General features: G+C 61.1%; 52 protein-coding genes, 1 tRNA gene and 1 other RNA gene (2 of these 54 cut by a window edge). 15 read left to right on the top strand and 39 right to left on the bottom strand.

Translation table 11 applies throughout. The features are described from left to right. A protein-coding gene (locus ACRQFC_RS01765; RefSeq protein ID WP_101595079.1) for an AMP-dependent synthetase/ligase crosses the window boundary here: on the top strand, nt 1-221 show its end. It extends 1,753 nt beyond the left edge of the window; 221 of the gene's 1,974 nt are visible here — the last part of the coding sequence; its start codon lies beyond the left edge, outside the window; the stop codon is at nt 219-221. A 4-nt stretch (nt 222-225) separates the two neighbouring features. Beyond that, a complete protein-coding gene (gene aroE, locus ACRQFC_RS01760; protein WP_101595082.1) occupies nt 226-1,083 on the top strand; it encodes a shikimate dehydrogenase in 858 nt (285 codons plus the stop codon). Nucleotides 1,084-1,840: 757 nt separating this feature from the next. On the opposite strand, the gene ACRQFC_RS01755 is transcribed toward aroE, so the two are convergent. The 3 genes from ACRQFC_RS01755 to ACRQFC_RS01745 all read right to left on the bottom strand — a co-directional run bounded on the left by ACRQFC_RS01755 (nt 1,841) and on the right by ACRQFC_RS01745 (nt 2,856). Next, nucleotides 1,841-1,922: transfer RNA gene (locus ACRQFC_RS01755), tRNA-Leu, on the bottom strand. Nucleotides 1,923-2,078: 156 nt separating this feature from the next. After that, nucleotides 2,079-2,549, bottom strand: coding sequence for a thioredoxin-dependent thiol peroxidase (bcp, locus tag ACRQFC_RS01750; RefSeq protein ID WP_101595086.1), 471 nt, complete (start codon nt 2,547-2,549; stop codon nt 2,079-2,081). Continuing rightward, the gene (locus ACRQFC_RS01745) at nt 2,533-2,856 is read right to left on the bottom strand and encodes a hypothetical protein (RefSeq protein WP_101595090.1); all 324 of its coding nucleotides are present in this window, start codon (nt 2,854-2,856) and stop codon (nt 2,533-2,535) included. The genes bcp and ACRQFC_RS01745 overlap by 17 nt, the downstream gene beginning before the upstream one ends. A gap of 129 nt (nt 2,857-2,985) precedes the next feature. Here ACRQFC_RS01745 and ACRQFC_RS01740 point away from each other — a divergent pair, with 129 nt between their 5' ends. After that, on the top strand, nt 2,986-3,522 hold the full coding sequence (locus tag ACRQFC_RS01740) for a DUF4916 domain-containing protein (RefSeq protein ID WP_026429485.1): 537 nt from the start codon (nt 2,986-2,988) through the stop codon (nt 3,520-3,522). On the opposite strand, the gene rdgB is transcribed toward ACRQFC_RS01740, so the two are convergent. The 6 genes from rdgB to clpS form a co-directional block, all read right to left on the bottom strand. After that, nucleotides 3,519-4,142: an RdgB/HAM1 family non-canonical purine NTP pyrophosphatase gene (rdgB, locus tag ACRQFC_RS01735; protein ID WP_087070905.1), complete on the bottom strand. Its 624-nt coding sequence runs from the start codon at nt 4,140-4,142 to the stop codon at nt 3,519-3,521. The genes ACRQFC_RS01740 and rdgB overlap by 4 nt on opposite strands. Then, complete coding sequence (rph, locus tag ACRQFC_RS01730) at nt 4,133-4,924, bottom strand: ribonuclease PH (protein ID WP_087070906.1); 792 nt, start codon at nt 4,922-4,924, stop codon at nt 4,133-4,135. The genes rdgB and rph overlap by 10 nt, the downstream gene beginning before the upstream one ends. A gap of 108 nt (nt 4,925-5,032) precedes the next feature. Next, nucleotides 5,033-5,830, bottom strand: coding sequence for an MBL fold metallo-hydrolase (locus ACRQFC_RS01725; protein ID WP_087070907.1), 798 nt, complete (start codon nt 5,828-5,830; stop codon nt 5,033-5,035). Next, complete coding sequence (gene murI, locus ACRQFC_RS01720) at nt 5,827-6,639, bottom strand: glutamate racemase (protein WP_087070908.1); 813 nt, start codon at nt 6,637-6,639, stop codon at nt 5,827-5,829. Before murI ends, ACRQFC_RS01725 begins: the two co-directional genes overlap by 4 nt. 9 nt (nt 6,640-6,648) lie before the next feature. Beyond that, on the bottom strand, nt 6,649-7,374 hold the full coding sequence (locus ACRQFC_RS01715; protein WP_087070909.1) for a DUF2017 family protein: 726 nt from the start codon (nt 7,372-7,374) through the stop codon (nt 6,649-6,651). Beyond that, a complete protein-coding gene (gene clpS, locus ACRQFC_RS01710; protein WP_087070910.1) occupies nt 7,364-7,702 on the bottom strand; it encodes an ATP-dependent Clp protease adapter ClpS in 339 nt (112 codons plus the stop codon). The genes ACRQFC_RS01715 and clpS overlap by 11 nt, the downstream gene beginning before the upstream one ends. A gap of 148 nt (nt 7,703-7,850) precedes the next feature. Between clpS and ACRQFC_RS01705 the strand changes: the two genes are divergently transcribed. After that, the gene (locus tag ACRQFC_RS01705; RefSeq protein WP_026429492.1) at nt 7,851-9,206 is read left to right on the top strand and encodes a nicotinate phosphoribosyltransferase; all 1,356 of its coding nucleotides are present in this window, start codon (nt 7,851-7,853) and stop codon (nt 9,204-9,206) included. A 53-nt stretch (nt 9,207-9,259) separates the two neighbouring features. Here ACRQFC_RS01705 and ACRQFC_RS01700 read toward each other — a convergent pair whose 3' ends face one another. From ACRQFC_RS01700 to ACRQFC_RS01690, 3 genes are all read right to left on the bottom strand, one after another. Further along, nucleotides 9,260-11,077, bottom strand: coding sequence for a DEAD/DEAH box helicase (locus tag ACRQFC_RS01700; RefSeq protein WP_234984511.1), 1,818 nt, complete (start codon nt 11,075-11,077; stop codon nt 9,260-9,262). Beyond that, the gene (locus tag ACRQFC_RS01695; RefSeq protein ID WP_026429494.1) at nt 11,038-11,382 is read right to left on the bottom strand and encodes a DUF3039 domain-containing protein; all 345 of its coding nucleotides are present in this window, start codon (nt 11,380-11,382) and stop codon (nt 11,038-11,040) included. Before ACRQFC_RS01695 ends, ACRQFC_RS01700 begins: the two co-directional genes overlap by 40 nt. Nucleotides 11,383-11,550: 168 nt before the next feature. Beyond that, nucleotides 11,551-11,835, bottom strand: a complete 285-nt coding sequence (locus ACRQFC_RS01690; protein WP_087070911.1) for an HU family DNA-binding protein — start codon at nt 11,833-11,835, stop codon at nt 11,551-11,553. Nucleotides 11,836-12,052: 217 nt separating this feature from the next. Between ACRQFC_RS01690 and mprF the strand changes: the two genes are divergently transcribed. Further along, nucleotides 12,053-14,761, top strand: coding sequence for a bifunctional lysylphosphatidylglycerol flippase/synthetase MprF (gene mprF / locus ACRQFC_RS01685; protein WP_284900965.1), 2,709 nt, complete (start codon nt 12,053-12,055; stop codon nt 14,759-14,761). Then, nucleotides 14,761-15,237, top strand: a complete 477-nt coding sequence (locus ACRQFC_RS01680) for a hypothetical protein (RefSeq protein WP_284896653.1) — start codon at nt 14,761-14,763, stop codon at nt 15,235-15,237. Before mprF ends, ACRQFC_RS01680 begins: the two co-directional genes overlap by 1 nt. On the opposite strand, the gene ACRQFC_RS01675 is transcribed toward ACRQFC_RS01680, so the two are convergent. From ACRQFC_RS01675 to ACRQFC_RS01655, 5 genes are all read right to left on the bottom strand, one after another. Beyond that, nucleotides 15,223-16,449 (bottom strand): hypothetical protein, encoded by a 1,227-nt coding sequence (locus ACRQFC_RS01675; RefSeq protein WP_284896655.1) that lies wholly within the window; start codon nt 16,447-16,449, stop codon nt 15,223-15,225. The genes ACRQFC_RS01680 and ACRQFC_RS01675 overlap by 15 nt on opposite strands. A 157-nt stretch (nt 16,450-16,606) precedes the next feature. Beyond that, complete coding sequence (locus tag ACRQFC_RS01670) at nt 16,607-17,437, bottom strand: hypothetical protein (RefSeq protein ID WP_284896657.1); 831 nt, start codon at nt 17,435-17,437, stop codon at nt 16,607-16,609. A 104-nt stretch (nt 17,438-17,541) separates the two neighbouring features. Continuing rightward, the gene (locus ACRQFC_RS01665) at nt 17,542-18,411 is read right to left on the bottom strand and encodes a class C sortase (RefSeq protein WP_284896659.1); all 870 of its coding nucleotides are present in this window, start codon (nt 18,409-18,411) and stop codon (nt 17,542-17,544) included. Between the two features lie 86 nt (nt 18,412-18,497). Then, entirely contained in the window at nt 18,498-19,970 is a 1,473-nt protein-coding gene (locus tag ACRQFC_RS01660; protein ID WP_284896661.1) for a SpaH/EbpB family LPXTG-anchored major pilin, read from the bottom strand. A 132-nt stretch (nt 19,971-20,102) separates the two neighbouring features. Next, the gene (locus ACRQFC_RS01655; protein WP_410374531.1) at nt 20,103-22,841 is read right to left on the bottom strand and encodes an MSCRAMM family protein; all 2,739 of its coding nucleotides are present in this window, start codon (nt 22,839-22,841) and stop codon (nt 20,103-20,105) included. Between the two features lie 490 nt (nt 22,842-23,331). Between ACRQFC_RS01655 and ACRQFC_RS01650 the strand changes: the two genes are divergently transcribed. Then, the gene (locus ACRQFC_RS01650; RefSeq protein ID WP_284896664.1) at nt 23,332-23,754 is read left to right on the top strand and encodes a DoxX family protein; all 423 of its coding nucleotides are present in this window, start codon (nt 23,332-23,334) and stop codon (nt 23,752-23,754) included. A 136-nt stretch (nt 23,755-23,890) separates the two neighbouring features. Further along, the gene (locus ACRQFC_RS01645; RefSeq protein ID WP_284896666.1) at nt 23,891-24,262 is read left to right on the top strand and encodes a PH domain-containing protein; all 372 of its coding nucleotides are present in this window, start codon (nt 23,891-23,893) and stop codon (nt 24,260-24,262) included. Nucleotides 24,263-24,459: 197 nt separating this feature from the next. Here the strand turns inward: ACRQFC_RS01645 and ACRQFC_RS01640 are convergent, their stop codons facing one another. Both ACRQFC_RS01640 and ACRQFC_RS01635 read right to left on the bottom strand, forming a co-directional pair. Further along, a complete protein-coding gene (locus ACRQFC_RS01640; protein ID WP_284896668.1) occupies nt 24,460-25,536 on the bottom strand; it encodes an inositol-3-phosphate synthase in 1,077 nt (358 codons plus the stop codon). Nucleotides 25,537-25,769: 233 nt separating this feature from the next. Continuing rightward, nucleotides 25,770-26,786 carry a Cna B-type domain-containing protein gene (locus ACRQFC_RS01635; protein WP_284896670.1) on the bottom strand — a complete coding sequence of 339 codons (1,017 nt, stop codon included), beginning with the start codon at nt 26,784-26,786 and terminating at the stop codon, nt 25,770-25,772. A 239-nt stretch (nt 26,787-27,025) separates the two neighbouring features. Between ACRQFC_RS01635 and ACRQFC_RS01630 the strand changes: the two genes are divergently transcribed. The 3 genes from ACRQFC_RS01630 to ACRQFC_RS01620 all read left to right on the top strand — a co-directional run bounded on the left by ACRQFC_RS01630 (nt 27,026) and on the right by ACRQFC_RS01620 (nt 30,182). After that, nucleotides 27,026-28,072 carry a hypothetical protein gene (locus tag ACRQFC_RS01630; RefSeq protein ID WP_284896671.1) on the top strand — a complete coding sequence of 349 codons (1,047 nt, stop codon included), beginning with the start codon at nt 27,026-27,028 and terminating at the stop codon, nt 28,070-28,072. Between the two features lie 136 nt (nt 28,073-28,208). Continuing rightward, on the top strand, nt 28,209-29,171 hold the full coding sequence (locus tag ACRQFC_RS01625) for a YxiH-YxzG fusion protein (protein ID WP_435734631.1): 963 nt from the start codon (nt 28,209-28,211) through the stop codon (nt 29,169-29,171). A 93-nt stretch (nt 29,172-29,264) separates the two neighbouring features. Beyond that, complete coding sequence (locus tag ACRQFC_RS01620; RefSeq protein ID WP_284896675.1) at nt 29,265-30,182, top strand: hypothetical protein; 918 nt, start codon at nt 29,265-29,267, stop codon at nt 30,180-30,182. A 157-nt stretch (nt 30,183-30,339) separates the two neighbouring features. Here the strand turns inward: ACRQFC_RS01620 and ACRQFC_RS01615 are convergent, their stop codons facing one another. The 16 genes from ACRQFC_RS01615 to ACRQFC_RS01540 all read right to left on the bottom strand — a co-directional run bounded on the left by ACRQFC_RS01615 (nt 30,340) and on the right by ACRQFC_RS01540 (nt 42,554). Continuing rightward, nucleotides 30,340-31,140, bottom strand: a complete 801-nt coding sequence (locus ACRQFC_RS01615) for an ImmA/IrrE family metallo-endopeptidase (protein ID WP_284896676.1) — start codon at nt 31,138-31,140, stop codon at nt 30,340-30,342. Beyond that, entirely contained in the window at nt 31,137-31,478 is a 342-nt protein-coding gene (locus ACRQFC_RS01610) for a helix-turn-helix domain-containing protein (protein WP_284896677.1), read from the bottom strand. Before ACRQFC_RS01610 ends, ACRQFC_RS01615 begins: the two co-directional genes overlap by 4 nt. 91 nt (nt 31,479-31,569) lie before the next feature. After that, nucleotides 31,570-31,943: a transfer-messenger RNA gene (ssrA, locus tag ACRQFC_RS01605) on the bottom strand. Nucleotides 31,944-32,057: 114 nt separating this feature from the next. Next, nucleotides 32,058-32,588: an SsrA-binding protein SmpB gene (gene smpB / locus ACRQFC_RS01600; protein ID WP_026429507.1), complete on the bottom strand. Its 531-nt coding sequence runs from the start codon at nt 32,586-32,588 to the stop codon at nt 32,058-32,060. A 15-nt stretch (nt 32,589-32,603) separates the two neighbouring features. After that, complete coding sequence (locus ACRQFC_RS01595) at nt 32,604-33,359, bottom strand: hypothetical protein (RefSeq protein WP_284896678.1); 756 nt, start codon at nt 33,357-33,359, stop codon at nt 32,604-32,606. Between the two features lie 82 nt (nt 33,360-33,441). Beyond that, on the bottom strand, nt 33,442-34,755 hold the full coding sequence (locus ACRQFC_RS01590) for a murein hydrolase activator EnvC family protein (RefSeq protein WP_284896679.1): 1,314 nt from the start codon (nt 34,753-34,755) through the stop codon (nt 33,442-33,444). Nucleotides 34,756-34,841: 86 nt separating this feature from the next. Beyond that, on the bottom strand, nt 34,842-35,756 hold the full coding sequence (gene ftsX / locus ACRQFC_RS01585) for a permease-like cell division protein FtsX (protein WP_026429510.1): 915 nt from the start codon (nt 35,754-35,756) through the stop codon (nt 34,842-34,844). After that, entirely contained in the window at nt 35,756-36,448 is a 693-nt protein-coding gene (gene ftsE, locus ACRQFC_RS01580; RefSeq protein ID WP_026429511.1) for a cell division ATP-binding protein FtsE, read from the bottom strand. The genes ftsX and ftsE overlap by 1 nt, the downstream gene beginning before the upstream one ends. A gap of 117 nt (nt 36,449-36,565) precedes the next feature. After that, nucleotides 36,566-37,765, bottom strand: coding sequence for a peptide chain release factor 2 (gene prfB / locus ACRQFC_RS01575; protein WP_284896681.1), 1,200 nt, complete (start codon nt 37,763-37,765; stop codon nt 36,566-36,568). A gap of 9 nt (nt 37,766-37,774) precedes the next feature. Next, the gene (locus ACRQFC_RS01570) at nt 37,775-38,242 is read right to left on the bottom strand and encodes a hypothetical protein (protein ID WP_284896682.1); all 468 of its coding nucleotides are present in this window, start codon (nt 38,240-38,242) and stop codon (nt 37,775-37,777) included. 32 nt (nt 38,243-38,274) lie between these two features. After that, nucleotides 38,275-38,700, bottom strand: a complete 426-nt coding sequence (locus ACRQFC_RS01565) for a hypothetical protein (protein WP_284896683.1) — start codon at nt 38,698-38,700, stop codon at nt 38,275-38,277. After that, nucleotides 38,697-39,191: a hypothetical protein gene (locus ACRQFC_RS01560; RefSeq protein WP_284896684.1), complete on the bottom strand. Its 495-nt coding sequence runs from the start codon at nt 39,189-39,191 to the stop codon at nt 38,697-38,699. The genes ACRQFC_RS01565 and ACRQFC_RS01560 overlap by 4 nt, the downstream gene beginning before the upstream one ends. Next, nucleotides 39,188-39,400 (bottom strand): hypothetical protein, encoded by a 213-nt coding sequence (locus ACRQFC_RS01555; RefSeq protein WP_284896685.1) that lies wholly within the window; start codon nt 39,398-39,400, stop codon nt 39,188-39,190. Before ACRQFC_RS01555 ends, ACRQFC_RS01560 begins: the two co-directional genes overlap by 4 nt. Before the next feature lie 41 nt (nt 39,401-39,441). Next, nucleotides 39,442-40,347 (bottom strand): type II secretion system F family protein, encoded by a 906-nt coding sequence (locus ACRQFC_RS01550; protein WP_284896687.1) that lies wholly within the window; start codon nt 40,345-40,347, stop codon nt 39,442-39,444. 15 nt (nt 40,348-40,362) lie between these two features. After that, nucleotides 40,363-41,346: a type II secretion system F family protein gene (locus ACRQFC_RS01545; RefSeq protein ID WP_284896689.1), complete on the bottom strand. Its 984-nt coding sequence runs from the start codon at nt 41,344-41,346 to the stop codon at nt 40,363-40,365. A 2-nt stretch (nt 41,347-41,348) separates the two neighbouring features. Then, nucleotides 41,349-42,554 carry a TadA family conjugal transfer-associated ATPase gene (locus ACRQFC_RS01540; RefSeq protein ID WP_284896690.1) on the bottom strand — a complete coding sequence of 402 codons (1,206 nt, stop codon included), beginning with the start codon at nt 42,552-42,554 and terminating at the stop codon, nt 41,349-41,351. Between the two features lie 265 nt (nt 42,555-42,819). On the opposite strand from ACRQFC_RS01540, the gene ACRQFC_RS01535 reads away from it, so the two are divergent. Further along, nucleotides 42,820-43,878 (top strand): phosphotransferase, encoded by a 1,059-nt coding sequence (locus ACRQFC_RS01535; protein ID WP_284896692.1) that lies wholly within the window; start codon nt 42,820-42,822, stop codon nt 43,876-43,878. On the opposite strand, the gene ACRQFC_RS01530 is transcribed toward ACRQFC_RS01535, so the two are convergent. Together ACRQFC_RS01530 and ACRQFC_RS01525 are read right to left on the bottom strand one after the other, a co-directional pair. Continuing rightward, the gene (locus ACRQFC_RS01530) at nt 43,826-47,743 is read right to left on the bottom strand and encodes an ATP-dependent helicase (RefSeq protein ID WP_284896694.1); all 3,918 of its coding nucleotides are present in this window, start codon (nt 47,741-47,743) and stop codon (nt 43,826-43,828) included. The two genes, ACRQFC_RS01535 and ACRQFC_RS01530, sit on opposite strands and share 53 nt — an antisense overlap. Then, nucleotides 47,740-51,189, bottom strand: a complete 3,450-nt coding sequence (locus ACRQFC_RS01525; RefSeq protein ID WP_320753736.1) for an ATP-dependent DNA helicase — start codon at nt 51,187-51,189, stop codon at nt 47,740-47,742. Before ACRQFC_RS01525 ends, ACRQFC_RS01530 begins: the two co-directional genes overlap by 4 nt. 197 nt (nt 51,190-51,386) lie before the next feature. Here ACRQFC_RS01525 and ACRQFC_RS01520 point away from each other — a divergent pair, with 197 nt between their 5' ends. Next, the gene (locus ACRQFC_RS01520) at nt 51,387-51,611 is read left to right on the top strand and encodes a DUF3107 domain-containing protein (RefSeq protein WP_087070621.1); all 225 of its coding nucleotides are present in this window, start codon (nt 51,387-51,389) and stop codon (nt 51,609-51,611) included. A gap of 259 nt (nt 51,612-51,870) precedes the next feature. Then, entirely contained in the window at nt 51,871-53,562 is a 1,692-nt protein-coding gene (locus ACRQFC_RS01515) for a DEAD/DEAH box helicase (RefSeq protein ID WP_284896697.1), read from the top strand. A gap of 85 nt (nt 53,563-53,647) precedes the next feature. Here the strand turns inward: ACRQFC_RS01515 and ACRQFC_RS01510 are convergent, their stop codons facing one another. Together ACRQFC_RS01510 and ACRQFC_RS01505 are read right to left on the bottom strand one after the other, a co-directional pair. Further along, nucleotides 53,648-54,274 carry a MarC family protein gene (locus ACRQFC_RS01510; RefSeq protein ID WP_026429521.1) on the bottom strand — a complete coding sequence of 209 codons (627 nt, stop codon included), beginning with the start codon at nt 54,272-54,274 and terminating at the stop codon, nt 53,648-53,650. A gap of 216 nt (nt 54,275-54,490) precedes the next feature. Beyond that, nucleotides 54,491-55,330, bottom strand: a complete 840-nt coding sequence (locus ACRQFC_RS01505) for a PHP domain-containing protein (protein WP_284896698.1) — start codon at nt 55,328-55,330, stop codon at nt 54,491-54,493. A 162-nt stretch (nt 55,331-55,492) separates the two neighbouring features. Between ACRQFC_RS01505 and ACRQFC_RS01500 the strand changes: the two genes are divergently transcribed. Beyond that, nucleotides 55,493-56,816, top strand: partial view of an aminopeptidase P family protein gene (locus tag ACRQFC_RS01500; protein WP_320753627.1) — the 5' portion only. 203 nt of this gene lie beyond the right edge of the window; the window shows 1,324 of its 1,527 coding nt (coding positions 1-1,324); it begins with the start codon at nt 55,493-55,495; its stop codon lies beyond the right edge, outside the window.

Here is a 56,816-nt window from a genome sequence, read left to right as displayed (position 1 = left end):
TCGAACGGTACCGTGATGTTGTGGATGGTATTTACGGGGCGAACCATTCCGAGTCCACGAAGAAATCAGAGGCGAAGGAACGCCGGCGGGCGGCCCGGAAAGAACGGCGCGCGCAGCGCCGGCTCGAGCGGCTGCGGCGGCGCGGCGAGCGTGGCGCGGCCGGGCAGCTCGGAGATCGCTCCGGGCAGCAGCCTGGCGAGCCGGCCGGCGGTGAGAAGTAGCGCGATGGGGATTGATGGGCGTACGGTCAGCTACGCCGTTATCGGGCACCCGGTGGGTCATTCCCGCTCCCCCGCCATGCATAATGCGTCCTTCGCCCACCTGGGTGTAAACGCCGTTTACCTGGCTTTCGATATTGCTCCGGATGCGGGTGCGCGGGCGGTCGCGGCTTTGCGAGACCTGGGTTTTGGCGGTTTTAACGTGACCATGCCGCATAAAACTGCCGTGTATGAGAGCGTTGATGAGCTCTCCGACGATGCCCGGCTCATGGAGTCGGTAAACACTGTTCACATCCGCGAGGATGGGAGCACGGTCGGGCACAATACCGATGGCCGCGGCGCTTTTGCGGCGGTGCGGGCAGCTGGATACGATCCTGGCGATTCGGTGGTGATTTTAGGGGCGGGTGGAGCTTCGCGCGCGATCTATACCCGGGCCGCCCTCGAAGGGGTATCCCGCATCCGGGTCTTTTCCCGACGCGGGCAGAATTACGAACGGGCTATTGAGATTTTGGCTCGCTTGCGTGCCGAAACCGGTGTGGATGCCCAGCTTTGTGACCTTGCTGATGAGCAGGCGCTGCGCCGCGAGGTTGAGGCCGCTTCCCTTCTGGTCAATGCCACGAGCGTGGGCATGAGCGCCCACCCGGGCGCTCTGATCCCTGAAAGCTGGCTGCGCCCGGGCCATATTGTTTTTGATGCGGTGTACGAACCGCTGGAAACGGAGCTGCTCCAGCGCGCTCGCCGCGCCGGCGCGGGATGCGTATCCGGCTTGGATATGCTGCTGTGGCAGGGCGTTTTTGCCGAAGAAATCTGGCTGGGCCGCACCGACATTCCCGTGGAGGTCATGCGGGCGGCCCTGTGCCAGTAGCAGCGTCGGCCTACATATCCGCGCAGATAGCTAAGGTCGCAATGAGTGCGCACGGAGGGACTCGAACCTGTCAACGGCGACAGCGTGAACTCCTTGTTTTGGCTTGTTTCCTAGTGTTTCCAGCGTTTTGAGTGTCGCTCTATTCGCTCAAATCGCTTGCTTCGCTCGCTATTTCGTGTCCATGGACACGGGCTAGTCGCCCCCGGTTAGTGCGGGGTTGCCGTCCATCCGGACGGTGCCAAATGAAAGCGCCCGGCGGGTCAACACCGGGCGACTTTCCTCAAGAGAGGAGTTTCCTATGAGAAACGCAGAAACTAACTCACTGCTCCAAATGATACGGCTAATTGTCGTAGAGAGCAATGCTAAGCGCCGTGAAAGGCTCTTTGAGATCGTGAAAATGATGCTCAATGAGTTTGACGCTAGTTAGTAACTGCTGACCGTAGGCGGGCGAATGGTGACAGCGTTCGCCCGCTCTCCCCTCCCCCCTTGACCGTTTAGGGACTGACCGGGTGCAAGACCTGGCAAGGGGACGGTGCCGCGCTATAGGGGCGCGGCCTCAGCCGTGGAAAACGTCTCAGACACCGGGTTCCCGTCCGGCGTCAAACGAAACCGGACACGCCACGTAGGCGTACCGTCCTTGCGCACCCGTTTCTCAATAGAAGCCATACCCCGTACCTAACTGTGCCCTTCGTGTCCACGCCGTGTCCACAGGCACCCAACCGAAACACTTTTTGGCTTGATATCAAGGGAAAAAATGTGCGCACGGAGGGACTCGAACCCTCACGCCCAAAGGCACTGGAACCTAAATCCAGCGCGTCTACCAGTTCCGCCACGCGCGCGTACCGGTCTATCCTAGCGGATTTCCCGGTGTAGGAAAATTCGGAAAGGGCCAGGAAAGCCAGAAAAGGCCGGGAACGCCGAAAGGACCGAAAGATCAGAAACTATCGCACGATCACAACGCCAAGACCCGCGTTCCAGCCATTCACCTTTCCCACTTATTCGTCAATACCGAGATCGCGGCGCAGCCGCGCCACATGCCCGGTAGCTTTCACATTGTAAAAAGCCGCTGCCACGGTGCCATCCGGATTGACCACCACGGTGGAGCGGCGCATTCCGGTAACCGTTTTACCCCAGTTTTGCTTTTCTCCCCAAGCGCCCCATTCACTTGCCACCGCGTGATCCGGATCGGAGGCGAGCACAAAGTTGAGCCCCTGCTTCTCCCGGAATTTCTCCAGCGAGGTGAGCGAATCCGGGGAAACTCCCACCACGGCATAGCCAGCCGAGCGCAGAGAATTGAGATTATCGCGAAAATCGCAAGCTTCGGTAGTACACCCTGGGGTATTGGCTTTCGGGTAGAAGTACACGATGACTCCACGGGTGCCGTCGTTCAGATGTTCAGAAAGACGGAAGGTTCCCGCGGTGCTGTCCAAGGTGAAATCCGGGGCACGATCACCAGAATTTAACATTATTTTCCTTCACAATAAGCACGGCCCACGCGATAAGCATGGCGATACCAATCCCGAGAGGCCACAGGCCCAGGGGCGTGGGCGCGAACCACAGCATAAAAACCGCGCCAGCCCCGAATATCCAGGGGCGTTCACTCCAGTACCCGAGCCCGCACGCCACCGCTCCAACCGTTCCGAGCGCGAGAATCACTCCGTATTGCGGGAGGGCATGCCCGCTGATGGCGATATACCAACCCACAGCGAGGGTGACCACGCCCAGCGCAAGAATGGCGAGGGCGAGGTAGTTGAGGTATCGAGCTTGGCGCATGCCACTCAGTCTAGCTTCCGCATGGCGCGCCGAACCCCACCCGCGCCGGTGCTCTACGCGAAAATGCAGATGTTTCGCGGGTAGCGTGGAGTGGACCACGCGGCCGTAAAGCCCGGCAAAATTAAGAACATGAGTGAAGTCGACGCAGCTGATATGGGTCCGTGGCTCAGCCCCGAGGAACTCGAATTTGTCCGGCACAAGGTCCCGATGGTGTACGTGGATATTGTGCCGGTTCGCCTGGATGAAACCGGGCGGGTGATCGCTATCGGGATGCTGCTGCGTGCCGATTCTGAGGGGATTTTGCGGGAGTTCCCCTCGGGGCGGGTGCTGTTCCACGAACCGGTGCGCGCCGCGCTTATCCGCCATATCGATAAAGACCTCGGTTCGGTGGCACTTCCTCAACTGCCGCCGTATCTGGCCCCGTTCACGGTCACCGAATACTTCCCCACTCCCGAACCGGAGGCCGGGTATTACGATGCGCGCCAGCACCGGGTAGACCTGGCCTATATCATCCCCATTCACGGGGATTGCGATCCGGGAAATGACTCCCTGGAGTTCACCTGGTTTACGCCCGGGGAGGCACGCACCGCGGAGCTGCAGGCGGAAATGTCCGATGGGCACGCCGCTCTCTTGCGCGCAGCGCTCGGCTATATTGGCCGCTGCTAAGCCCGCTCGGCTAGCACCTGCACGATCACCGGTGCCAGCTGAGCAAATGCCTTGCCGCGGTGGGAGATAGCATCCTTTTCCTCCGGGCTCAATTCCGCGTTGGAACGGCTGGAGCCGGCCGGCGCGAAGATCGGGTCATAGCCGAAGCCCCCGCTGCCGCGCTCGGCGGTGAGGAGGATGCCCGGCATTTCGCCTTCGCGTACTTCCTCATGGCCTTCCGGGGTCACCAGCGCGGCCGCGCAATGAAAATGAGCGCCACGATTGGCCAGCGGCACATCCGCGAGCTGGGCGAGGAGGAGCTGGCGGTTCGCGGCGTCGTCCCCGTGGTGACCGCTCCAGCGCGCCGAAAAAATCCCGGGCGCCCCACCTAGAATATCTACGCACAGGCCCGAATCATCGGCAATAGCCGGCAGGCCGGTAGCCCGCGCGTAGGCCCGCGCTTTGATGAGCGCGTTCTGCGCGAACGTGGTGCCATCCTCCACCGGTTCAGGCACCGCAAACTCCGCGCCGGAGACAAGCTCAATTTCCTGCAACCACGGCGCCAGAATATTGCGAAGTTCCGTGACTTTATGGGCATTTCCGGTAGCGACGACGACGCGCCGCGGCTGCGCTACTTCCACTGGTCACCGCCGGTAAACACATCGCTACGTACCGGATTCTCCCCCTCGAAGAGCACCCGATGCTGGAGTTCACGAAGCTCGCGGGTGCCCTTATCCGCCAGGTCAAGGAGAACCCCAAGATCAGCGCGGTTGAAGGGGTGGTGTTCCGCGGTTCCCTGAACCTCCACGTAATCCCCGCTGCCCAGCGCCACGATATTCATATCGGTATCAGCGCGCACGTCCTCTTCATAAGGAAGATCGAGCCGCGGCTGGCCGTCAATGATGCCCACCGAAACCGCGGAAACCGAGGTGGTAAGGACCGGGCGGCGCACCAACTTACGTGCCCGAGCCCAGGAGATGGCATCCGCCAGAGCCACAAAAGCGCCGGTAATAGCCGCGGTGCGAGTTCCGCCGTCGGCCTGCAACACATCGCAATCCAGGGTGATGGTGTTCTCCCCCAGGGCTTTCATATCAACGGCGGCGCGCAGGCTGCGGCCAATCAACCGCGAAATCTCATGGGTGCGGCCCCCGATTTTCCCGCGCACGGATTCGCGCGGGGAACGCTCCGAGGTAGCGCGCGGAAGCATGGAGTATTCGGCGGTTACCCAGCCTTCCCCGCTGCCTTTGCGCCAGCGCGGCACCCCTTCTTCAAAGGAAGCAACGCAGAGCACGGTGGTACGCCCAAAGCGCACCAGCACACTGCCTTCCCCGGTCTCAAAATAGTGGCGGTCAATGGTGACGGGGCGCATCTCATCTACGGCACGCCCGTCCGCTCGCGTGGCGCTGGAGTTCTTTTCAGTCATGGCTTAAGGCTACCGCGCCGCTACAACATGAAAAATCCGCGTAGCCAGCTGATGCCAAACCACGCCCGCGGAGCCCTGCCCAAGCCTGCTGAGATCCGCGCACCCCGCTTAGATCCGGAAGGCTTCCCCGGCTCGCACGCAGGCCACCCGGCCCTCGTATTCTTCCCGCGCCGCGGCCCGCACGGATTCCCGATCTGTCCACGGCTGGAGGTGGGTGAGGAGCATCTCATGGGCCCCGGCCTGCGCGGCCAGCGCCCCGGCCCGCGAACCCGTGAGGTGAATGCCGCGCACGGTATCCCGCCCATCTTCATAAGCGCATTCGGAAAGGAGTAAATCGGCGCCGCGCGCCGCGGCGACGACGCCGTCGCACATATCCGTATCCCCCGTGAACGTGAGCACCACGTTCTCCCCGGGGCGCAGATCCGAGGGGCCGGTGATCCGGTAGGCGAAAGTTTCCACGGTGTGGAGGGCGGGGAACGCCTGGATGGTCATGGGGCCAACGCGGAAGGTATCCCCGGCGCGGACCTGGCGGAAGTCGAAAACGTCGTCGTAAGTTTCTTCCGGGCCGTCGTCGCCCAGTTGGCGGGCGCGCCGCCGCGCATCCCCGGGGCTGTACACCGCCACCCGGGGCAGCGGGCCGGAAGGATGCCAGCGCCGGTAGACCTGCATCCCGATGAGGTCGGCGCAGTGGTCGGCGTGGAGGTGGGAAATCACCATGGCGTCCAGGAGTGCCGGGTCGGTATAGCGCAGCAGATGGCCCATGGCGCCGGGGCCGAAATCCAGCGTGAAGGTGTAGGTGCGCGGGGCGCCGTTCGCGTCGATTCCTTCCGCCTGCACTAGGTAGGCCGAGGCGGGTGATTCCGGCCCGGACATTGAGCCGGAGCATCCAATGATCGTCAGTCTCATGCCGAGAGTTCCTCCGTAGATAGCACGGTTCCTACTTCCGGACCGAGGAATCTGCGGGCGAGGTGCCCGAAACTCACCGGGTCGCCGGTGGCGTAGAAGCGGCGCCGGGGGGTTCCCGGGCCGGCAAACATATCGCGGGTGGCTAGTTCGCGGTAAACATCGCGGGCGGTTTCATCCGCGGAGGACACGATGGTCACGTCCTCCCCCATGGTGTAGGAGATCACACCGGCGAGCAGCGGGTAGTGGGTGCAGCCCAGCACCAGGGTATCCACCCCGGCCGCCCGCACCGGAGCGAGGTAGTGTTCGGCAACCGCCTGCACCTGGGCACCGGCCGTCTGCCCCTGTTCCACCAGCTCCACGAACTGCGGGCAGGCCCGGGTGGTCAGTTCCAGATTCGGGGCGGCCGTAAAAGCATCCTGGTAGGCCCCCGATTCGATGGTGGCCGGGGTGGCAATCACCCCGATTTTCCCGTTCCGGGTGGCCCGCACCGCGCGGCGCACCGCCGGGCGGATCACCTCCAGCACCGGGATCCCCATCTCTGTGGCGAAGCGCTGCCGGGCATCCGCGAGCGCGGCGGAGGTGGCGGAATTGCAGGCGATGACCAGCATTTTCACGCCGGAGCCCACCAGTTTCTCCATGATGTCCATGGCGTAAGCGCGTACCTCGGGAATGGTTTTGGTGCCGTAGGGGCAGTGGGCGGTATCCCCGATATAGGTGATGGATTCGCCGGGAAGCTGGTCAATAATCGCGCGCGCGACCGTGAGGCCACCTACGCCGGAATCAAAAATACCAATGGGACGGGAATCCATACTGTCAAGTTACCGCCGCAGGTCCTTGTTCTGAATGGCAGTGATGAGTGAATCTTGCCACCACGCAATAATTACGTAGAGCACGCCGATCATGTCGTCGGTGGTATCGATTTGGGGGCGCTCGGATTCCATAATGTCGAGCGCGCGGGAGGTCACGGCCTCGGATTCCGCCGCGGTGGTGATATCGCGGCGGGTGCCGAGCACGATCCGAATATCATTCGCGCCGGCCAGCCAGCTACCGGCATCTTCATTACTCACCCATACAGCCTCGCTCGCCAGGGAGGTATAGAAAACCAGCAGGTTGCGGATTTTTGTGTGGCAGACGGCGGATTCGGTAAGGGCGCGCAATTCGTCAGCGAGCTCGGGTTCCTCGGACATATCCGGCAGGAGCCGGGCGAGGGCGGTATCCATATCGCAGGCAGGGGTGTAGCAGCGGGTGGTTTCCAGGTCGGCTAATTCGCGTTCGTAGGAGGCGAGCACATCGCTGGATTCTTCCACGCCGCGTGCGCTGTTACCGCGGGAGCCAGGCGTACCATTGCCGCGGGCGCCAGGTGCGTGCGCGGCGCCGGGCCCGGTTACATCCGCGCTGCTTTCTTGCATTTCTTCGTCCAGGTTGTAGCCGAGCAGAGTTGCGACGTCGCGCGCAAGTCCGGCAAAAAGTTGCCGTTCGGTCGCGTCAACGCTGGCACGGTAGCCGCCGCGGGCGGGGCGGAAGGGCAGCATATTATCTCCCACCTTCCGGTTCTTCTTCGATGGTGGCGAGCAGTCCGTAGGTGTGCATGGCCCGGGCGTCTGTTTCCATCTGCTCGCGCGGTCCGGTTGATACGACGGCGCGCCCGCGGGTATGGACCTCTAACATGAGGGTGAGGGCGCGGTCGGCCGAATGGCCAAAGTAGGATTGGAACACCCACTGCACATAGCTCATGAGGTTGATCGGATCATCGTGCACAACGGTGCGCCAGGCGCGGGCCGGGCCGGTGACCGCTTCGAAAAGCGTGAGGCTTTCGGTGCGGCTCGCCGGGCTGCTGGCCCCTAAATCTTCAGGAGATGTGTGCGCGCTCATATCTCCATCCTAGTGCCAAGCTCTTATCGGCGCGGCGAATCATCCCCGGGCAGCGCTTATCGGCGCGGCCCATCATCCTCCGCCAGCTTCTGCCGGCGCGGCCTATCATCCCCGGCCAGCTCAGGTGGGCGCGGGTAGACTCAGGCATATGAGTGTTTCAACTGCTTTGCTCACTGATATGTACGAGCTGACCATGGTGGATGCGGCCATGCAGTCGGGAAAGGCCCAACGGCGGGCCGTTTTTGAGATTTTTGCGCGCCGGCTCCCGGGCGGGCGCCGCTACGGGGTGGTGGCCGGCACGGGCCGCCTGCTCGACGCCCTGAAGAATTTCCGCTTCGGGGAAGAAGAAATTGAGTACCTGCGCGCCAATAAGATCGTTTCTGATTCCACCCTGGAGTGGCTGCGCACCTTCCGCTTCTCCGGCGATATTTGGGGTTACGCGGAAGGTGAAATGTACTTCCCCGGTTCCCCTATTCTCACCGCGGTGGGCACCTTCGCGGAGTGCTGCGTGCTGGAAACCCTCGCGCTTTCTATTTTCAACTATGACTCGGCGGTGGCCACGGCTGCCTCGCGTATGACGATTGCCGCGCACGGGCGGCCCTGCGTGGACTTCGGGGCGCGCCGCACCCACGAACGCAGCGCGGTTTCCGCGGCCCGCGCGGCCTATATCGCCGGTTTTGTGGGCACCTCGGATCTGGAGGCCGGGCGCCAGTACGGGATTCCGGTTTCGGGCACCTCGGCGCATTCTTTCACTCTGGTCCACGATTCGGAGCGCGAAGCTTTCGATACTCAGATCGCAGCCATGGGCACCGGCACCACGCTGCTGGTGGATACCTACAATATCGCGCAGGGCGTGGAGAATGCGGTGGCGGCCGGGCGCGCGGCCGGCGGTGAGATCGGTGCGGTGCGTATTGATTCGGGTGATTTGATCGCCACCGCCTTCAAGGTACGTGAACAGCTGGATCGCCTGGGTGCCACCTCCACGAAGATCACCGTCACTTCGGATCTTGATGAGTACGCGATCGCCTCCCTCAATTCCGCCCCGGTGGACGGCTACGGGGTGGGCACCCGCCTGGTCACCGGCTCGGGGGTTCCCACCGCGCAAATGGTCTACAAGCTAGTCCAGCGCGAAGGTGCGGACGGCCGGCCCGAGGAGGTCGCCAAGGCTTCGGAGAATAAGGCTTCGGTGGGCGGGCTCAAGGTTGCCGGGCGCTTGGAGAGCGGCGGGCACGCCACCGAGGAACTGGTGGTGAGCGCCTCGAGTTTCGCCGAGGGCCTGGCCTACCTGGAGAAACAGGGCGCCCGCCCGCTCCAGGTCCATCTGGTAGAGGCCGGCACCATCGACGAACGTTACTGCGGCACGGAAGTCCTCTCCGCCGCCCGCCTGCGCCACGACACCTCGCGCGACGCCCTCCCCTACGACGGCTGGCGCCTCTCCGCCGGGGAACCCGCGATCCCCACCCGCATGGTGGATATTTTCCCTGGCGACGACGCCGCGGCTTAATTCCCGCTCGCCTTCCTGCTCGCTGCGGCGCTGGTTCGAAGCGGCCAGAGCGCTTAGCGCTGGCCTACGAACCAGCGCCGCAGTGTTTTCACGCGCGCTTCGATCTGGTCGGCGCTCGCCCGGGCGACTTCCGGGCCGCCGCAGGCGCGGCGCAACTCCGTGTGGATAAGGGCGTGCGGGTCCCCGGTTTTCTTCGCCCAGGCCGCCACCAGCTGGGTGAGTTCCTTGCGGGCGGTACGCCGGCGGGTGAGCTCATCGGCGCCCGGGGCCGGGCGCTGGGAGCGGGCCTTTTTTGCCTGTTCGGCCTGGTGGGCGCGCAGCAGCGTGGTCACTTCTTCGGGTTCGAGCAGCCCGGGAATCCCTAGGAAATCTGCTTCTTCTTCCGAACCGACGGCCGCCCCGAGCCCGAATTCACCGCCGTCGAAAAGAGCCCTATCGAAAAGCGCCCCCGATTCCAGGGCTTCGTAACCCGGGCCCTCCAGTTCCTCACTGGCCTTTTCTTCCCGGTTGGCGGCCTCCAGCAGGTCATCATCCCAGCCGGCCACCTCCGCCTGTTTCGAAATGGCGTGGTCGCGTTCTTTTTCCATCTGTGCGGCCAGCTCCAGGAGCACCGGCACCGAAGGCAGGAACACCGTGGCGGTTTCCCCGCGCCGCCGGGCCCGCACGAAACGCCCGATCGCCTGCGCGAAATAGAGCGGGGTCGAAGCCGAGGTGGCATACACGCCCACGGCCAGGCGCGGCACGTCCACCCCTTCGGATACCATCCGCACCGCCACCATCCACCGCGAATCAGAATCCGCGAAGGTGGCGATTTTTTCGTTCGCGCCGGCATCGTCGGAGAGCACCACGGTAGGTGCTTCCCCGGTGATCTCGGTGAGGATCTGCGCGTACGCGCGGGCATCCTTCTGGTTGGAGGCGATCACCAGCCCACCCGAATCGGGTAGCGAGCGGCGCACCACCGTGAGGCGTTCGTTCGCGGCGGACAGCACCTCCGGGATCCACTCCCCACCCGGATTGAGGGCGGTACGCCAAGCCTGCGCCGTCATATCTTTGGTGAGTGGCTCGCCTAAGGTCGCGGCCACCACGTCACCCTGCTTGGTTTGCCAGCGCACCTGCCCCGAATAGGACAGGAAAATAACCGGCCGAACCACCCCGTCGCGCAGCGCCTGGGCGTAACCGTAGGTGTAATCGGCTTTGGAGCGCAAGTTCCCATAGCCATCCGGTTCGTAGGTCACAAAAGGAATGGGCGAGGTATCCGAACGGAAAGGCGTGCCGGTGAGGGCCAGGCGGCGGGTGGCCGGAGTGAAGGCTTCGCGAATGCCATCCCCCCAGGAGAGAGCATCCCCGCCGTGGTGAATCTCGTCCAGGATCACGAAGGTGGGCCGGGCGCTGGTGCGTTCGCGATGCAGGGCCGGGTTAGCGGCCACCTGGGCATAGGTCACGCACACCCCGTTGAAGAAGGAGCCTTCGGTGCGCTGGGCGTTGGTGAAATCGGCGTCCAGCTGAATACCCACGCGCGCCGCGGCCTGCGCCCACTGTGTTTTCAGGTGTTCGGTGGGGCAGACCACCGTGATGGTGCGGGCCTCGTGGCGCGCGAGCATTTCGACGGCGACGCGCAGCGCGAAGGTGGTTTTACCCGCCCCGGGGGTAGCTACCGCGAGGAAATCCCGGGGCATGCGCTCCAGGTAGAGGCGCAGCGCTTCGGCCTGCCAGGAGCGCAGGCTCGAGGTGGTTCCCCAGGCCGCGCGGGCCGGGAAAGCCGGAGGGAGATTCGAAGCGGCGGAAACGGAAGGGGTATGCGGGGTAGAAGCGGGAATCGAGCGGTGCAGACTCACTTGCCACTTCCCGGCACGTCCGGCCCGAAGGGCCATCCGGAGCCTTGGTTGCCCATCTGTTTACGGATTTCCTTGCAGGTGGGGCACACCGGATAGCGATCCGGGTTGCGCGAAGGAATCCAAATCTTCCCGCACAGCGCCACCACCGGCTGGCCGTACACGGCGGAAGCCATAAGGCGGTCCTTGCGCACGTAGTGGGAGAAACGCTCCTCATCACCGTGAGAAAGGCGTTCTTCGGTGCGTTCCAGCACCCCGACGGATTGCTGAGATTCCGTGGCCGGGCCGGCCGGGGCCGATGGCGCGCCCGGAGTTCCTAAAGGATCGGGAAGGGAAGTACTCATGGGCTCTATTGTACGGCCCGCGCCGGCCCGGGGAAGCCGCACCGGGGCGCCTCACGTGGAAAGCGAAAGTACCCGGAGCCCGGCAGCGCCGTCGTACCTCAACACGCCCCTACACAAGAATCGCCTCCCCGGCAAAACCGAGGAGGCGATACTCACAAGCAACTCAGGCTACTTGTTGGACACAGCCTTCTTGAGGTTGGATCCAGCCGAGATCTTCACGCCGAAACCGGCGGGAATCTCGATTTCTTCACCGGTGCGGGGGTTGCGGCCCTTGCGGGCGGCGCGCTCGGTGCGCTCCACGGAGAGCAGGCCGGTGATCTTCACGGCTTCGCCCTTGGAAAGCGAATCGACGAGCACTTCCTGGAGCGCGGCGATCACCTTATCGGCATCGGACTTGGACAGGCCGGAACGGTCGGCGATAGCTGCGATGAGCTCTGTGCGGTTAACGGACATGAAAATACCTCTCGATATCTGTTCAGGTACATGGCTCATAAGAACCACTAAGCAAAAATGTAGCGGAAACTGGCGCCAAAGTGAGAATTTTCTGCGAAATCGCCGCGTGTCGGTTAAGACATACATCACAACTCCCTCCAATTTGCACAGTTGTCACAGGATTTGCGCACCCGAACCGCACCCGTTGGCCGGCACGAATGCCTGGCTTAAGGGCATAATGAGAAAGGTTCAGGAAGCCCCCGGGCCGGTCAGCGCCGCGAAAGTGAGCACGCGGGCCGGGGTGTCGTCGTCGAAGAAAGGTTCCCCGGTGTCGCGACTTGTCGCCTTCATCCGCTCCCACCCCCGCCCCTTCAAAATCGCTTTCTACGTGCTGGTGATCGCCGGCGTGGCGGCCGTGGCTCACAGCCAGCTCAAGGAGCTGAGCGGTGAACAGATGGCGAAAGTGCTCAGCTCGACACCTCCGATTATCCTCGTGGAGCTGGTGGCCCTCGGTTTTCTGGCTTTTACCGCCACCGGTATTTATGACATCTTCGCCTCCCGGCATTTCGGGGTGGAGATCCCGGTGGGAACCGCCGCGAAAATCGGGTGGATCGCCCAGGCTTTTAATAATTTTGCGGGGCTGGGCGGGCTGACCGGCGGGGCGATTCGCTCGCGCTACTACAAGCGGGCCGGGGCCTCCACCAAAGCCGCCGTGGATGCGAGCGTTGCGGTATGGGCCGCGAACCTGCTCGGGCTGTTCGCCATGCTGCTAGCCACCCTGCCTTTCGCCTTCCGCTACGACGGGCGTTTCCTGGTGGTACCCGTGGTGGCCTGCCTGTATATCCCGGTGTATTTCCTGGCTGGCAAAGTGCATTTCTGGAAGATTGACTTGCGCACCACCGCGATCGGCACCCAGAATTTCCGGCAGAAACTCCAGATGCTTTTTGCTTCCGTTGCGGATTGGCTGGCCGCGGCGGTGTTCTTCTGGATTTGCGTGCGCACGTTCCTGGGTGAGGTTTCTTTCGTGCAGGCCGTGTTTGTGTACGCCACCGCCACCCTGGTGGGCCTGCTCAGCTTCATTCCGGCCGGCCTGGGAACCTTCGATCTCACCGTTATTGTGTTCTTCCAGCACCTCGGTTTTGATTCTTCGACCCTGGTGCTCGCGATTATCGTCTACCGCGTCACCTACTACGCGCTGCCGTGGCTGGCGGCCACCGTGTACTGGCTGGCCGAATACGCCTACCCGCGCCTGGGCCTGGAGGATCGCGAGAAACGCGAACGCTGGCTCATTAACGCGCTTTCCACCGGCGTGGTGATTCTGGGGATTTTCTCCATCGTCAATGCTTTCGCGCCCTCGTTTTACGCGCGGGTGGCGCTGCTGCATGTCTTCCTCCCCCACGAAATGATTCGCTCCTCGCGTATTGTTTCGCTGCTGGTGGGGATTATGCTGCTTATTTTGGCGCGCGGGGTGCGCCAGCGGGTGAGCCGCATTTTCCCGATTATTTTGATTCTGTTGGGCGTGGCGGCGGTGGCCTCGGTGGCGCGCGGCCTGGATACCGGCGCAATTATCGTCATTATTCTTTTCGCGATTTTGCTCTACCTGGCGCGCGGGGCTTTCAACCGCGACCCGCTCCCCTTCGAATGGCGTTCTTTCGCGTTTTCCGCGGTCATCGCGGTGGGGATCCCCCTCGGAATTTTCGCCTGGCGCTGGATCCACGGCGCCCCGCAGGCGCACGTATACCCCACCGCCCACGCGCTGCTCACCGGTGTGAGCATGATCTGCTTCGTTTCCCTCATTTCCCTCGCGCTGCTTTTCTCGCGTTCACGCGCCCCGCATTTTGAGCTGCCCCCCCCGGATGACGTGCATCGTTTCGAAACGTTCATGAGCGAGCACAATGCCGGTAATGCCTTCACGCATCTTTTCTATCTGGGCGATAAGCAGGTCTTTTATTCTTCGAACGGGCGCGCGGCGCTGCTCTACCGCCCCTACCGTTCCTCCATGCTGGTGCTCGGCGATCCCTTTGGGGACGAGGCCTCCTTCGAGGAGCTCTTCGAGGAGTTCGTGACCTACGCCGATGAACACGGCTGTTCGGTGGCGATTTACGAGATCGCGGATATTTACCTGGGGGCCTGCGCGAATATCGGTTTCTCCTTCGTGAAAATCGGGGAGGACGCCACCGTGGACCTGGCCACCTACTCCAATGTGGGCAATAAGGGCAAGGTGTTCCGGCGCATGCGCAACCGCATGGGCGAAAAAGGCACGCATTTCGAAGTGCATTTCCCGCCTTACACTCCCGAATTCATCGGGGAGCTGCGCGAAGTTTCGGATGCCTGGCTGGGCAAACGTTCCGAAATGGGCTTCTCCCTCGGTTTCTTCGACGCCTCCTATATTGGTCGCACCCCGGTGCTGCTGGTGCGTGGGGAGGAACGTATCGAAGGATTCGCGAGCCTCATGCCGATGGCGCCGGGGGTTGCGTCCGTGGACCTCATGCGCATTCGCCCCGACGCGCCGGGCGGCACCATGGACGGCATTTTCGTTTCGCTGATCGAATGGGCGAAAGAAAACGGCTACACCCATGTGAACCTGGGGATGGCGCCCATGTCCAATACGGGCACCACGCGTTTTTCGCGGGCGCGCGAAAAGGTGGTGCGCGTGATCTACGACTTCGGCGACCGCCTCTACAATTTCAAGGGCCTGCGTTCCTACAAGGAAAAGTTCAAGCCGCGCTGGCAGTCCCGCTATCTTGCGTATACAGGAACGACGGCGCTCACCCCCACCATCCTGGGACTCCTCGACGTGATTCAGCATCCGGACCGCAGCCGCGGGGCGATTCCGCTGCAATGGAGCCTGCCCGCGCCCTGCTCTAGTGAGGGCGACGACGCCGCAGCTGCCGTTCCGGCAGCTGATACTCAGGCCGCCAGTGCGGCTGGAAAGAAAGGTGCCTGATGGCGAAGCGGCCCTCGATGCGTAATCCCGAAACGCCGATGGACGAATTTGGCACGGTTGTGCTGCGCCGGGCCACGCAGAACGTGCGCAGCAAGCTGGTGGCTGATCCGGAGCGGCATAAATCCGAGCTCGCGGCGGCTGAGCGGCGCGATGCGGATGATCAGGTGCGTGAGCTTTTCCCGGATGCCCGGATTTGGTACCTGGAGGCCCGGCCGAGCCACTACCGGTTGAAGGCAGCCGGCTTCTTTGTACTGAGTGTGCTGGATTTGGATGTGTATCGCGGCTGGTTGGATGGCCCGCATCCGCGTGCTTTCTACCTGGTAGAACAGGGCAGGCTCCAGCTATTGGTGCGGGTCAATGAGTTTTATCTTGACGCGATAGCGCTTCCTTCGCCGCCCGCGCCGGTGAGCAAGCGGCGTTTCATCATCGGGCGGGATGAGTTTCTGCGCAATACCGAGGTGTCAAGCGCAAGTTAAATCTGGACGACGGGAAGTAGTAAACTCGGCCCGGAGTTCCTGGCCCTCGCCGGTTGCCCGCACATTCACCTCGCCAAGAAGCTCCGCCCCAGCCGGCACGGTATCCGTGGTCGCGGGAGCGTTACGCCCAACATAATAGGCACGCGCCGTATACACCACGGGAGTCTGATCCAACCACTTCCCATCACCATACGACTTATCCACGCTCGTGGTGAGAGTATCGGAAATCTTCCCATCCAGGTTCACCGGGCGAGTATCTACCTGGGAAACGCCGGCAGGCTGGAAGTCGAAAAGAACACGCCACGTGTTACCAGGAGCGATATAGAACTTGGGGTCCTGTGCAGTCGGAACCTGGGTGGTCGTCTGGCTACCGGGAACTAGCAGCGCGATAATTTCATCGCGCGGCATCTCGTACCGAGTAGTTACTCGTGCTTCACCATTCCCTGTGGACTTCCATTCAAGAGTGATCGGCCCAGATTGGGTCACACCAGAGTATTCCTGAGTGCCCGTCTCCTTAAAGACGATGGGGCCAGAAAGCGTGGCGGTGAAGTGCCGGTCGGCAATCCAGCCGCCGTTGTTTGCACGCAAACCAATGTTTTCGATAACGCCTTCCATCTGGCCCGCGCCCTGCCCCTGTGCGGACTCATAGGAATGCACACCGGAATCGCGGGCAAGCTTGGCCATATTGCGGGCATGGCGGTCGATAACCGGGATACCAGAGCTCACGTCACGGATAAGCTGAGCCACGTTACTAGCCGCGTCAGGCCCAGATTCCAGATTCACATGCACCAGGTAAGCCACAGCAGCCAAAACATTACGGTCCCTACTCATCTGGTTCTGGTCGATAATCCAGGCAAGCTGAGCGGTAGTCAAGCTAAGCTCGTCATCTTGCCCAACATCCCTGGTTTCCACCAGGTGGGAGACCTGGACTACCTTATTGGGGCCTGGTGCCATCTCGGTGAGATCGATGCACCAAGCCGGGATATTCGGGTCCCCGCCTTGTGGGGCCTTGAGCGCGGCCAGGCGGTAGCGCCAGCCGCTGGGCGCTTTGAAATCAACCCCCGATTCATCAAAGAAAACGTCGTCGCCCTTGATGGGGATACCTCCGTCAGCCCTTGCAGCACCGGAAACAAACATGCTTCCGAGCCCCAAAGTGAGTACTGCTAGGAAAACGCCGAACATGCGCCCTAGCTGAGAGAACTTATGCCTCATGGCTATAAGATCCTTCCCTTATCGTCATGTCAAGCACCCGGATGGGTACTTCACATACGTAGTGTGCGCTAACGTCGCCATTTCATGAGGGAGCGCCCCACTCATATGAATGGGGCGCTTTTTGGCTGCGCAGAGACGTAAGGGAAAAGATTTCGTCTTAGTCGTTGGGGCGGTAGTGGTTAGTCTTTTCAGTCGTACCGTCGGAATACTGGACAACAAGGTAACAATCTGTGTCAGATGTTCCGGCAGGCATACTGCACTCCCAGTACCCTCCGACCACGGTCCGCTCCGGTGCCGCAGGTGCCGATGCAGCAGCTTCCTCCACCGGCGCAGGTGCAGCAGGCTCCGGAGCCTCATATGCAGGTTCAGAGTAACCAGAATCAGCGTTCCCGCCACCAGTGCCGTGAGACGAGCCGCCAGCGGGGGCAGGTACCTGCATGGCCTCACCATTACCAACAGGTGCCGGCGCAGCCGGTGCCTCGGGTGTGGCGTGGCGTGCCTTGACGGCTTCAACCTTGACCTTCGCCTCGGGCAGCTTTAGATCGCCCTTGCGCAGGCTGTCGCATTCGGGGTCGAGGTGGAGTGGGCACTCCTTGTCCAGGTAGGCAGCTGTGGCGTTCGCCTGCTCGGTAGCCATCTTCTTGGAAAGTTCGGCCAACTCACCCGCGAGCTTCTCCCGCTTAGCAGCGGCCTCTTTTACCTTGGCCGCGTCCTTGCCCGGCTTTTCAGCCAGCCCGGCCTTAGCGTCAGCAACAGCCTTTTCCATGGCTGCGCAGGTGTCCTTGTTGCCGCCGTTATCGGTGCAGCCAGCGGTATCAACGGTAGAAACCACCTTTTCCAGGGCGGTACCAGCCTTGGTGTAGGCGGCGGTAGCTTCATCGAGGGCTTTCGCGCTGTTGTTATGGGCAACAACCGCCCACAGGCCAGCCCCCAGGAGCACTACTGCCATAACGCCGGCAATAATCACCGCAATCTTTTTCCGAGACACGTCTATTCCTTCGCATCCGTACACTGACTTTTGGCTATAGCATAACCGTCAAAGCTATTCTTGGGCCTTTCGCCATCACCGTGTACTAACGAATGCTCGGAAGATTATTTCCCCTGCTTGGCGCGGCGCCGTTCTTTCCACGTCATGCGCCCGAGCACTCCGATAGTGCCCAACACCGCCACGCCGTAAGCAATGGCGAACCACGGGAAGCGCGGCAGGTCAGAGGGCTTATTCGCGGCTTTCACGTCTGCCACCGGGGTGGGGATAATACGCTCCCCCGTCAGCAGAATGCGATGGGAGTTAATGCCGAGCGGGGTGCAGGTCACCAAGGTAACGAGGTCTTTTCCTTCTTCGACTCGCAGGGTATCGGTATCTTCCGGGGCCACCACTTTGGTATCCCGAACGCGATAGGTGAGTACGTCACCGAACACTTCAATGGTGAAGGTATCGCCCACATTGACCTTATTGAGGTCGGTGAACATGCGTGCGTTGGCGAGGCCGCGGTGTGCGGTGATAACGGCGCGGGTGCTCGGCCCACCTACCGGCAGCGAGGTGCCTTCCAGGTGGCCGGCCGCACGGTTAAGGACCTCATCTGAGGTGCCGTGGTAGACAGGCAGATCAACGTCGATATTAGGGATGCGGAGCCGGGCCATGAGGCCTTCGGAGTCCGCGGCAAGGATTTTTTCGTATGGCCAGATGCCGTCCGCGGCGGTGGTGTCGCCGGTGCCGGTGGCTTTGCGTTCGTTGGCTTCCAGGATTGCGCCGGCGTTGAATGCTTCGTTATAGGCGTGCGCGGCGGCGAGCTGGGTTTCTTTATCGGGCTGGGCGGTGGCGATTTGATCGGAGTACGCGCCGGTGATTTTGGATTGCTCGTATTGGGAGAGCCAGGCGGCGGCGTGCGGGTACACCAGTAGGGTGAGGCCGAGGATAACGAGGAGCCCGATGAGGTAGGGCAGCAGCAGGTTTTTCTTCATGAGATACAGACCCGGGTGGGGAGGTACCAGATGGCACCTCCCCACCCGTTCGGTAGGCCGCGTAGGTTACGCGGTCAGTTCTGTGCTTAGGCGTTCACCGCGCGGTTGCGGCGAACCTGAGCGACGGTCAAGCCACCAGCAGCACCCAGGAGCGCGAGGCCACCCAGGGTGAGCATGAGCTGGCCGGCAGCACCGGTCAGCGGCAGGTTCGGACCCTCATGCTTGGTGTTGTCGATGGTCAGCATGACATTAGCTGCAACGCCCTTGTGGACGGTAACTTGCTTCACTTCAGTGCTGATCACGTAACCGGCCGGAGCCTTCTTTTCCTTGAGGAAGAAGTCCTTCTGATCCGCGTCACCAAGAACCAGGCCCGGGAAGCGGACCTTACCATCAGCATCGGAGGTCGCAGTTGCGATTTCGTTGGTACCGTTGGTCGCATCTTCCTGCGTCGCGTAAACAGCGAAGACGGCGTCCTTCAGCGGCTTCTGGTTGTCCTTGTCCTGCTTGAGAACGAGCAGTTCACCGATCTTCACCTTACGATCACCAGGAGTCTTATCGACGCCCGGGGTGTGATCATTGACGATGGGACCGAAGGAGTTGGGGATCTCACCGTTAGCCGGGAGTCCGGTGATCTTGGTCGAAAGCTCAACCTTGAATTCCTGGCCAGCCTTGACCTTGGCTAGGCCCTGCGCGGTCAGCTCAATGGTGACCTTCTGACGATCAGTAACGTCAGTGTCACCCTTAGTCTCGTTCGTGACCGTCACGGTGTAATCAGCTTCGGCAAGAACAGTGTCGCCGAGGGAGACCTTAGCACCGGTGTACTTGAGATGCGCATCAAGGAGGTCTTCCATCCCGATGCGCTTGTAGGTTTCGTCCTTTGCCAGCGCCGGAACTGCGTACTTAATATCCCACTTGACGGTATCGCCAATCTTGCGAGCGTCAGCGTCATTCAGCTTCTTGGTACCGTCGTCAGCCACAGTGTTCTTCGGGTAGGCGTGAACATCGTAAATCCACTCGGCCTTGTTATCTGCCTTCGAGGGGAAAGGAATGGAAACGAAGAAAGGCTGAGCCTTCTCAATCACATTGTTGTTGCCAACACTGCCTTCACGAACGAGGTAGACACCAGCGGCAAGATTGGCGAACTTCGTAACTCCACCGGCCGCGGTGGTCTGCTTCGTTTCAGCACCCAGGGTGTAGTTCTGGCCGTCAGCCGTTGCTTGGTTGGAGCCTTCGGTGTAGGTGAGCTTCGAGATCTTTGCCCAGTCCTCGGGCTTCTTCAGATCGATACCCTGCACAGGCTGCAGGATAAACTCAACACCTTCGAGGGCTTCCGCAGCGGCGGGAACATCCGTGATCTCACGGCCGTTATTCGGCTTGTCCCAAGCCGGGTTCTTGTACTTATGAACAGTGATGGAACCCTTAGTGTCGAGGTTCGGATTGCCGAGCGCATCGGCAGCGGGGACAGCGTGGGCCCCGGGTGCGAGCACCAGACCGGCCGCGCCGAGGAGGGCGGTGATCAGGGCGGCGAGCACCGCGCGGATAGATTTCTTCAGCTGCATGGTAGTCCTCTCCGTGATTGCAGCACATATTGCTTCAATTAGTTGTGTGGTTATATTTGCCCGAAGGGCGGCGGTAGCTACGCGGCGTTACCCGCGCAGATAGTTCTCAGTGGTTGAGCCTTTATTCCACGCTCACCCCCGGTTTCGCCGTCTGATCATCACGATGCTCACCAGGAGCACAGCTCCCCCGAGCACCGCGAAACCTGCCGTGCGGAACGCGCTATCACTCCACCCACCGGTGAGTGGAAGCGGCGGTGCCTCACGAAGCTTGTTGTAAATCGCGCCGAGATTCAGTTCCACGGGTTCGTTACGGTCATTCGTGACCGTGGTGGCGCCCACCTCCACGGTTTTCACCTCGGTGGTCTTCACGTAGCCCAGCGGCGCGGTCTTTTCTTCCAGGGTGTAGGTACCCCAGGGCACGTTCTCCAGGCGGAATTTGCCCGGGCGCGGATCCTGATCCTGCCAGAGCCTGGTGGCTGGGCACGCCTGCGCGGTCTCCCCCACGCAATCGCTCACCTCGAAAGGCCGCCCGGCTTGATCACGCACCGTCCAGACGGATCCCTTGAGGTACTTCTCTGACCCGGTTTCCTTCTTCTCCCAGACGATGGTGCCACGCACACGATCATTCTTAATAATGACCGGGGGATTCTGCTGCTTGGTTGTCACAACCTGCGGTGCGCCAGCAGGCCGGTAACCGCGCGGAGCGGACTTTTCATCCACCACGTAGCGCCGGCCAATGAGCACATTGTCCCACCTGGCACGGCCGTATTGATCCGTGGTGCGCTCGCCCTGGCGCGGCTCGCCAGCATCGCAGCGTCCGTTCCCGTTGGTATCCTCGCACAGGTCGAAAACGGCACCGGGCAGCGGATCACTATAATCCGCATCTTGCTTCTGGATGGTCAGCGAAGTTACCTTCGGGCTATTCAACACCGAACACGTGAGATTCCCGTTCACAGCGGGCGAGGTCACTTCCCCGAGGAAAGCACCGCCTTCCTCGCGTTGCCCGTTCACCCGGACATTCCGCCCCAGCTTGTCCGTGCAGCTCCACACTTTGTTGTAGTCACTGAGCGACGACGCCGAACCGCCGGCCATCTGCTCCTTGAGCACATACACGCGATCCCGGCCACGCAGCATCTTGCGCGTCGGCGTTTGGGGACCATCGGCTTGGCCCGTCGTCGTAACAGATTCGGAATACGGGGCGCCGCCCAGTGGATTCGTGCCCGGGGTTTTCTCCGCCACGGTCACTGTGAACTGGTCGCGCTCATTCAGGCGCTTGGTAATGTTCTTCTCCGCACTGATGGTGGGAAGATCCGCACAGCCTTCCAGATCGACGATGAACTGATCAGCCCACTGGCCGTTGTACATATCGTTAGCGGCCGGGTCAGGCGTCTTGAAGACGGGCTTGCCGCCGTTCTTCACTTCGCCGGAAATGATATCGACTTCGTAGATCGCGCTGCGCGCAAAGCCGCCGCGCCCATTATTAGCACCCGGGTTCTGCCCGGTATAGCGCCCAGAGATATAGAACGAACCGTTGGAGCCCGCAGCGAGCCCGCCGGGCTCAAACATCATGATATTCATGTGGAAAGAGCGAATGAGCTGGGCCGGCAGCTCCGGGAAATTCTTATTGCGGATTGTATTGAGATTGATTTGCGGATTGCGGGCATTATTCGCGGTCGCGAACTGCCCTGCCGCAATAGCATTATTGTAGGCAGCCTGGAAATCTGCGGCATCGATACGATCAATGCGCATCTGGGTCAAGCCGGAAAAATCGCGACCCTGGTTATTGAGGCGCCCCTCCGCGGAACCCGCCAGTAGATAAAGATTACCGTCCTTATCGAAAATCATGTCGGAGAAAACCGCGGAGGACAGACTGCTGGAGCTCAGGTAACCAAGAGTCACCAGGCGCTTGGTAGCCGGGTCGAACACCATGAGCTTGCGCTTCGACTTGTAATTGGGGCCAGCATTTGCGGTGTCACCGATGAGGACGTACTTACCGTCCGGCGACATCGTTCCGCCCTTGATCGGCATTTGCGGATTAATGATCTGGTAACGCTCAAGGTTTTGGTAGCCCTTGTCCCCGGTATTGCTGATGCGCCCGTGGCTAATCCACGTATTCGGGTTTGTTCCCGGCTGGGTAGAACCCTGGAACTCGGCATGCCACATGGAACCGTCCGCGGCGATGGCCAGGGCATCGTAGCCGAGATTGCGGCCCGCGCCGGTATCCTTCTTCCATTCCACGCGGCCCACCGGTTCGGAACCGAGCTGGCCGTTGGGCTGGAAAGTAATCCGGTTGATTTCGCCTTTACCGGAGCCCATCGAGTAGAAACCACGGCCGGTGCACTGCTCCATGCGGCTCGGGGCCACATTGCGCGGCGCGAAGCGGCTCGGCGGCGCGGCGAGCGGGCTAGCCGAGCCATCCCGCGGGGTGCCTTCCGGCTGTTCCAGAATGCCGAGCTGTTCGCGCCAGCTCTTCTGCGCCCGGTCCAGCGGAGTGGTGGTATCGGTTGCGCCCGCAGCGTTCGGATCGGCATCCGGTGCCGGAGTGGTTTCTTGGTTGCCGCCTGTTGCGCTTGCGTTGCCTTCTTCGGTCGCGTTTTCTTCGGTGGCGCCTTCTGCTGTGGCGCCTTCTTCGGTGGAGGCCGACGGCGCAGCCGGGCTGGCGGACTCAGGCTGCGCAGGATCCGCGATGAGGATGCCGGGTTCCGGAGCTTCCGAGGTGGGCTGATCGCTGGCATCTTGAGCGGTGGCGATGCCAGGGGTGGGATGAGGCGCCGGGGTGCCCGAAAATGGGAGACCCGTGGCGTGGCTGGTCATGAGTACGGCCACGATCGTTGCAACCGTTGCCGGTATCACCCGAAAATTCACGCTCATCCTGTCCATTACACGAAGAATTGATCACCGGAAGTGGTTGATCAGCCCGCCGTATAACTAATAGTTATCAATCGCCTTAACAAGCTACGGGAGGAACTACCTACTGTCCAGTAGCTTGAAATGTGATTCATCTCCGACGAAGTTCCCAGACGGCTTCCAGCCTGAAAATATTTTGCAAATCTTTACACTTGGAAAATTGGCGTACTATGGCGCGAAAAATCCCCGAAAATGGCCCCCCCCCCCCGCATTTTTTCGCGTCAACGTAGCATGGCGACTTCTAGGACCCTTGACCCACATCGTTGATTTGAAATGAATTTTCACCGATTAGTAAAGAATTTTATGTTATGAGCGCCACATGAAAATTGACGAAAAGTACGCGATGTGTTCATGGTTGTCTAGCGACAAATTTGGCGCGGTAAGCGGCGCTAATCCCTCGCGCTTGTTCGCGAAATAATTGAATACAGCCTCATGCCAGGTCTACGATCAAATTATGTCACGCAAAGATCCCCAGCTTCTTACCGGCCTCCTCGCCGGTATGGGAGCCCTGCACTTCATCGTTCCCGAGCCCTTCGATTCCATCATCCCGCCCCAACTTCCCGGGGAGGCGCGTGCCTATACGCTGGCCTCCGGGGTGGCGGAATTGGTAACGGCCGGACTCATTGCGCATCGCCGCACCCGTAAACTCGGCGGAGCGGCGGCCATCGCACTGTTCCTCGCTGTTTTCCCAGCGAATATCAACATGGCCTACCAGTGGCGGGATAAGCCATGGTCGCTCAAAGCGATTGCCTATGGCCGGCTCCCCCTCCAGGCCGTGCTTATTAAGCAGGGGTGGAATGTTATGAAGGTGGCGGATGCGGAAAAGCCGGATGCGGAAGCTGGCGCGAAGGCGGATGCCGCGGCGGCGAATCATTAAAAAACGGTGATGGCGCGAGCGGCTGTAGGCCGGTGAGCTGCGGCGTCGTACCTATCTGCGCGGACGCGAGCTGTGCGAAAATTGTTGCACAACTGCACGCAACGGTGTTCGCACCGCTCAACGCAAAGGAGCAAGCATGGAAGCTGCGCGGGTTGCCGCCTGGGTATTCATGGAAGAAACCCCGATCCCGGCCGATGTTGCCGATCTACTCACCGAAGGCGAAGAGCCGTACGCCGCCTATAAGACGCTACGCGATAGCGCGATTTTCACCTCGAAACGGCTGATCGTGCGCGATGCGCAGGGCATTACGGGCAAGAAGGTGGAGATTTATTCGCTGCCGTATAAGGCCATCCAGATGTGGTCGAGTGAAAATGCCGGGAAAATTGATATCAGCGCGGAGATTGAGATGTGGACGCTGGCCGGGCATATCAAGATTAGCCTGGGGCGCCATATCGACGTGCGGCGCATCGATAAACTCATTGCTCAGTGCGTGCTGGGGGCGCGGTAGGGCGCGGTAGGTGCTCGTAGCCGCGGGTCCGTGGCTACTTTTTGTCGAGCGTTTGGAGAATGTGCGTGGCGGCCGTTCCTGGTAGGAGAAACGGCCGCTACGTTTGTTTCGGTGAGGGGCCGGAGACGCCGGGAACGCCGGGCGCTGAGGCGGGCCCGGCTCGATAGCGGGCCGGGCTTAACGCCATCTAGCCAGGCTTAGCGCTCCACTTCCCCGCGGATGAAGGCTTCCACCGCTGCGCGGGCTTCCTCATCGGGGCGCTGCTGCGCCGGCGACTTCATGAAATAGGCGCTGGCGGAGAGCAGCGGGCCACCGATACCGCGGTCGAGGGCGATCTTGGCGGCGCGGATTGCGTCGATGACCACACCGGCCGAATTTGGGGAATCCCAGACCTCGAGCTTGTATTCCAGCTTGATCGGGATATCGCCGAAATTGCGGCCTTCCAGGCGCACGAAAGCGAATTTGCGGTCCTCGAGCCAGGGCACCCAATCGGAGGGGCCCACGTGGATATCGTGCGGGTCGAGGTGCTGGGTGATATTGCTGGTGACCGCCTGGGTTTTGGAGATTTTCTTCGACTCCAGGCGCGAGCGCTGCAACATATTCTTGAAGTCCATATTGCCGCCCACATTGAGCTGGTAGGTGTGGTCGAGGGAAATCCCGCGCCCCTCGAAAAGGCGGGCGAGCACCCGGTGGGTAATGGTCGCGCCGATTTGGCTCTTAATATCATCGCCCACAATCGGCACGCCCGCGTCCGTGAACTTCTGGGCCCACTCCGGGTTGGAAGCAATAAAAACCGGCATGCAATTAATCATGGCGACGCCGGCATCGAGGGCGGCCTGCGCGTAGAACTTCGCGGCCTCTTCGGAGCCGACCGGGAGGTAGGAGACCAGCACATCGGCCCGCGCTTCCTTGAGCGCAGCCACCACATCAACGGGCTCGGCGTCGGATTCGGTAATAGTGGCGCGGTAGTACTCCCCCAGGCCATCCAGCGTGGGGCCACGCAGCACCTCCACCCCGGTTGGTGCCACATCGCAGATTTTAATTGTGTTATTTTCACTGGTGTTGATCGCGGTGGCCAGGTCAGCGCCGACTTTCTTGGCGTCGACGTCGAAGGCCGCGACGAACTCGATATCGCGGATATGGTAATCGCCAAATACCACGTGCATAAGGCCCGGGACCGTTTCGCTTTCAGATGCGCCGTGGTAGTAAGTGACGCCCTGCACCAGCGAGGACGCACAATTACCTACTCCCACAATGGCAACGCGAATCGACATACGGTTACTCCTTTGTAGTTATTGATGAAACGTGATTGTTTTTTCAGCCATCGGTGCGGCGGGCGCCGCGGTGAGCGAGACTGAACGGGGCACCTGCGCCCCCATCACCAAGCCACTATGGCACTTAAATGTGCATTTGTGAAGAGACCTTGCGGGTGGATGGGAGTGGGGGGGCGACTTTTTGGCGTCGCCGCCCCACGATGAGTCACATTAATGTGCTGAGTCCGCGGTGCTTAGCTGCGCCGTCGTACCACCATCACTCCTCCCGCTGCCAGGCACGCGAGGCCAGCCAACGTCACGGCCGGGCCGGCCATGGACGTTCCCGTTTTCACGAGCCGCTCACGCGGCGTGGGGGTTGTTGTGGGAGTAGGAGTTTGAGAGGGCGTTGGCGGCGTTGTTACGGGTGGAGTCGTTGCCGGCGGTGTCGGCGGAGTCGTTTCCGGAACCGACGGGGTCGGGGTCGGCGTGGGAGTGGGCGGCACGATTGAGTTCGTCACCACGAAGCCATCCGTCATATTGCCCGTCACGGCCGTGGTATACCCGTCAACAGACTCCTCCACAATCGTGTAGTTGATGAGGTAGCCTTCCGCGCACTTGTCCACTTCAGCGAAGGTTGCCTTCCAGCCTTCCGCCGCGCCAACAGTCTTACGAGCAACTTCCTTGCCGTCCCCTAGCAGCACGAAAGTGATGTTCTCCGGGCGGATCTGCTTGGCGTTATCGTTATCCTGCCAGGCCTTCGTTGCCGAGACATCGGTGGCCAGGGTGTTCGTAAACTTGAGGGTGCCATCCGGGTTCATGCCCACGTCACTGCGATACCCGGGCGTGGGAATTTCGGTGATATTGTACTCGACTTCGTTATCCGTCCAGGTGCCCGCGAGCTCATACTTGGGGACCCTGAAAGTGAAATTCCAGTCATCAACCGTTGATGGGTAATTGACGACCTCGAATTCAATCTTGTTCGCTTCATAACGTGGATTAATCCAGATCTGTTCACTTCGGTCCTGGTAGACCTTAAACACCGCGTATTTGATCGTTTCCTTCGGCAGGTCCGTTTGTAGCTTGCCTTCGGCATCACGCGTGTACTGCGTTCCCCACAGCTCCAGGGTGATGAAATCCGGGTGTTCCTTCGCCGGGCACTCTATCCGTGCGGCCGGACTATCGGCTGGTTGCGCTTGCGCAGAGGATGCAATCCCCAGCAAAGCCAGAAGGAGCGCTACCGCTGCAGCACCGAGTTTTCGCATATACGTCATCTTCGTCCTCCCTTCATCAGCTCAGCCGTACCCGGGCACGGGACATCATCATCACCGCATTCCGGCCGCGAAAAGGCGTGTTTTCTTGTTTTCGCGCGGCTGCTTGTTTCATCCTCGCCCATCGAAAACGTGACGTGCGGGCTCTAGGTCCCGCACTTTAAAAACGACGACGCAGCCACCTCCCCCACCAGCCCATATGCCACGATGGCGCGGAAAAATTGATTATGAGAAACTGGGGTATGTCCCAAGAAATGCGCATCGTCATGCCTAAATATCAAGCCACGCTGGAACCGCCGGTTATCGGAGCTGCGCTTGTGGAGGCCTCTATTAGCTACGACGGTTTACCGGTGGCGATCTGGAGCACTGACGAAGATTGGGATAAGTTTTTCGGGCGGTCAAACGGCGGTTGTAGCCCCAACGCATATGTCGATGGAGTGGTTGATGCCCTGCTAACGCGGCATAATACCGACGGCAAGATTATCCAAAAAACACCTATTTTTCGATTCCCGGTTTGCTTCCCCAGTATCCAATCCTTACCTTCGGGAGCCTTTCTTATTGTCGGAGGGCGATGCCGGTGGCATAAAAAGGAGAACCGCGCTGACCACAATGCTTTCATCTACAACTTTGAGGGCAAGCTAATCAGAAGCGGAACCGTGGGGGACGGTATAGAGGAGGTTCAAGCGCTGAGCGATGGAACCTTCTGGACCAGCTACTTCGACGAAGGTATTGGCGGAAACTTTGGTTGGGGTTCACGATTTCCAAGCGATGACCCCGACCTGCACTATCACGACCCAATTGGGCGTACCGGATTGGTTCATTGGAATAGTGAGCTGAAACAAATCTGGTCCTACCCCACCATGGAAGAACTACGCCCGCGATTCGGTGATCGAGGCGCTTTCTACGCAACGATGTTCCACGTGTCCTCCATGAACTTTGACGTGGATCGGACGGTTGTTCTCCCAAGTACATCGTGTTCCATCATTACTATTGAAAATCACGAAATTACCAGATACGTCGACACCCAAGGAGAATTCGAGGGGGTACCCGGCGTAGCAATCTCCGGTGACCGCGTCCTTATTTGGTCCTGGCGTGGTAAACCGATCATCACACTCATTGATATCAGCGACGGGTACCGAGTAGTTGAGAACTGTGAGCTACGCTATCCGAAGGAATTCGATACCGACTCGTACTCATCTTCGAATTACATCGGACCTGCCATCCACTGTATTGATGAGGATGGCGTCTGGATAACCCTGGATATCAACGACGTGTGGCCGGATGAGTAGCGTGAGCGGTGCGGCATCGTCGTACCTTAGCGTGAAAAAGTGAAGCGAGGGAAACTAAAGCATGGCTGAAGAAATGCGCGTTATCACGCCCCGGTACCAAGCAACTCTGCAACCGCCAGTTAAGGGAGCTGTGCTTGTGCAAGCCTCCATTAGTTATCACGGGTTGCCGGTAGCTATCTGGAGCGATGCAGAGGGATACGCGCGCTTCTTTGAACGTAACGAGAATTTTCCGCGGGTTTTCGTTTCCGAAGAAGCGGACGCGATTTTCGCGCTGCACAATGCTGATGGGACAGTGCGCATCGCATCGGCGCCCGTTGATCTTCCAGTCTCAGTTCCAGATATTCAATACTTGCCTGACGGCACGTTCCTCGCCGTCGGAGCGCGATGCCGGTGGTCCAGCGACCGGCATGAAGCCACGCACAATGCCTATATCTATACAGTGGACGGGGAGCTGGTGCGATCCGGGGTGCTCGGTGATGGCATCCAAGATGTTCAGGCCCTCAGCGATGGCAGCATCTGGACAAGTTATTTTGATGAGGGAATTCTTGGTAACTTCGGCTGGGATTTCGGAGTCCGCGGGGAGAAAAGCGGCGAGGCGGAGAACCTCGCGATTGGATTTTGTGGGCTCTGCCGCTGGAATAGCAAACTGCAAGCGGAATGGCTGTATCCTGACCGGCACGATGTGGAACCGGAGTTCGGTGAGGAGCTGGCCCGCCTGACCTTTATTGCCGATTGCTATGCCATGAACTGCACCGATGAGCAGACGATCATTTGCCCCTACTCCGACTTCCCACTGGTCACGATAACGGGAGATCGGATTACCCGAATTGTTGATACCCGCAAGGAAATACCGCGGCTGAGAGGTTTGGCGGTTTCAGGAAATCGCGTTCTGGCCTACGGTGATTACCGAGAACCTATCTGCGCCTTTGCAGATATGAGTGACGGCTACCGCGAAATCACCCGCTGCCAGGTACAACACGCGGACGATGCCACGCTTCCGTATTATCCCGCCGGGTCCCGCGGCTCTGCGATCCACTTCATTGACAGCCTGCATCGGTGGTTCGTGCTGGATGTTGATGAGGTGTGGGAGGAAGCTTGAGGCCGGCCTGTTAGATAACGGTGTCGACGCTACATATCACATAGAAAACCCATCGTGATCTAAAATGGAAGAAAATACCTTTTAGGAGTATTTATGCGGCGTCGCCATAAAGATCTCTTCCCACCAGAAGCAGATATTCGTTACTTATCTACTGCGAAACTCAATGGGTTTTGTCTTGGAGCAGAAAAACGAGGATTTGGATTTGGCATCTCCGGGTTGTTGTCACTCAGCTGTTCCAGTAGGAAAAAATCTGAGCGGGAATTACTTTCGGAGGTGTGCCGACATTTACAAAAACTCGGAATTGTTCATGACGAAGAACCTGGAGATCCAGGTACTTATTTTGTGACTCGTTTTCTTGGGCGATGCGGGTTGATGTGGCCAGCTTTTGGGGCGAATCCTGGCCTGCATGACGTAACTTGGTGGCTGGGGCGATCTGAAAACTATAGAGTTTTTGCGTACGGGTCACGTGTGAACCTTCGCGACCAAGGAGGAGCCGCAGAGCGTGAGGAAGCCACTTGGTACCCTTCGGAAGCAAGGGCCTACGAAGAACTCCTCGACACCATCACTGCAGAAGTCCACGGGAACGTGAAAGGGGAAAGCTCAAGTTATGCATTGCGAGAGGCCGCAATATCACACCTCATGGACTACTGTTTCGACGACGCTGTAGAACACGGAAAAACACTTATGTCACAAGCTGTTTACCAAATACTCATGCGCCTTGATGGGGTTGATCTTGAAGACAGTAACCAACCTGTGGTTTACGGAAGCCCTATAGCTGTTGCTCGCGTCCCTGGCATTGTTCCTGGACGGTATTGCACCGGCAAACATCCCCAGCAGATTGACGGCGTTGACGCTACTGCCGTATGGAATGGTAAAGAGTGGGAAAAGCCAAGATGGAGAGACCACCGTGACCCGCGTGCAATGTCTCGCAACCCGTTGACTGGTTTGCCCGCTTTACCGAACGAGGCGCCAACCAGCATCACGAATCTTATTTCACTATCACTCAACTGACACGTGCACGATGAGGTGTCAAGTGGTTGTGAAAACTGGGTACCGCAGAACAACGGAACACTGGTGGTCAGCATCTCGCGTTGACCATCGCTGACACGGCCGCCCGGCTACCGGTATCACCGTAGATTTGCCTAACTGGGATACGATTCAATGTCGCTCACACCTCAGCAGTTAATTCCGCACCGGTATCGTGAGGGGCAGTAGCCTTAACATCTGGCATCTCAACTGGAATGATTCCAGCTGCTCGCAACTCTTTGAGCAGAACGTGGTAATCATTTCTTCCTGTCAGGCGCGCTATAGCGGCCGGGCCAATGGCACCCCATCGATAGCCTTCAATCGCCCGAGCAAGAAGTTTCTGAGGAGCGCGTGGTTGTTGTGCCAGCGCAGCGAGGAGCTTGTATTCGGACAACCATCCAAATTGCGCGGCAAGTGAAGGTGCGGGAATATCGCTCCATTCTTCACATGTACTCTGGTCGATAACACCACTCTCACGAAGCTGACCGGCAGCGTCCGCCGGCGAAACCAGGTAGCTGTGAACAAGATCCGATAACACAGCTAGAGTGGGTTCCTTTCCCTGCGTGACATCAGCTACAGCTTCTGCTGGCATAAGGAAATGCCGAGCGAAAGCATCTGCCTGATCCTCCCGCGGAGTATCTTTCCTCCACTCCTGTGAAGTGCTCATGTGGCGGTCAAGATGCCCTAGCCACAGATGGCCAAGTTCATGAGCAAGCGTAGAACGTAGCTGCATGGGCTGATCCGTACAACCCACCGCAACAAGCCGCTTATTTTCCCAGTCCACCACCATCCCGTGCCCCGGCGCGGCACCAGCAACAAACGCGACACCAACGTTCATAACGCGTTCAAGTAACTGGGTGACGCTGAGAATCGGTGCGGATCCTAAATCGTGTTCCTGGCGGAATTGCGCAGCGGCTTTCCGGGTGATTTCTTCGTTGCTCATGCCGCCTCCGGAATTCCAATATCGTCAAGACGCCGTGCAAGGCCAAGAGCGTAGACAAGGTAATCATAGAGACCCTCAGCGCCCGCGGTGTCCGTACGGCCGGCATAACAGACCTCACTCTGAATGGACTCCGTACCCCGTAGATGATCGACCAGAACTCCGCAGGCATCAGCAATGAGGGAAAGCTCAATAAGAGTTGCAGGGCGTTCCCCCGCCTCTATCCGGTGGATTGTGGATTGAGACAGACCCGAACTTGCAGCTAAATCGCGCTGCGACATTCCCACGCACGTACGCGCGGCAGCGATGCGCTGGCCGATCATAGCTTCACTAGCACTCATACTGAATCATCCTCCCCATAATTTGATTCTATAAGAATTTCCGGGGAAAAGTAAGCACCCGCGCCGGAAAACCGGAGCGGGTGCTCATCATAGGTGGAGATGCCGGGAATCGAACCCGGGTCCGACGATAGCCAAAGGAGTATTCTCCGGGCGCAGTTCGTTGATAGTTGTTTTCGGCTCCAGGGTTCCACACGAACCAGGCCCTGACGAACCTATCTATGTTGGTGTCGCGAGCACGCCCGTAGCAAACGTACTCACCAGTGGCTTTCTCAACGATGCTGAGGTCTAGGCGGAAAGCACACCTAGTTCAGCAGATTTCGCAGGTCGCTTAGCTTAGGCAGCGAGGGCGAAATCGGTGCTCTTGTTCTTGGCACCTATAGGTTGCAGAGAGCGTTATCGAGGTGACTCTACATCCTCGGCCCGCTTCCCTCCGACTAACTACCGCCGTCGAAACCGATCATCCCCGTATGCTGTTATCAAACAGTTCCACCCGCCCGGCATTCAACGCCGGTAACGCGGTGGATTCACTAGTCTACAACGCAACAGCCGCGCGCGCTATTCCCATATTCGTGAGCCCGGCTACCGCACCAGCCCTTCGCGGCGGCGTGCCGCAGACATCGCCCGCTGCGCCTCCCGATCCGCCTCGCGCCGGCGGATTGTTTCGCGCTTATCCCATTCCTGCTTGCCCTTGGCCACCGCGATCTCCAGCTTGGCCAGCCCGCGCACGAAATACAGCTCGAGGGGCACGATCGTATAGCCCTTCGCCTCGACCGCCCGCGCCAGCTTCTCGATCTCCGATTTGTGCAGCAGCAGGCGCCGCTTGCGGGTGGGCGCGTGATTCGTCCACGTTCCCATGGCGTAAATCGGTATATTGATCCCGTGCGCGTACACCTGCCCGCGATCCACCTCAATCCAGCCGTCCACCAGCGAGGCCCGGCCCATGCGCAGCGCCTTCACCTCGGTTCCAGACAGCGACATCCCCGCCTCAAAGGTGTCCTCAATGAAATAATCATGGCGCGCCTTCTTATTGCGCGCGATCACCTGATGCGCATCGGCCGCGGCTTTCGCCTGCTGCGCCGCGCTCAGCTTTCCTTCTTTTTTCTTCGCCACGCGGGCTTCTCCGTTCTAATCCTTGAGTTCGCGCTGATCCGTGATGAGGAACCACACAAAAATCAGGGTTCCGGCCAGCAGCACCACCGCCGGCGCGCTCACGTCCAGCAAATGATCGGTGAAGAACGACGGCGCAGCTGCCGCATCGGTATTCACCGTCAAGGTGATAATCAATCCAATAACAAAAGTAGTCACGCCGGTAGCTACCCCGGCTACCGCGATTCCCCGCCGCGTAGCAATCGTATTAATCATGCGGCGTACCATCGCCAGTACAATGAGCGCCGCGAAACCGACCGCGAAAAGCAGCGTGCCGACCGCGTAAGAAGAATCGGTAATAGCAGCCCGATCCCACACAAACCAGGCAAGCACCAACCCCAGCACTCCGGTGAGCACCTCGTAGGCGGTTGCCTTGCGCTGCCCGCGCGCGTAGCGCTTCTCCAATTGCCGGCGCGAATACTCGCTCACATCAGTTTTCTGCTTCTTCTTCGCCGGCGCGGATGCTTCCACCGAGGTCGAAGCACCTGCGCCCGCGCCAGCCGAAACTACCTTCTCGGTTTCCCCGGGCTGGGTAGCGGCACCGGGCTGGGCAACCGCCCCGGCCGCCCCGTCCGCCCCGGGCTGAGCAGCTCCCCCGGCCGGCTTCTCCGCACTAGGCAAGCTGCCCGGCCGTCGCGGCGTCGTCGTACTAGAAACGCCCGGCGCGGTGTCACGTACGGTTGAGGCTGCGTCGGTGGTGGGAGCGGGATCGGTTGAGCCGTGTGCTTGTGTCATGACATCCTCTTCGTCAACTTCGCGTCAGGCCGCTCCTGGCGCCGGGGCATTCGGCCACGGCGACGCGAACGGGTACGCCGCGCTATTCGTAGAATCCGGGCAGGGACATCGGGTCGATGACCACGCCGTCCTGCCACACCTCAAAGTGTACGTGGCAACCGGTGACCATGCCCGTCATGCCGGTCCAGCCGATCACATCGCCCTGGCCCACGCTCTGCCCCACGGATACATTGAAACCGGAGAGGTGGTTGTACACCACCACGTAGGACGAGCCGTTGATATAGCCGAGGTTGAGGATGACCTGGTTGCCGTGCGTGCCGTTGCCGGAGGCCGGGCGCACCGCCGCGACCACCCCGGCGGCCGCCGCGTATTGCGGATTACCGCAGGCAGAACGCAAGTCCACGCCCTCGTGCATCCACCAGCCGCCGTCGAAGGGATAGACCCGCATCCCGAAGGGCGAAGTCACGTACAGCGGGGCCGGCACGGGCGGAATGAGCGCACCCGAAGCTGCCGGGGGCGCCGCCGGGGCACCTCCCCCACCGCCCTGAGCTGCCGCTTCCGCGGCGCGCCGCCGGTTTTCTTCGTCAATGCGGGCGATCTGCGCGGCGGTATCATCGCGGGCCGCGTTCATGGCCGACAGCGAGTTCTGGAATTCCCCACGCCGGGCCTCCAAAGCCTGGGATTGCTGGGTGACGGAAGCTTCCAGGTCCGCGAGCTCCTTGGTGCGGGCCGCGGCCTGCGCTTCCTTCGATTTCTTTTCCGCCACCGCGGCATCGGCCTGGCTCTTGAGCTGGGAGATCTCCCCCTGCACGGCCTTTTGCCGCTGAGCGCGGGTCCGGTTCGCGGCCGTTGTTTGGGTGACGTCGGTGAGAGTTTGGGATTGTACCCGGGTAATCGCCTGGTTCGCGGAGAGCGCGTTGAAGAAATCCGCGCTCGATTTCGCGCCGATCAGAAGCTCCACGGTGGAAATCCGGTTATCGCCACGATATTCGGAACGCGCAATCTCGCCGAGGTTATCGCGCGTTTCGCTCAGTTTCTTCTCCCCCTGGGCAATCGAGGTGGTGATGGAATCGAGCTCCCCCTCAGCCGCATCCAGGCGCGCGCCAATCTTTTCTTGTTCGCGCTGGGCTGCTGCGGCGTCGTTCTGCGCCTGCAATAACGCGGCCTGCGCCCCGGGGACCTGCGCCTGCGTTTCCTGCAACTTGAGGTAGACGTTCTGCAAATCCACGTCCACGCCCTCGAGCGAGGAACGCAGATTCTCAATTTCGGCTTCCTGCTGTTCTTGCTGGCGGACGAGGTCGTCGCGGTCATCGGCACGCGCCGGCGTCGCTAACCCGGCAACGCCCAGCGCCCCCGCAGCCAGCGCCCCCAACCATCGTCTGCTCCCGATTCTCACCGGTTCACCTTTCCTATGTCCATCTTTTCCAGCGGCCGTACCGTCAGGATTGGCGACGACGCCGCAGCGCCGTCGCCCCACTTTCGCTACACGCGTGCGTACCTGCGCAAAGCGATCCAGGAGGCCAGGCCGGACACCACGACCGAGCCGATAAGCAGCCAGGGCGCTACCTGGAGGGCTTCGCTCACGCCGATCACGCGAATCCACGGCAGCGATTGGGAAATCCAGTCCTCGAGCAGGAATTTCGCTGCCAGCCACAGCCCGCCGACCGCGAAAATCGCGCCGACGAGCGAGGCGATAATTCCTTCGAGGATGAAGGGCAACTCGATGAAGAAATTCGAGGCGCCCACGTAGCGCATAATCCCCGTTTCGTTACGCCGTGACATTGCCGAGAGGCGGATCGTGGTGGGGATGAGGAGAAGCGCCGTGAGGATCATGACCGCGGCCAGCCCGCCGGCAATCGCGGTGAAGCGGTTGAGGGTGGCGAAAACCGGCTCGATTTGTTCGCGCTGGTCGTACACGCTCTGCACCCCGGGGCGGTTGCCGAGGTCTTCCACGAGGACCTGGTACTTTTCCGGGTCGTGCAATTTGACGCGGAAGGAAACCTGCATCTGGTCGGCGGTCACCGTGTCACGCCACACCGAATCGCCCATTTGTTCGCGGTAGTTCGCGAAGGCTTCTTCTTTGGTTTCGAATTCGTAGCGCTCCACCTGGGAGGCGAGCGGTTCGGTGGTCAGGGCGGTATCGATGGCCTTGATTTGTTCGTCGGTGGCTTCGTTACCGGCGCAGGGTTCGGTGGCGTCATTCGCCGCGCACATGAACACCGAGACCTCAACCTGGCTGTACCAATCGGCACGCAGGTGGCTGATCTGGGTTTGGAGCAGCGCGGCCGCGCCCACGAAAAGTAGGGAAACGAAAGTGACGAGGGAAACCGAGGCGGCCATCGCCTTGTTATTGATAAGTCCCTTGAATGTTTGGGACAGGACGAAACGACTGCGCATTAGTGTTGCCCTCCTCCGTACTGGCCGCGATCCTGATCGCGGACGATCACGCCGTTGGCCAGCTCAATGACGCGTTTACGCATCTGGTTGACGACGGTGGCATCATGGGTGGCCATCACCACCGTGGTTCCCGAGCGGTTGATGCGATCCAGGAGGCGCATAATCGACAGCCCGGTATTTTGGTCCAGGTTGCCGGTCGGTTCGTCGGCAAGGAGGATTTCGGGGCGATTGACCATAGCGCGGGCGATGGCCACGCGCTGCTGTTCCCCACCCGAAAGCTCGTTCATGCGGCGGCGTTCCTTGCCGTCCAGGCCCACCATTTCCAGCACTTCCGGCACTTCGGTGCGGATGCGATGGCGGGGCGCGCCGATGACCTGGAGCGCGAGCGCCACGTTATCGTGCACGTTCTTATCGGGAAGGAGCCGGAAATCTTGGAACACCGTGCCGATGCGGCGCCGCAGGAAGGGAACGCGCCGCTGGGAAACAGTGGCGAGATCCTTGCCGAGCACCTCGATTTTTCCGGATGTTGGCCGTTCGGCAACGTTGATGAGCGAAAGCATCGTTGATTTTCCCGAACCGGAGGGGCCCACGAGGAAAACGAATTCGCCGCGGTCAATATCCGCGCTCACCGAGTCCAGCGCGGGTTTCGCGCCCTTCTGGTAGAGCTTCGTCACCTTGGTAAATGTGATCATAAACTTGCCCTTAGATTACTACTATCGTGCTTTACCCTACGGAACAGGCCGTAAAATCGCGCGGGACGCGCCGCGTACCCGGGGAAATTCATGCGTTTCCTCCCCCGCTTTCCCCACTTAGTCACCGGTTTTGTCGCCCGCCTTGTCACTGGTCTTGCTGCCGGTCTTGTCGGCGGTTTTGTCGCTGCTCTTTTCGCCCGCCTTTTCGCCTGTGGCGCGCCAGCGAATACCGGCATCGATGAAGCCGTCAATATCGCCGTCAAAAATCGCGTCGGTATTCCCCGATTCGTACCCGGTGCGCAGATCCTTGACCATCTGGTAGGGCTGAAGCACATAGGAACGCATCTGGTCGCCCCACGAGGCTTTAATATCTCCGCGCAATTCTTTCTTTTCGCGCGCTTCTTCTTCCTGTTTGAGGAGGAGCAGGCGCGATTGCAGGACCCGCATCGCGGCGGCGCGGTTTTGGATCTGCGATTTCTCATCCTGCATGGAGACCACGATGCCGGTGGGAAGGTGGGTGATGCGTACCGCCGAATCGGTGGTATTCACGGACTGCCCGCCCGGCCCGGAGGAACGGAACACATCGATACGAATATCGGTATCGGGGATATCGATATGGTCGGTTTGTTCGATTAGCGGAATAACTTCGACGGCGGCGAAGGAGGTCTGGCGCCGCCCCTGGTTATCGAAAGGCGAGATGCGCACCAGCCGGTGGGTCCCGGCTTCCACCGAGAGCGTGCCATAAGCGTAAGGAGCGCTCACCTCAAAGGTGGTTGATTTCAGCCCGGCTTCTTCCGCGTAGGAGGTATCGAGCACCTTGGTGGCGTAGCCGCTGCGTTCAGCCCAGCGCAGGTACATGCGCTGAAGCATCTGCGCGAAATCGGCCGCGTCCACTCCCCCGGCCCCGGAACGAATGGTCACCACCGCATCGCGCTCATCGTATTTGCCGGAGAGCAGCGTGCGGATCTGGAGTTCTTCCAGCGCTTTTTCGGTGCTCGTCATCTCTTCGCCGAGCGCTTCGTAGAGTTCCCGAGCCGAAGCCGGATCCGAAAGTTCTTCTTCCTGCGCGATCTCAAGGAGCGCACCAGCATCGTCAATACGAGTGCGCATTTTCTCGAGTTTCTCCAGTTCGCTTTGGGCGTGGGACAGCTTCGAGGTGACTTCTTGAGCGCGGGCGGTATCGTCCCAGAGCCCAGGTGCGGAGGATTCTTCCGTCAGCGCGGCGATACGCGCGGTGAGGCCCTCCACATCGGTCACCGCTTCGATTTGGTGAAAAACACTGCGCAGATGGTCAAGACGTTCGGAAAAATCACTCACGGCATAAGGCTACCTCAGGTCAAGGCGCGCCCGGGCCTGCGCACGTATCGGCACGGGAAGGTCCAGTATCGGAAGCCGCACCGTTTTTTCCAGGGCGACGACGACGCCGGCGCTATCCGCGCCGGTATCTGGCAGCACGCGCTCCGCGGGACATGTTGCGGTGGCGAGCTGGCGCACGGTGGCCGGGCTGGGATGGCAATTGCTCAGGGGTGCGCCGCTGAAATAGCATTCGCGGGTGATCTCTTGGCTGATCGCGAGCGCGGCGGAATCGGCCTGCCCCTGGAGTGCGTGCCGGGCGGTGAGGACGGTGGCGAGGTAGATGAAGCCTAAGCACAGCACGGCGCTGAGCGCCCAGGTTCCCAGGCCGAGGATGAGGATATTGCCACGCTCCCGGGTTGCTGCTCGTGCCCGCAGTGCCGGAGATTTCGCCGGGGTGTTCACGGCCGTGCCTGTCGAAAACGATCCACACTTGTTCACGGCCGCGCCTCTCGGAAACGATCGACGGTTGTTCACGGCCGCGCCTCTCGGAAACGATCCACGGTAGTTGAGGCGCTCTGCTCGATAAGAACGGTGCGCCCAAAATAAGCGAGTGGAACCGAGACCTCGACCGTGACCGTGACACGTGCTCCCGGGCTTAGGCACGGGTGGGCGGAGCAGGAGATCCGCGGGGGCGCGCCGCTTAGGGCGGCATCGCTTACCGCGGCATGGACAACTGCCCGAGCTCGCGCTGTTCCGCTGGCCGTGTTGTCCGCGGTTGCGAAACTGCGGGCTGCTTCCTGAGCTGCCTGCGCGGCGACCGCCCGGGCGCGGGTAATCCCGGTGCTTTCCACGGTAAACATGAGGAGCGGGAGAACAAGCATGACGAGGATAGCGAGGGCTTCCAGAGTGCCGTTTCCCTTTTCGTGGATGCCTCGGTGGTTCACCTGGTTTTTCATAACCGTGCTCCTTTCGCGGGTGGCGGGTGGGTGTGCGCCCCGCGAGCGGTGACGACGTGTGCGTGGGCTCGCAGTTTGACTGGGTGTGTTCCCAGGAGGGACGAATATGTTCCGGTGATCTCGACTCGTAGGAAGTCCTCTTCCCCGATGCGGATCACGCTCGCGCTGGCTGTGCACTGGCAGGCGGGGAGCCGCGCGGTGATCTCCGCGGTGGCCTGCGCGGCTATCTCGGGCAGGCTGAGCTGGCGCACCGCTCCCGCGCGAGCGGCCCGCGCCGCGCAATCACGTATCTGTTCGATAGCAAAGACGCGGGCTCCGAGAACCGCGAGTGCCAGGGCAGCGAGGACCACCACCCCGGCGAGCAGGCAAAAATCGACCACTGCACTACCGCGTTCGGAATCTCGCGCGCGAGGAACTGGCGCGCTGGACACATGCTCGGCGTAGAGCGACTTGCCAGAAAACAGCGCTGCGGGTTCAGGTATCAGTGTCATGAAAAACTCGAGATGCGTTCGATGGCGGTGGAGAAGAGATTCGTGAGAGCCGGGCCGGCTACTGCCCAGATGGCGAGCACCAGGCCAACGGTCATGAGGGTGACAAGTACCCAGCCAGGCACGTCTCCGCGTTCGCCGGAATCCGAATCGGTCCACGTTGAGTCTCGTAGATCAGAGTGGATAAGCGCGCCGTGCGTACTCACTGACATAAGTAGTTCCTTTCGCTAGATAGGTTGGTTGTGGCGGTGGTTTATGGGGAGGTGAGGGGAAGGAAGGTGAGTCGGGCCAGGCCCGGGTAGAGGGCGATGACCACGATGAAGGGCAAGATGAGGAAAACAACGGGGATCATCATGAGGATTTCGCGGCGGCCTCCGCGTTCGAGGAGTTGGCGGCGGGCATAATCTCGTGCTTCTTCGGCTTGTACCCGCAAGGTGTCTGCGAGTGGGGAGCCGTGGGCGAGGGCGGCAAGTAAGGCTTCGCATAAGCTTTGCAAGGCCGGGTTGTGTACCCGTTCGTTGAGGTGGCGCAGGGCCGTGGTGAGTGGGTCTCCGGCATAGACATCCCCGAGGGTTCGCCGCAGTTCTTTTCCCAGGGCTCCGCCGGCGAAGCTCGCAACGTATTCGATAGCTCCCACGATGCTGGTGCCCGCCCCCACCGCGATGCTCAGGAGGTGGGCAATATCGGGAAGTTCGGCGGTGATAGCACTGTCGCGGCGGCGCAGGCGCGCGGTGAGCTGAGAGTCCACGGCGAGGATGGCGCCAATGAGGAAGAGCACGGGGCAGGCAGCCGCAAGCGCCGCGGGCAATCCGCGGGCAAGGCAGGCTAGCCCGAGCGCGATGCCGACTGCTCCGGCGAGTACTCCCGCGCGTAATTGGGCAAAGCGGAAGTCTGCGACGTCGCCCTCCCCTAAACGGTGGAGACGGCCCGTAACCGATGCGTGAGTGGAACCGAATTTTTCCGCGCCGCGCAGCACCATCCGGATGATGCGATGGGGCAGGCGCGGGCGGGCACCGCCCAGATAGGGCGCGATGCGCGAGACCAGTGCGGGGCCTGGCCAGAGCCACCACCAGCCGAGAAGTACCAGGCCGGCCGCGGTGATGCTCCCGGTCAGTGCGGGGAGGGGTGCGGGAACAAGTGCGGGAAGGGAAAGAAGCATAGGAGCGCCACCTTTCTACACGGCGGCGCGCCGGGCGCGACTGGGACGGGGAGGCGAGGACGGGCCAGCCTGTGAGGCCGCCGGCGCAGCAGTAGGTGAGGCAACCTGCGAGGCTCCCGGTGATGCTCCCGGTGAACCGGCCAGGACTCGTTGTTCTTCGGGGAGTCGGCCCAGGTGGAGCATGAGCCCGTAGGCGAGCAGTGTGGCGCCCAGGCCACCCAGCAGGATGAGGGTGCCGGTTGGCGAGGTGAAGGCGTCCATCGTGCCCGGCCTAGTGGAGAGCAGGAGGAGGACGAGCCACGGGGCAAGTGCGGCCACCCGTGCCGCGTTAACGGTCCAGGATTGCCGGGCGAGGAGTTCGCCCCGGGCCCGGTTTTCTGCTCGCAGGGATACCGCGAGGGATTCCAGGACGCGGGGGAGATCGTGGCCGCCGTGGCGCACCGCGAGCCGGAGAATTTCGAGGACCCGGTCTGATACCGGATCGTGGAAGGAATCTTTGAGGCGGGTCAGGGAGGCGTCAAAGCTTCCGGTTGTTTCCAGGTGGGTGGCGAAGGAGCGCAGCGCGGGCGGGGCGTCTGGCCGGGTGGCGAGATAGAGAAGAGCTTCGGGGATAGTGCGCCCGGCCCGGAGGGAGGAAAGCAGCTTATCGATGCGGTCGGGCCAGGCCAGGCGCTGCGTATCCCGCGCTTTCCGTCCTGCGTGACGGGCATGCCAGAACGGCAGCCAGAGCCCTACTACTCCCCCGGCGGCAGCGAGGAAAGGATGCCCGGTGCCGAGCACGGCAGCTAAGGCCAGGCCGAGGCCAGAGCCTATGCTTATCCCGAGCTGGCGCCAGGAAATCGCGACACGAGCCGATCCGAGGCGCCCCGGCAGTGCCGGCCAGCGCGAATCGCCAGCGTAGCGCGGGCGATCCGAACCGCACACCACCGCCGAACCGCACAGAACGCGGATAACCGTAAGGATTCCGGTGGTGAGTAAAGCTCCAACGATCAGTCCCATGATCAGCTCACCGTCCGAGTAAGAATGCTTCCATCTGGCCCAAGGCCCATGACCTCCAGGATTTGAGCGACTTTACGCTGCCCGCTGGCCGCCCGGCTTACGTGGATGACGAGGTTAATAGTGGCGGCAACGGTGGGCGTCACGAAGTTCGGGGTGATATTTTCACCGGCGAGGAGCGGGAGAATCTCCAATTTCGTGAGGGCTTCCCGCGCGCTATTGGCGTGAATAGTGCAGGCCCCGGGAATGCCCGCATTGAGGGCCACAAGAAGATCGAAGGCTTCCGCACCACGTACTTCTCCGATAACGATCCGGTCCGGGCGCATGCGCAAGCTTTCGCGCACGAGGTCGCGGAGCGTCACCGCGCCGCGGCCTTCCAGGGACGGCGGGCGTGTTTGCATCGCAACAACATCGGGAAGGTCGATACCCAGCTCAAAAACTTCTTCGGCACTGATAAGACGCTCAGTTGGCGCTATCCCGCCGAGGAGCGCACGCAGGAGGGTGGTTTTGCCGGCCCCGGTTGATCCCGATACTAAAATATTGCGCCCGGCGCTCATGGCTGCGCTCAGGTAGTCTGCCTGCGCTTCTTCCAGCATCTGCACATTCACCAGATCGCTGAGCTTGCGGGCCCGCACCGTGTATTTTCTGATATTGATCGCCCAGTGTCGCGCGGTGATATCGGGAATGGCCACGTGGAGGCGTTCCCCGGTAGGAAGCTGGGCATCAACAAACGGGGTGGAGAGGTCCAGGCGCCGCCCGGAGACATAGAGCATCCGCTCGACCAAGGTGTGGATCTCACGTTCTGCCATCGTGAGATTAATACGAGTGGAAACACCCGAGCGGGCCACAAAGATCTTATCGGGAGCGTTGATCCATATTTCTTCTACTTGCGGGTCGTCAAAGAATTCTTGTAGCGGTCCGTACCCGCTCAGCTGGGAGATGAGGTGGGAGCGTACGCTCTCCGTATTCGCCAGGGCCGCGTGCTCCCCGCGCACTGATTCGTCATTAAAAGTGGTGAGGGTTTCTCCCACGATGGTTTCCAGGAAGGCGGCGTCACGGCGCGGATCAATTCCGCGGTGCCGAATCGTTTCCCGCACCCGTTCTTCTATGGCCTGCCGGGTGGCGGAGGCAGGGCGATAGGCACGACTGGCCGCGTGCGCTGGGCGAGCCGGCGCGAGGCCCGCGGGCCCCGGATATGCCGTTTCGTGCATGGCGCCTCCTTTGGATATTCGGGTAGTGATCGTGGTGAGGTGCTCTCACTGTAGGGTTTTCCTCCTCCGGCAGCAGCGCCTAGCCGGCTGGCTGTGGATAGGGGATGCGTTTCGCGATCATGTGGATAGATCAACGGCCGGCCTATATCCGGGCATTGCAGGCAGACCTATCCGTGCGTAGCGCCAGACCTATCGGGCCGCGGCAGCCGGCCTATATCCGGGGTGTAGGCAAGCACGTGGCTGAGTTTTCGGATAAATTGAGGGGGTGACTACTTCTCCGCTCTATCTTGCTGCGCTTGCCGTCGGGGCTCTCGGCGTCGAGATTGTCTCCACGCGCCAACCGTTTGTTGAGACGGAAGATTTTGTTTCCGGGTGCGTCCTTGATTCTCAGGGGCGCCACTGGATGGTCAAAGTTCCTCAGAATGGCACGGCGGCGACGTCGTTAGAAGCCGAAGCGGCTCTGGCTCCCCAGCTTTTGGAGGAATTGCGGGCCGGTCGCCTACCTTTCGATATTATGCGGCCGGCCGGTTTTGTTGATGCTGATACCGGGGGTCGCGCGGTCGTCTACCCGGAGCCTTTTGGGCGGGCGCTGGTTTTCGAAGCTCTCGGTGAGGAAGAAGTGCGGGAGATGGGCCGCACGCTTGCCGCGATTCACAGCATTGATCGGGATGTGGTGGCTCGTTCCGGGTTGCCTGTCTATACGGCTGGGCAGTGGCGCGCGCGGGTGCGGGCCGAGCTGGAGGCAGCCGATCAAGAAACGTCCCTTCCCACGATTTTGCGCCAGCGCTGGATGGATGTGCTGGATAGTGACGAGGTGTGGGATTTTGAAGAAACGGTTGTCCACGGTGATGTGGCGTCCGATAATTTCTTGTGGTCGAATGGCTCGGTTGCGAGCGTGCTCGGTTTCGGTGAGGCACACGTGGGCGACCCGGCCCGGGATTTAGCGGCGATGCTTGTTCTTGATGATGAACAGTGGCCGAGTTTTATTACTTCTTATGAAAATGCGCGCTCGGTTGAGCTGAGGGAAGCGGATTACACCCGTATTATTTTCACGTCGGAGTTCGCGATTATTCGCTGGCTCATGTACGGGATTCGTACGGGCAGCATGGAGATTAGGAACGACGCCGTCCAGATGCTCGGCGCGCTGGCCGAGGATGTACGTGAGGCCCCGGATTTGCTCCCCGCTCCCCCGGCATCGGAGCCGGTTTTCACAGAAAGTGCTTCCGATGCCGAAGCGAGCGGTGCGGATGAACTAACCGGGGAAACCGCGGTTACTGCTCCTGATTGGGCAGACCCGCACGAAGCAGAATTTCCTCCTCGCTGAGCTTCCCAGCCCGTAGTTCTTCAGCCCTATTTCCCCGCAGGTAGACGAAGGACGCGTCAATTTCCGCGAGGGGGATGCCGTGGGCCCTGGACCAGGCAAGCCGGTAGAGGGCGAGCTGGAGTTCGCGGGCAGCTTTCGTTTCCCCGTAGGGGCGCCGCCCGGATTTCCAGTCCACGATAGTGACCGGGGCACGCCCGGGTACCTGTGAGGTGTCGAAAACAGCGTCGAGTGCGCAGTGGACAACATGCCCCCCGATGACCACGCCGAGTTGCTGCTCGATGGCGAGCGGCGGATAGCTGGCCCATTCGGATGCTTCGTAATTCTCATACATACGCGCAATTTCTTCCGCGCTGAGAACGGGATCATGCTCGAGGGGATCCTCGCTATCAATATTGAGCACGGCGGCGCTCGCGTAACTATCAGCGATTTTTTCGTGCAGAATCGTTCCCAAACGCGCAGCTCGCGAGGGTTGGCGGGGAACCGGGCGGCGTTTATTGAGCAGGTATTCTTCGCGGTGTTCAGCCCGATAGACAAGCTCGGTGGCGGTGTAGTGCCCGCCGGCCTCGGTGTACTCGGATGTTTCGGCTTGCTGTTTGCGTGCGATGAGCCGGCCAATCACCTGGGTGAGTTCGGCGCGCTGGTCAGCATCGAGAGTTTCCGCCTCGATAGGGAGGCTGCGAGCCAGGTCACGCGGCCAGGCAAGCAGGTCGGGCGCCTCGAAATAATGCGGTACCGGTTCGAGGGCCGGCGGGTACACAACTTCTTCGCCGAAAATATCGACGAGCTCGTCCACGCTCAAGCTGTCCGGTGCTATATCCGGGAATCCTTCCGGCAGTTTCACGGAGGAAACCGTGGCAGGTGAAGCAACCAGCGCGAGCTCCCCGCGGGCGGCAGCTTCCCGCACCGCGCTCAGGAAGCACGAGGGAGGCCGCGTTTCAACGCACAGCGCGTTATCGCCCCCATCTGCCGGGGTTTCGGCAGCGTTTTTCTTCGCTTTCTTTTCTGCTTTCTGTACCCTGCCGGACACATCCTTGTCGTCTTGGAAACAGTATCCGGCCAGCAGGAGCTCCCGGGTGGACCGGGTAAAGGCCACGTAAGCAAGGCGCCGCATTTCTTCACTTTCGTGGTACGCCAATTCGTCAAGGAACCGCGCGTAGGTATTCGCGACGGTGACTTTATCGAGATTGCGCGCGCCGGCCAGTGTGAATTGGGGCAGGTACGGGTAGTCGGTACGCAGGGGGTACGGGAAAATACCGGTATTGCGCGGCCAAGCTTTCACGCCTTCGGTCACTTCGGAGAACTGGCCTTTCACGAGTTCAGGTACGACGACGAGGTCACGCCATTCCAAACCTTTGGCAGCATGAACGGTCATCAATTGGATAACCCCGGGGGTAACATCGACCGCGCTCTCCACCCGCGGAATATCTGCCCCGGATTCTTCTTCCCCGCCGTGTTCTTCTGCCTCCACCACATCGAGCCATTCCACGAATTCGCGCATGCCCCGCTGGCTATCACCGTGCGCATAGGTGCGAGCCAGGGAGATGAATTGGTCGATAGAGGTACGTACCCGCTGCCCGCCTTCACTGCGGGTAGCAGCCGCGGTATCGAGGCCGAGCAGGTGGACGGCCCGATCAATCTGATCGCCCAAAGCATTATGCAAACCGGAACGCAAGGACGCGAGGGTGGCATTCAAGCGCCGCAGGCGTTCCCAGCCAATGCTGGAGAATTCGCCGCGTGCGGATCGGGCTGCTTGCCTGAGCTCAGCTTCGCCCGTTTCCGCCAGCTCCGCCGCATCCGCGTGCTCACCTGGGCACTCGCCCCCGTGTTCACCCGAGTTACCCTTCGCATGCGCATCGAGTTGTCCATCCCCATCCGCGTGCTCACCCGGGATGCCCGGGGTGCTCGAGGTGCTTGCCAGGAGCATAAGCGCGTGGAGTGCCTCGCCCAAATTAGCTTCGTCACGGCTGTTGAGAAGGGGTTGCGCGGTGGCAGGTGTACCTTCTGCGCCAGCCGCGCCCTCGTGGCCGGGTGCGGCGTCGTCGTTAATAAGACTGGCACGCACGTCGCTATCGACTTTGGTGACCGCCGCGGCCGCGTAGCGACGCGCCCAGCGTGAGAGCGCGCGGATATCCGCCACCCCGATATTCCAGTGGGCGAGTAAGCGCGCGAGGAGGTCGCCGCGGGCCGGGTTGGCGGCCAGGCCGAGGGCGGCCCGCAGGGTAATGATTTCCGGGCGTGCCACCAACGATTCCCCGCCCACGATCTCAAAGGCGAGGGGCTGAGGCGTGGCGCCGCCAGGGTGAGCGGCAGATTCCCTGGCGAGCTGGCCGTTGAGTTCGCGCAGAGCGGCGGCCATCATATCGATATAGGAGCGTTTGCGGCACAGGACGGCGATCTCTGCCCCGCGCGGTGCTTCACCGCGAGCGCGCCGCTCTTCGTTTTCCGCGGCCACCCGCTCGCGTACCGCGAGGATATGCCGGGCGATACTGCGGTAGGAGTCTTCGCGCAGGAGGGTACGGATTTCGCTGACGCGCCCGGCTCCCGCTCCGGGCCGTTCCCGCAGCCGTAGTGGCGCGATATCGGCACTATCCCCCGCGCTCCCCGCCGTTCCCGCGCTTGTTGGAGCGGGCCTGAGTTCGGGTGGGAAATTCGGGTGGTCGCGATCTTCGCGTAGGAACGTGTCGCGTTCCAAGGGAGTGGCGACGGCGTTGCCTGCCGCGAGCACGGCCCGATCATTACGGAAAGCGGTGGAGAGCTGGAGTTTCTCTACGTGCCCGAAAATGCGGGTGGTGTGGCGTGCGAAGTTCGTGAGGGCGGCGGCGCTGGCGCCTCGCCACCCGTAAATGGCCTGGTTCGGGTCGCCTACCGCGGTGATGGATAGGAAGCCGTCTACTTTCGCGGTGAGGGCGCTGAGGAGGAATTGTGCCTGGTTTTCGTCAGTGTCTTGGTATTCGTCGAGCAGGATGAGGCGATACCGGGAGGAGATTTCCTTGGCAATTTGGGGATAGCGGGTCATGATGCGCCCGGCGATGGCGACCTGGTCGGCGAATTCGGTGACGTTGAGTTCTTTTTTGAGCTGCATGTAGGACTCCACTAGCCTAAGTACGACCTGTTGTTGTTTGGGTACTGCCGCTCCCCCTTTCAAATTGGTGAATTTCTTGGAGGCATCCGGGTACCAGCAGCGTGCGCTCATGATGCGTGTCGAGTCGGCACACAATGCTTCCAAGGCGTGATCTTGGGCGGTGAGGAAAGCCCGGGCTTCTGCTAGCTCCACGCCGTTGGTGAGGATTCCTTGGGCGAAGGTGAGGGCGTCGTTGATGAGGCTGGAGCGGGCGCGTTCGGCAAGGACCGCGGTGCTAGCGCTGCTGGGCAGGGCGCTGACGACCTGATCCATGAGCTGGACGCGTTCGGCATCCGTGATGAGGCGTGCGGTGGGATCGGCTCCGACCAGCATGCCGTAAGCTCCGGCGATGTCGTTCGCGAAAGAGTTGTAGGTGGATATCACGGGCCTGCGCATGGTGCTTCCCGCGTTGCTTCCTTCCGGGGCGAGGAGGCCGAGTTTTTCCAGGCTGGTGTTAACTCGTTCAGCTAGTTCCCCGGCGGCTTTCCGGGTGAAGGTGAGTCCGAGGACTTCATCCGGGCTCACGTTACCGCAGGCAAGGTGGTAGGCGATCCGGTCCACCATGGTTTTTGTTTTGCCCGATCCGGCTCCGGCAACCACGAGGATGGCCGGGGCGGTGGAGGTGATGACCCGGCGTTGTTCCGCGGTGGGTGGGTGTTCTTGGCCGGCGAGGATGCGGTCTAGAGCGGCATCGGGTTCCGCTGGAGCCTGCGATTTAACGTATTCGTGGGGTGTGGGTGTCATGAGAAAATCCGTCCTTCTTGCGTGAGGGGACTAATGGATTGAACCCGGTCATTGGCTTCTTCCAAACTGGGCGAGACCGGTACGAAGCCGCTCACCGCGATCTGGGCGGCGCTGCGCACGCGATCTTCCGCGCGAGCTGCGCTCCCCTCATCAAGAGGTTCTTGGGTGAGAACGGAGGGGCTGTGCTGTTTCTTCAGGAAATTGTGCGGGTGGACGTACACGAGTTCCGCACCGGCAGCCGTGTGTTTTTCACTGAGGGCCCACTGGTAGACCTGGAGCTGGGCGTGGTCCTCCGCCTGTGCCTCGGTGGGCTTATATTTTCCGGTTTTCAGGTCAATGACCCGGGCGCCTTCCCCGCGATTGACGAGGCGGTCAATGGAACCGGATACCCGTACGGGCGGGGTGCCGGGTAGCTCGCGGCTAATCCGGTGTTCCACGCCTAGCAGGGTATCCTCCCGGTGGGAATCAAGGTAGATATAGAGGTTATCGACCATGTCACTGGCTTGGTCGAAGAGGAGTTTGTCGTAATGGGAGGGAGTTTCGGATAGTTTTTCAGGCCAGAGTTCTACCAGGCGGGCGTGCATCTGCTCCTGGTTTGGTTCCTCAGCGAATTCTTCCGCGATGCGGTGAACTAGGGTTCCGATGGAGGCGCTCTCAGTGCCTTCTTCCGAGCGCAGGCCCACCGCGGAACAGAATCCGTCAAGCGGGCAGGCAAGAAGGGATTCCACCGCTGAAGGACTCACGTAGACCGGGCCGGGTACCGCTGCTTCGGTTGAGGTGGCGAGTTCATCCATCCAGGTGTGCGGATCGGCCGCGCTAAATCCGGCGCTACGCATTTTCTCCAGAGCCGCCCGGGCGAAATCGCTGGATTCTCCCCCGGCACGCAGTGCCCGGCGCAGTACCCCAACGGTTTCCTCACTGCTGAGGAGCGCGGGTGGAATCGGTTGGGCAACAAGGGGCCGGCGCCCGAGGGGAAGGGCCATACCCCAACGCGGATCGCTGAGCGAGCGCACGGTGCGTGGAAGATTAGAACCGCTCCTAATATCTCCCGTTCCTGCACCTGCACCCACGCCTGTGCCTGCGCTAACACCTGCTCCGGCTGAGTTTTCTGAGATGTCAAAGCCGAGCAGGGGGAAGAAGCGTGAGGGGGTATCCCCCATACTGTCCGTGGTGGTCACGAGGAGACTGCGCCGGGAACGCGTAACCGCGAAATGTAATTGGCGTAGTTCATCAGCGATGACCGCGGACGTGGAATCGCGATAGACCGCATCTCCGCCAGCCGCGGCGGCCGAACTGACCCCAGAGCCCAAACTGGCCCCACCGGCGAACCTTCCGGTCACAAGTTCACTCAGAAGTCCGGTACCCGTGAGGGCATCACGCGGGCGCGGATTAGGCCATACCCCATCCACCACGTGCATGAGGACAATATGATCCCATTCGCGCCCTTGGGCTCCCGCGGGAGTGAGGAGGGAAACGCTATCGGCTTCCGCCCCGCCCCGCGCAATGGAATCTTCGGGGAGTTCTTGGGAGCTCACTTCTTCCAGGAGAGTATCCACTGTGACAGCCGGGTCACGATCAGCCATGCGTTGCGCCACCCGGAAGAGGGAAATAACCGCATCGAGATTCCGGTTGGCCCGGTCGGCATCAGGGCCGTGCCCGAGGGCTAATTGTTGCCATTCTTCGGATTTTCCAGCTCCCTCCCACGCGGCCCACAGTACTTCTTCCGCTTGCATGGCGCAGCCCTCCCCCGCTTCCCGAATCCGGGCGAGTAGAGCGCGCAGGGGTTCGAGTTCCGCTGCGGTAGGCCCACCGCCCCCGAGGACTGCTCCGGTGAGAAGTTCCGCTTCACTGCCACGCTGCCCGGAGAGGAGGGCTTGGGCGCGCAACCACCGGCCTACCCTTTTGATTTCGAGGGGATCCATGCCGATGATGGGTGAGGCGAGTAATGCCGGGATATCAACGCCCTCAGGGGTGGCGAAGGCGTGCGGGCCGCTGGTGAAGGCAGCGCAGATGAGGTCAAAGAGTGCGGCGACTGCCGGTTCGCGATGCAGGGGCTCATCACTAGCCAGGGGCGCTACCGGGATTCCGCGCCGCACGAGTGCATCGCGGATTCGCCCGTGTTCACTGCGCGCGCGGGTAAATACCGCCATCTGCGCGTAGGGAGCACCGGTGCGCAGGTGTACTTCTTCCAGGTAGGAAGCCACGTAGGCGATTTCTTCTTCCATGTGGGCGAAGCTGGCTCCGCGCAACGCATCATTCCACGGATCGGTTGGCCCGCCGGGCAGTTGATCGGATATACGCGAACTTGCCGCTTCTGCATCCACCCTGGCACCGTCACCATGATCACTGGTATGACCGCTGCCATGATCCGAGAGCGCCGGCCCGGCAGCGCGGTGGGCGTGCACACCCCCGCCCACCGGGAGGGCCTGCTCGATGCGTTGGGCTTGGCTAATAAGAACGGGACCGCCGCGGTGCCGAACGCTGAGGTAAACAAGATCCGCATCCAAGCCGCGCGGAGCGGGATAAGCAAGATCGCCCGGAAGGGAATGCACCCCGCCGCGGAAGCCCTGGACCGCGCTATCGGGATCACCGGCCACAACGATCCGGGTTCCCTGGTCACGCATCACCCGCAAGAGGGGAAGCATGGACCGCGGGGCATTCTGGGCATCATCAACAAGGACCATTGCCCAGCGCGGGCGCGGCACCGGGACCGTGCGGCCCGCTGCCGCCAGATGTTCTTCCCAATCCGAGAGCATATGGGTAGCCGCACCGACGAGCTGGCTGTGATCAAGACGATCCGGGCTAGCGGCCGAACCTGCCAGCGCATCCCCCAAAGTGCGCACCTCATCGTACCGGCGCATAAGCGCGCCGGCCAGGCGCCACATCTGCGCTTGGAGTTCAGGCACGCTCCCGTTTTCAGACCAGGCTTCCAGCTGGCCGGCATCGAGACCAAGTTCGCGAGCGCGAGTGATAAGGTTACGCAGCTCTTGGCGTAATCCGGGAAGATCACGCACATCCTCGGTAACAAAATCGGGGAAATGGATGCCCGAGTATTCATCACTGAGAATCTCACGCACGATGCGATCCTCATCAGGACCGGAGATCAATTCGGGGTTTTCCCGCCCCAGTGCTTGGGCATAGCGCTGCACAATGGCGTAGGCGAAAGCAGAAAGGGTGCGAACCTCCAGATTTTCGGGCCGCACCCCGGCCGCCAAGGTGAGCAGGTGTTGGAGGCGTGCTGCGGCCCGCCGATCCTGGGTGATGACCGCAATATTTCCTTCCTGGAGAGCCGCGCGGGCAATATGGGCGAGGACGGTGGTTTTCCCGCTTCCGGGCGCACCAATAATGCTCAGGGTGCCCGGGGCTAATCCGCCCGCGGACCGTGCCAGAGCCGCGCTGACCGCTGCCTCTTGTGAGGCATCGAGTTGTTCGACGATCCTGTCCACCACGATCCTTTCTTCGCAGGTGCGTTGTTAGGATTAACCATACGAGAGGCTTACGACAAAATTTTTTGTCGTAAGGGGCCGCTACTGTGGAGGCATCGCGAACGCTACTGTGGAAGCATCGCGAAGATGAGCTATTCAAGCTCTTTCACGGCGGTGCTTTACGGCCCCGCATCCCTAGAGTATTCAAGGAGAAACATATGGAAATCGTTATTGGTTTTCGTGAAACTACCCGTGATCTGATTTTGGAAACGGATGCCTCGGTTGAGGAATTGCGCGCGCTTGTCGATGCCAGCCTGGGTGGAGAAGGCAAGCCTTTGCGTATTACCGCGAAGAAGAATCGTGAGGTAACCATTCCCGCCGATGCTATTGCTTTCGTGGAAATCCGCGAACAGGATACCCGCCGGGTTGGCTTCGGTCTCTAGGAAATTCGGGGCGCACGGGAAGTCGCGGCGGCCCGGCCGGGTTCGTGCCGTAGAATAGCCGGGAGCCTGAGGCCGTGTACGCCGCCTCCAGGCGTGATTGATATGTGTAGCTGCCCGGTCGCTGGGGATTGTCGCGATCGGCTGCTACCTCGGGTGGTGTGCTCGGTCGCCAATATGTAATCGGCTGATATGGCATGTATCGCAACTGCTGCACCCACCCCTAGCTCGTGCGCCTTAGCGCACGCAGAAAGGACAGCATATGGCTTCCGGAGTGATTGATTCCTCCCGTGCTCATGAACCCACCGACACCTCCCCCGCCGCTGATATCACCGGCACGGGCGAGGGCCTCGAAACCAAGTCTTTCGCAGATTTCGGAGTTTCCGAACCTATCGTTCGTGCCCTGGAAGAGCACGGCATTACCCACCCCTTCCCGATCCAGGCCCTCACCCTTCCCGTTGCCCTAACCGGGCACGACATTATCGGGCAGGCAAAAACAGGCACCGGGAAAACTCTCGGTTTCGGTATCCCGCTCCTCGAAGTCTCGATAGGCCCGGGAGAAGAAGGCTGGGAAAATATCCCGCCGGCAGATCAGGGTAAGCCCCAGGCACTCGTCGTACTTCCTACCCGCGAACTGGCCAAACAGGTTGCTTTGGAGCTGCGTAACGCCGCCGCCCACCGCACCTTGCGTATCGTCGATATTTACGGGGGGCGCGCCTATGAACCCCAGCAAGAAGCTCTGGCTAAGGGCGTTGAAATCGTGGTGGGCACCCCGGGCCGCATCATCGACCTCATGAAACACGGCACCCTCGTGCTCAGCCGGGTGCGCACCGTGGTCCTCGACGAGGCCGATGAGATGCTCGACCTCGGTTTTTTGGACGACGTCGAAAAAATCCTCTCCGCCGTTCCACCTACCCGCCACACCATGCTCTTCTCGGCAACCATGCCCGGCCCCGTTATCACCATGGCGCGCCGCTACATGACGAAACCGACGCATATCCGCGCCCATACCCCCGGTGATGACAGCGCCACCGTGAAAAATATTCGCCAGGTTGCCTACCGCGTCCACGCCCTGAATAAAGACGAAGTGGTTGCGCGCATCCTCCAAGCCCGCGGCCGGGATCGCTCCATTATTTTCTGCCGCACCAAGCGCAATGCGGCCCGCCTGGCCGATACCTTGCGCGACCGCGGATTCGCGGTGGGATCCCTGCACGGAGATCTGGGCCAGGGAGCCCGGGAACAAACCCTGCGGGCCTTCCGCAAAGGCAAGATTGACGTGCTTGTTGCAACCGATGTTGCCGCCCGCGGTATTGACGTGGACGATGTCACCCACGTCATCAACTATCAGTGCCCCGAAGATGAAAAAATCTACATCCACCGTATCGGGCGCACCGGCCGCGCCGGGAATAAGGGCACCGCGGTCACCTTCGTGGACTGGGAAGATATGCCCCGCTGGTCGCTTATCAGCAAGCAGCTCAACCTCGGGATGGCCGATCCGGTAGAGACTTACCACACTTCAGATCACCTCTACACCGATCTTGATATTCCCACCGATGCCGGCTCCACCCTCCCCGAATCCCAGCGGGTGCTGGCCGGTCTGGATGCCGAAGAGATTGAAGACCTGGGCGAAACCGGGCACTCGCGGGGTGGGCGCAGGAATTCCCAGCGTCGCTCGGCCCGCCAGGGCGGGCGCCGCGGCTCGCGCGAACGCGGGAGCGAACGGCGTTCTTCTTCCACCCGTGGATCGCGCCGTGCCACATCCACGGCCACGAAGACGGAGGGGCAGCGCTCGGGAAGCGGGCGTCGTCGTGCTGAAGAAAAAGAACAGCGCAGCACTTCCGGGCGTACCCGCCGCAAGCTCGGCACCCCTCGCACGCGGGCCGAAACTCCCGCTGCTAGCGAGCAGGCAGGAACGCAGCGGCGTCGTCGTAAACTCTCCCGCAAACTGGACTAAGGCGGATTAACAAGCTCAGGCGGGCACCTCCACATTTCCCGGAGGTGCCCGCCTGGACTTTAAGAATTGCGCGGAAAAGAAGAACCTACGCGGCGCCCGGCCACACGGAAACCGCGCCGGCAATAATAAGCTGCACCGAAATAGCGGCCAACAGCATCCCGGCAATGCGGGTGAGGAACACCGTGCCGCCCTCGCCGAGGAGCCGGTGCATGGGCGAAGCGAAACGCAATACCACCCATTCAATAATGTGCAGCAGGATAAAGGCCGCGATAATCGCGAGGATGCCGCCCAAGGTATCGCCGGATTCCTCCACTTTAATCATGATGGCGACGATCGCGCCGGGGCCGGCCAGCAGCGGAATCCCCATGGGAACCAGGGCGATATTCACCGAAGAAGCCTTCGCCTCTTCTTCTTGCGGATTGGATTCGTCCTGCATGAGCTGGAGGGCGACGAGCAACAGCAAAATACCGCCCGAAATCTGCATGGCGGCGGTGGTAATACCCAGCAAATCCAGAATGTATTTACCGAAAACCGCGAAAATCGCCAGCACAATCGCGGAGGTGAGGACCGACTGCCAGGCCGCGCGATTGCGTTCCTTATTGGTATTACGCGCGGTGAGCGCGATGAAAACCGGGAGGTTACCTAGCGGGTCGGCGATAACGAACAGGGTCATGAAGGTGGACAAGAAGATCGTGACATCAAAGACGGCCACGGGGCAGTACCTCCTGATTCTCCCCGGCGACCAGGTCCTCCACATCCGCAGGAGCGGTTTTACACCGAGCCGGACTTATAACGACACCATCCTAGGACATCCCCGCGAGAATCGAAAAGACATCCTGAAAATTTTCACGGCCGCGCCCGCGCCGGGTAGGAATGGCGCTCGCAGGTACCCGGCTCCCGCCGGAACGCTACGGCAGTGAAGCGCGTTTTAACCTAGCACAGGCAAGGCGGTACCGTCGACCAGCTCGGCGATAATATCCGGGCTCGTGGTGTATTGCCCGAGCCGATTCGTTTTCCCGCGCCCGTGGTAATCACTCGCCCCGAAACCGCGTAGTTGCAAACGTGCCGCAGTGCGTTCCAGGCCCGGCACCAGCGCCGGATCGTTTTCCGGGTGGCGCAGCTCCACGCCGAACAGCCCGGCTGCGGCCATTTCCTCAAAAGCACGCTCGGGCACCACTTTATTGCGCGCGGGCGCCACCGGGTGGGCTAGCACCGCTTTCCCGCCCGCCGCCGTGACCATCCGGATGGCCTCGCAGGCCTGCGGCGCGTAATGCGAAACATAGTAGGGTCCGTGCACGGAAAGATAGTGGGTAAAAGCCGCGCTCCGGGTGGGAACCACACCGGCCGCCACCAGGGCATCCGCAATATGGGGCCGCCCGACGGTCGCCCCCGGAGGCGTATGAGCCACCACATCGTCCCAGGTAATGGGCACGTCCGCGCTGAGCTTTTCCACAATGGCCCGGGTGCGGGTGAGCCGCGACGCCCGCGTGGTAGCGATATGCTCCTGGATCGCACGGTCATGCGGATCGAAAAGATACCCGAGGATATGGCAGGTGATCCCTTCCCATTTCGTGGACAACTCCATGCCACGGATAAGTACGACGGCGCAGGAGGCCGCCGCAGCGGCGGCCTCCTCCCATCCGGCCACCGTATCGTGGTCGGTGAGCGCAATTCCGGCCAGGCCGATACTCTTGGCTTCCTCCACGAGTTCGCGTGGAGTGACCGTGGAATCGGAGGCGGTGGAATGAGTGTGGGTATCGATAGCCATGCTCTCCAGCTTAGTCGGCGCTGGCCGGGCGGGGCGCGCGGGTAGCAGCCGACCGGGGCACGCCCCCGCTATTGTGCCGGTACCCCGGAGCGTCCGCGCCCAACGCTGCCCGCGGCGCCGGAAAAGTTCGCGGGGCTTTTTATGTCGGCAAAGGGTGCGATAATGGACGGTATGACTACCAAGGGACAGCACGATCAGGATACTGCGCAGCAAAATTTGCGCGCCCGCGGAAATAACCGTTCTCAGCAGCCCAGTAACCTCGAGTTTCGGGAGTTCATGGGCTCGGATTGGGGGCCCCGGCCCGAACCGGCACCGCGCACGGAAGTGGCAGATTATTTGCCGGCCCGCCACGCCGCCCTTTCCGCGCTTTTCCCGGGTGAACGCCTCGTGATCCCGGCCGGGGAAACGAAAGTCCGCGCTAATGACACCGATTACCGCTTCCGCGCCCACTCTGCTTTCTCACATATGACGGGCCTGGGCGGGGAACAAGAACCCGGCGCGGTCCTTGTTTTCAATCCGCGCGAAGAAGGCGGGCATGATGTCACCCTCTACTTCTACCCGCGCGCCTCGCGTTCCTCAGAAGAGTTTTATTCGGATCCGGCCCACGGGGAATTCTGGGTGGGGGCGCGTCCCTCCCTGGAAGAAGTCAGCCGCGCCACCGGTTTGGCCACCGATTCCCTGGATAACCTTCCCGATGCCCTCGCGAAGGACCTCGGGGAAGGCCAGGTGAGCATCCGGGTGCTCGCGGAGGCATCGGAGCAGATCACCGCGCAGGTAAGTGACTTGCGTGCCGCGGCCGGACTCTCGCAGGATTCCGCCCAAGATGTGGAGCTGGCCCAAGCTCTCTCCGAACTTCGCCTCATTAAAGATGATTTTGAAGTGCGGGAAATGCGCAAAGCGGTGGAAGCCACCTACTCCGGTTTCGATGAGATTATTCGTAGCCTGCCGCGCGCGGTTGCCCACCATCGCGGGGAACGCGTGGTGGAAGGGGCGTTCTTCGCCCGCGCCCGCGAAGAAGGCAACGGCCTGGGATATGACACCATCGCAGCCTCCGGCAACCACGCCAATACTCTCCATTGGATGACGAATGATGGTGAGGTGCGCGAAGGCGATCTTATCCTCGTGGATGCCGGGGTGGAACTCGATTCTCTCTACACCGCGGATATCACCCGCACCCTCCCGGTCACCGGCACCTTCACGGAAGAACAGGCGGAGGTCTATAACGCCGTGTTGGAAGCTGCTGAGCGCGCCCTGGAAGTGGCCGGCACCCCCGGCGTGAAATTCAAGGATGTGCACGCCGCCGCCATGGAAGTTATCGCCGCGCACCTGGAAAAGTGGGGTATGCTCCCGGGCACTGCCGCGCAGTCCCTGGCCCCCGAAGGCCAGTACCACCGGCGCTGGATGCCGCACGGTACCTCCCATCACCTCGGCTTGGACGTGCATGATTGTGCGGCCGCCCGCCGAGATATGTACCTAGATGCGGAAC

The organism is Actinotignum inguinis, assembly GCF_051265835.1.
Classification (GTDB): domain Bacteria; phylum Actinomycetota; class Actinomycetes; order Actinomycetales; family Actinomycetaceae; genus Actinotignum; species Actinotignum timonense.
Note: the sequence above shows the minus strand (reverse complement) of the source record. Positions and strands in the feature narration are given on the sequence as shown.

Bases quoted from the DNA above. Each gene is read 5' to 3' on its own strand.
- aroE (WP_101595082.1), top strand. From the start codon at position 226: ATGGGGATTGATGGGCGTACGGTCAGCTACGCCGTTATCGGGCACCCG.
- bcp (WP_101595086.1), bottom strand. From the start codon at position 2,549: ATGTTAAATTCTGGTGATCGTGCCCCGGATTTCACCTTGGACAGCACC.
- ACRQFC_RS01745 (WP_101595090.1), bottom strand. From the start codon at position 2,856: ATGCGCCAAGCTCGATACCTCAACTACCTCGCCCTCGCCATTCTTGCG.
- ACRQFC_RS01740 (WP_026429485.1), top strand. From the start codon at position 2,986: ATGAGTGAAGTCGACGCAGCTGATATGGGTCCGTGGCTCAGCCCCGAG.
- rph (WP_087070906.1), bottom strand. From the start codon at position 4,924: ATGACTGAAAAGAACTCCAGCGCCACGCGAGCGGACGGGCGTGCCGTA.
- ACRQFC_RS01725 (WP_087070907.1), bottom strand. From the start codon at position 5,830: ATGAGACTGACGATCATTGGATGCTCCGGCTCAATGTCCGGGCCGGAA.
- murI (WP_087070908.1), bottom strand. From the start codon at position 6,639: ATGGATTCCCGTCCCATTGGTATTTTTGATTCCGGCGTAGGTGGCCTC.
- clpS (WP_087070910.1), bottom strand. From the start codon at position 7,702: ATGAGCGCGCACACATCTCCTGAAGATTTAGGGGCCAGCAGCCCGGCG.
- ACRQFC_RS01705 (WP_026429492.1), top strand. From the start codon at position 7,851: ATGAGTGTTTCAACTGCTTTGCTCACTGATATGTACGAGCTGACCATG.
- ACRQFC_RS01700 (WP_234984511.1), bottom strand. From the start codon at position 11,077: ATGGCCCTTCGGGCCGGACGTGCCGGGAAGTGGCAAGTGAGTCTGCAC.
- ACRQFC_RS01695 (WP_026429494.1), bottom strand. From the start codon at position 11,382: ATGAGTACTTCCCTTCCCGATCCTTTAGGAACTCCGGGCGCGCCATCG.
- ACRQFC_RS01690 (WP_087070911.1), bottom strand. From the start codon at position 11,835: ATGTCCGTTAACCGCACAGAGCTCATCGCAGCTATCGCCGACCGTTCC.
- mprF (WP_284900965.1), top strand. From the start codon at position 12,053: ATGAGAAAGGTTCAGGAAGCCCCCGGGCCGGTCAGCGCCGCGAAAGTG.
- ACRQFC_RS01680 (WP_284896653.1), top strand. From the start codon at position 14,761: ATGGCGAAGCGGCCCTCGATGCGTAATCCCGAAACGCCGATGGACGAA.
- ACRQFC_RS01675 (WP_284896655.1), bottom strand. From the start codon at position 16,449: ATGAGGCATAAGTTCTCTCAGCTAGGGCGCATGTTCGGCGTTTTCCTA.
- ACRQFC_RS01665 (WP_284896659.1), bottom strand. From the start codon at position 18,411: ATGAAGAAAAACCTGCTGCTGCCCTACCTCATCGGGCTCCTCGTTATC.
- ACRQFC_RS01660 (WP_284896661.1), bottom strand. From the start codon at position 19,970: ATGCAGCTGAAGAAATCTATCCGCGCGGTGCTCGCCGCCCTGATCACC.
- ACRQFC_RS01655 (WP_410374531.1), bottom strand. From the start codon at position 22,841: ATGAGCGTGAATTTTCGGGTGATACCGGCAACGGTTGCAACGATCGTG.
- ACRQFC_RS01650 (WP_284896664.1), top strand. From the start codon at position 23,332: ATGTCACGCAAAGATCCCCAGCTTCTTACCGGCCTCCTCGCCGGTATG.
- ACRQFC_RS01645 (WP_284896666.1), top strand. From the start codon at position 23,891: ATGGAAGCTGCGCGGGTTGCCGCCTGGGTATTCATGGAAGAAACCCCG.
- ACRQFC_RS01640 (WP_284896668.1), bottom strand. From the start codon at position 25,536: ATGTCGATTCGCGTTGCCATTGTGGGAGTAGGTAATTGTGCGTCCTCG.
- ACRQFC_RS01635 (WP_284896670.1), bottom strand. From the start codon at position 26,786: ATGACGTATATGCGAAAACTCGGTGCTGCAGCGGTAGCGCTCCTTCTG.
- ACRQFC_RS01630 (WP_284896671.1), top strand. From the start codon at position 27,026: ATGTCCCAAGAAATGCGCATCGTCATGCCTAAATATCAAGCCACGCTG.
- ACRQFC_RS01620 (WP_284896675.1), top strand. From the start codon at position 29,265: ATGCGGCGTCGCCATAAAGATCTCTTCCCACCAGAAGCAGATATTCGT.
- ACRQFC_RS01615 (WP_284896676.1), bottom strand. From the start codon at position 31,140: ATGAGCAACGAAGAAATCACCCGGAAAGCCGCTGCGCAATTCCGCCAG.
- ACRQFC_RS01610 (WP_284896677.1), bottom strand. From the start codon at position 31,478: ATGAGTGCTAGTGAAGCTATGATCGGCCAGCGCATCGCTGCCGCGCGT.
- ACRQFC_RS01595 (WP_284896678.1), bottom strand. From the start codon at position 33,359: ATGACACAAGCACACGGCTCAACCGATCCCGCTCCCACCACCGACGCA.
- ftsX (WP_026429510.1), bottom strand. From the start codon at position 35,756: ATGCGCAGTCGTTTCGTCCTGTCCCAAACATTCAAGGGACTTATCAAT.
- ftsE (WP_026429511.1), bottom strand. From the start codon at position 36,448: ATGATCACATTTACCAAGGTGACGAAGCTCTACCAGAAGGGCGCGAAA.
- ACRQFC_RS01565 (WP_284896683.1), bottom strand. From the start codon at position 38,700: ATGAAAAACCAGGTGAACCACCGAGGCATCCACGAAAAGGGAAACGGC.
- ACRQFC_RS01560 (WP_284896684.1), bottom strand. From the start codon at position 39,191: ATGACACTGATACCTGAACCCGCAGCGCTGTTTTCTGGCAAGTCGCTC.
- ACRQFC_RS01555 (WP_284896685.1), bottom strand. From the start codon at position 39,400: ATGTCAGTGAGTACGCACGGCGCGCTTATCCACTCTGATCTACGAGAC.
- ACRQFC_RS01550 (WP_284896687.1), bottom strand. From the start codon at position 40,347: ATGCTTCTTTCCCTTCCCGCACTTGTTCCCGCACCCCTCCCCGCACTG.
- ACRQFC_RS01545 (WP_284896689.1), bottom strand. From the start codon at position 41,346: ATGGGACTGATCGTTGGAGCTTTACTCACCACCGGAATCCTTACGGTT.
- ACRQFC_RS01540 (WP_284896690.1), bottom strand. From the start codon at position 42,554: ATGCACGAAACGGCATATCCGGGGCCCGCGGGCCTCGCGCCGGCTCGC.
- ACRQFC_RS01530 (WP_284896694.1), bottom strand. From the start codon at position 47,743: ATGACACCCACACCCCACGAATACGTTAAATCGCAGGCTCCAGCGGAA.
- ACRQFC_RS01520 (WP_087070621.1), top strand. From the start codon at position 51,387: ATGGAAATCGTTATTGGTTTTCGTGAAACTACCCGTGATCTGATTTTG.
- ACRQFC_RS01515 (WP_284896697.1), top strand. From the start codon at position 51,871: ATGGCTTCCGGAGTGATTGATTCCTCCCGTGCTCATGAACCCACCGAC.
- ACRQFC_RS01505 (WP_284896698.1), bottom strand. From the start codon at position 55,330: ATGGCTATCGATACCCACACTCATTCCACCGCCTCCGATTCCACGGTC.